The organism is Streptomyces sp. NPDC043853, assembly GCF_056436025.1.
Genome location: NZ_JBWKDJ010000002.1, coordinates 660922 through 718185 on the forward strand (window position 1 = coordinate 660922; position 57264 = coordinate 718185).

Below are 57264 nucleotides of genomic sequence, written 5' to 3' on the forward strand. Positions count from 1 at the left end.
ACGGGGGCCTCGACCACGGCCGGAGCCTCGGCGGCGGGCGCGGCCGGCGCGGCAGCGGCACGCGTCGCACGACGACGGGTACGCGCCGGAGCGGCAGCCGGAGCCTCCTCGGCGGCCGGGGCCGGAGCCTCGGCGGCCGCAGTGGCCTCGGGCAGCGCCGCGGTCTCGGCGGCGGTGGCTCCCGGCGGGCCGGCCGGGCGCGAGGCAGCACGGCGGCGCCGACGCGGCGGCAGGTTGTCGCTGGGGCTGTCGCCACCGACGGCGGGGTTCTCGATTTCGTTGTTGAGCATGCGGGCGGTTCTCCCGTCACGCCCCCTGGGCACCGCGGCTGACATCCGGTCCGGCACGGCTCCGCACGAAGGGTGCGGAGCCTGCCTCCGGGGCGCGTTCGCCTCACGGGAGCTGTAGGTCCATGGCCGCCGGTTCCGTACGCGATGTGCGTACGGCCTGGCGGAAGTCTTCAGGTCAGTGCGCGGCCCGACCCAGGTGGCTCCCGAGTACGAGGACTGCGCTTCGTGACGTCCTTACGCGGCGGGACCTTCCGGCGCCTTCGCGGCGGCGGTCGCGGCGGCCGTGGGTGGGGCGGCCGTGACTGCCTCGCGGTCGGGCGCGAGCGGGTCGGTCACCGTGCCGGACTCCTCGTCGAAGAGCCCCTGCGCCAGCCTGGTCACCGCTGCGGGGACCGGCGGCGCCAGGTCGGCCACAGCTCGGAGACCGGACAGGACGTCGTCGGGTCGCACGGCAGGTGTCACGTGCCGAACAACCAGCCGCAGTATCGCACAGGCATTGTCCGGCGTCCTATCACCCGGAGCGGCAGCCGCTGCCAGGCTGACCACGGCCCCCCGGGTGTCGAAGGTCCGCACGCCGTTCTTGGTCCGGCGCTGGACCTCTACGGTCCCGGCGGCGAGGAACACGGACGCGGCCCGCTCGGCCTCGGCGACCTCCACGCCCTCCAGGCGCAGCTCCCAGATGGAGGCGGTCAGCCGGTCGGCGAGGCCCGAGGTGCGGGCCTCCACGGCGTCGGTGATGTCCAGGCCCGCCGGCAGCGACTCGTCGAGCAGCTCGCGCAGCTTTTCGGGGTCGCGGTGCGCGGTGAGGGCGATCTCCAGGTACTCGGCCTCGCTGCCGGTGCCGGTCGGGGCGGCGTTGGCGTAGCTGACCTTCGGGTGCGGGGTGAAGCCCGCCGAGTACGCCATGGGCACCTCGGCGCGGCGCAGGGCCCGCTCGAAGGCGCGCTGGAAGTCGCGGTGGCTGGTGAACCGGAGGCGGCCGCGCTTGGTGTAGCGCAGTCGGATGCGCTGCACCGCCGGAGCGGGTGGCGGGCCTTCGGGCTGTCGCTTGCCCAGTGGTTCTTCTCCTTGTGCGGGGCGCGAGCGCTCAGGCTCCGCCTTGTGACGTCTTTCGCAGCTGGGGCGGCTCCGGGGCCGCGCCTACGGCTGTCGTACTACCCAGAGTACGCGCCCGTGACCTCGCCGGTTCCCGGGGAGGAGTACCCCACAGGGCCCGGCGCACCTGGGCGCGGGCCTCGCGCACGGCGGTCCGCACGGTGCGCCAGGCATCGCGCACGGCGTGCCCGACCGGCGTGAGCACGTACCGGTACACCCGGGTCGCGGGCCACCCGACGGTCACCCATCCGGCCCACTTCACCGCACGCCACAGGGCCCGCAGGATCCGCCCGGCGACGTGCCAGGCCCAGACCAGCACCTGCCACAGGGGCCGCAGCAGGTACGTCAACACCCGCGCGGCCAGCCACCCGAGGGCGATCCCGACCGGCCTCAGCAGGTACGTCCAGAGCTGTACCCCGAGCCACCCGAGGGCGACCCCGACGGGCCGGACCAGATACCGCCACACCTGGACCGCGACCCATGCCACGGCGAGCCCGAGCGGCCGGACCACGTACCGCCACAGGCCGACCCACGGCCAGACGAACACCGTCATGGCCAGCACCCACCCCAGCCAGGCCAGCGCCTTCCAGGCCGGCCACAGCAGGTACCTCCACAGCACCTGCCCGACCCGTCCGGCGGCCACGCCCAGCGGGTGGAGCACCCACGTGTAGAGGAACACCCCGACGGGTTCGAGGAGGTACGCGTACACCCACGAGGCGAGCCACCCCACGCCGGTCCCGAGCGGCCGCAGCAGGTACCGCCACAACCCGACCCAGGGCCAGACGAAAAGGAGCTTCAGCAGAACGACGCACACCCACCCCAGCGCCCGCCCACAGGGCAGGAGCACGTACGTGTACACCGGGTAGAGCAGGTACTCCCACAACTGCCGCAGCAGATACCGCTGCGCGCCCCGCGCCGCGACGACGACCAGATCCCAGACCAGCCGCACGGGCAGCACCACGGCCACGGCCACCGCCTTGGCCACGGCCCCCAGACACCCCCCGGCCGCCGGCGGATCCTTTTTCGTCATCACCGTGTTCATGTGTGTCAGGACACTCAGTCGATGCTTCCAGGTTCCGCCAGCCAGCGGGTGCGGAGATCCGTGTGCTTCGCGATCGTCTCGAAATCCCGGTCGTAGTGCAGGACGACGAGCCGGTGGTGCTGTGCTGTGAGCGCCACGAGGAGGTCGACGACGCCGGCGGATCGCAGGGCACCCGCGGCGGCCAGGGTTGCCTGGAGCGTCGTGACCTTCGTCCAGATCCCGTCCGGGATCCCGTACCAGCCGTAGAGGTCACCGTGCGTGTCGCGCATCTCGGCGTACTGGGCGGGTGATCGCGCCGAGTACAGCACCTCCGCCTCCGTCGCCGCGCACATCCCGATCCGTCCGCCCTCCAGGGCAGTACGCCAGGTTGCGAACGGGCCCGGCAGAGTGATGCGGTGTGCCGCCGAGGTATCGATCAGGAACCGCTCCCCGTGCTCCCCCACGATCCGCGCACCTCCTCCTTGAATCCCGGCTCCCGCCCCTTGTCGAAAGCGCCGTCCTCATCCAGCGCGAGGAGTCTGGCGACGGCCCTCTCCCGCCGGACCCGCGCTCCTATTTCGGCAAGGGCTGCGTTGACGGTGTCCTTCTTCGTCTTGGTCCCGAGCGCCTCCGCGGCCAGCGCGAGCGCCTCCTCGTCGATATCGATCACAGTCTTCGCCATGGATACCCACCTCCAAGAGTTGAGGATATCCACCGAAGGAGACTTCGGATACACGTAGGCCCCCCTCGAAAGGGGGCCTTCGCGATGGCTCGCTCCGGCCCATGAACTGGGCGAGTGGCTCAACAACCGAGCCCCGGAGTTCGATGTCCTTCTCTTCTGGAAACTCGACCGGTTCATCCGCCGCATGTCGGATCTCTCGACCATGATCGAGTGGTGCGAGGGGTGGGGGAAGAACCTCGTGTCGAAGAACGACAGCATCGACCTCGAATTGACCGTCGGCCGCCGCCCTGACGGGGTCTGAAACCGTGGCAGGATTTGAGCCGCCAAGACATGGCGGTCTGCAAGGTAGGGCTAAGGGGTCACCCCGCACCCAACGACAGGCGGTCAGGCAGAGGCGCAGCAGCGCCCCACCGGATGGCGTCCGGCTGAGTGGTGTGGCCGCTCGTCGGGTCCGGGAACGCGCGGGTGACGGTGACCTCTGTCGCCCCGGTGATCCGCTACTGGATGACCTCGTAGATCTCCTTGTAGCCGGATACCGCGTTGCTGTTGAGCGTATCGATCAGTGACTGGGCGTTTGGATCCGCGAAGGACCCTCGCTCCATGGTGAAGTACTGGTCGAGGCTGTCGAACTCCCATTGACAGACGACCGTATCCATGGGACCGGCGTAATCGACGTAGATTCGCCGGTTCGCGTACCCGGCCTCTTCGAACATCTTGGTGAGGGTCTTGAACGCCGCGACGATCTCCGGTGCCTTCCCGCGTTCAGCTTGATATACCTCGCGCATCATGTACATGACGTTCCCCTGCTTTCGCGCACGAACAGTAATCGACTGGTCACTCCATGCTAAATCACCAAAAAGCCGCCCGCATGCCCACTGTCCAGGGTGTTCTCGGAGAAGATCAGCACCCGCGTGAAGGAGCGGCCGGAGCTGGGGAAGGCGCTCACTCTGGCACGGGAGTTCAAGGCAGCCTGCCCGGTGTGCGTCACTACGGGCCGGACGCTGCTCCATGCGGACTCGGGAACTCCGAGCGCGGCGAGTGCCGCGCGTATGGACTCCGTCGCGTCCGTCGCCTGAGCCCTGGCGTCCCTCCACGTCCGCATGTCCATCAGTGGCCGGTCCCGTGCATCCGAAGCAGGATGTTGCAGCTCTGTCGGAACCTGAGGGTCAAGAGGGCGTGTTCACCCCGATCCGACCTGATGCTGTTCATCGGCGCCACGCAGAAGGCGCCCGGACCCTTAGGGCCCGGACGCCTCTGTTCAGCTACACCCACTCGACCGCCGAGACGATGCCCGCATCTTGCCGAGGAGCAGGAAGCGGCGTGCGCCGCACAGGGCGGGGAGCCTGCTCGCGCTCCTTCGTCCCGAGCCCTCTCAGGATCTCGGAACGCTCCGCCTCCTCATGCCAGCGAGCTTCTCAGCCATCCTCAGGACGGCATCGCCGCTGGTCACGGCTACTTCTTGACCTCAAGCGGCAGGAGCTTCTTGCCGGTGGGGCCGATCTGAATGTCGAGTCCGAGCTGAGGACACACGCCGCAGTCGAAGCACGGGGTCCAGCGGCAGTCCTCGACCTCGGTCTCGTCGAGGGCGTCCTGCCAGTCCTCCCAGAGCCAGTCCTTGTCGAGGCCGGAGTCCAGGTGGTCCCAGGGGAGGACTTCCTCGTAGGTGCGCTCGCGGGTGGTGTACCAGGCGACGTCCACGCCGTACTCGGGCAGGGTCTTCTCGGCCGCCTGCATCCAGCGGTCGTACGAGAAGTGCTCGCGCCAGCCGTCGAAGCGGCCACCGCCCTCGTAGACGGCGCGGATGACGTCGCCGATGCGGCGGTCGCCGCGGGAGAGGAGCCCCTCGACGATGCCCGGCTTGCCGTCGTGGTAGCGGAAGCCGATGGAGCGGCCGTACTTCTTGTCGCCGCGGATCTTGTCCCGGAGCTTCTCCAGGCGGGCGTCCGTCTCCTCGGCGGAGAGCTGGGGGGCCCACTGGAACGGGGTGTGCGGCTTGGGCACGAAACCGCCGATGGAAACCGTGCAGCGGATGTCGTTCTGGCCGGAGACCTCGCGGCCCTTGGCGATCACGTTGACGGCCATGTCGCCGATCTGGAGGACGTCCTCGTCGGTCTCCGTGGGCAGGCCGCACATGAAGTACAGCTTCACCTGGCGCCAGCCGTTGCCGTACGCCGTGGCGACCGTACGGATCAGGTCCTCCTCCGAGACCATCTTGTTGATGACCTTGCGCATGCGCTCGGAGCCGCCCTCGGGGGCGAAGGTGAGGCCCGACCGGCGGCCGTTGCGGGTCAGCTCGTTGGCCAGGTCGACGTTGAAGGCGTCCACCCGGGTGGAGGGCAGGGAGAGGCCGATCTTGTCTTCCTCGTAGCGGTCCGCGAGGCCCTTGGCGATGTCGGCGATCTCCGTGTGGTCCGCGGAGGACAGGGAGAGGAGGCCGACCTCCTCAAAGCCGGTGGCCTTCAGACCGCGGTCCACCATCTCGCCGATGCCGGTGATGCTTCGCTCCCGCACGGGGCGCGTGATCATGCCGGCCTGGCAGAAACGGCAACCGCGGGTACAGCCGCGGAAGATCTCGACGGACATCCGCTCGTGGACCGTCTCGGCGAGGGGGACGAGGGGCTGCTTGGGGTACGGCCACTCGTCGAGGTCCATGACGGTGTGCTTGGACACGCGCCACGGCACGCCGGAGCGGTTGGGCACCACGCGGGCGATACGGCCGTCCGGCAGGTACTCGACGTCGTAGAAGCGCGGGATGTAGACCGCACCGGTCTTGGCCAGGCGGAGCAGGACCTCGTCGCGGCCGCCGGGGCGGCCCTCCGCCTTCCAGGCGCGGATGATCTCGGTCATGTCGAGCACGGCCTGCTCGCCGTCGCCGATGATCGCCGCGTCGATGAAGTCCGCGATCGGCTCCGGGTTGAAGGCGGCGTGGCCGCCCGCCAGGACGATCGGGTGGTCGACGGTGCGGTCCTTGGACTCCAGCGGGATGCCCGCCAGGTCCAGGGCGGTGAGCATGTTCGTGTAGCCCAGCTCCGTGGAGAAGGACAGGCCGAACACGTCGAAGGCCGACACCGGGCGGTGGGAGTCCACGGTGAACTGGGGGACCCGGTGCTCGCGCATCAGGGCCTCCAGGTCGGGCCACACGCTGTAGGTGCGCTCGGCCAGGACGCCCTCGCGCTCGTTGAGCACCTCGTAGAGGATCATGACGCCCTGGTTGGGCAGCCCGACCTCGTACGCGTCCGGGTACATGAGCGCCCAGCGGACGTCACAGCTCTCCCAGGGCTTGACGGTGGAGTTGAGTTCACCGCCGACGTACTGGATGGGCTTCTGCACATGCGGGAGCAGCGCTTCGAGCTGGGGGAAGACCGACTCGGACATCACGCGACTTTCGTGAAGCGGGCAGGGGGAGACATTCCAGGGTACCCGAGCCCCGGACGGCCCCTGTCGGCGTTGATCAACGGCCGCCGCGCCCGCCCCCTGCCCGCCGCGGTCAGCCCAGGGCGCTCCGCAGGGCGGGGTCCGAGGCCTCGGCCCAGACTTCCGGGAGCCGGTTCTCGCTGCGCTCCGCCCGGGCTTCCTCGCGGCCGTGCAGGAGGCCCCAGGTGAAGGAGGGCTCGCCGGCACCGTTGGCCTGGTGGGCCAGGTCGAGCAGGGAGGCCCGGGCGACCACGCTGTCCTGGTGTTCGCCGAGCAGGCTCTGGACGGACTTCATGGCCTTGGCGAGCTTCTTGGCGGGTTTGCCGAGCGCGGGTTCGGCGGCCTCGGCGGCGTAGCGGGCGCGTTTGGCGGCCTTCCGGGCGTCGTGCAGGGCGTGGTCGCGCTGCTCCCCCGGTTCCAGGGACAGGGCGTGGTCGACGCGGGCGGCGAGGCGGCCGTAGTCGCGCAGGACGGCCTTGGGGAGGGCCTTCGCGGCCGGCTTCCCGGCGCCGGACCGCAGGGGCGGGTCGGCGAGCAGGCCCTCCAGGGTGTCGAGGAGGGCGAGGTGGCGGTCGCTGTCGAGGACGGCGAGGGCCTGGCGGCGGGAGTCGGAGCGGCGGGTCTTGTTCCAGGTGCGCAGGCGGCGGCGGACGGGGCCGGAGACGAGGGTGCGGGGGAGTTCGGCGAACACGGCCTGGAAGTGCTCGTGGAGGACCTCCTGGTCGCGGTCGACGCCGAGTTCCTGGCCGAGCCACCGCAGCTCCTCGCCGACGGGGTCGGTGACCTCGCGGTCGAGGACCTTGCGGTAGGTCTTGAAGGCGCTGCGCATGCGGCGGGCGGCGACCCGCATCTGGTGCACCGAGTCGGGCTGGTCGCGGCGTACGGCCGGGTCGTAGGCGATCAGGGCGTCGAGCTGCTCGCGGAGGTACGCCAGCACGTACGCGCCGGCCGTCCCGTCGCCCGGGTCGGGGCGGGGGCGCGAGGGGGGTTCGGCTCCGGTCTCGGCGAGGGCGCGGGCGAGTTTGGAGGGGGCGTCGGAGACCTTGAGCCCGGCCTTCCTGAACCTCTCCTCGACGGCGTCGAGCAGGGCGGGGTCGGTGTCGTCGGCGAGTTCCACCTCGACCTCGGTCCAGGCGGCGGTGGTGTCCTCGCGTTCGGCGGTGACGGTGTCGGTGCTGAGTTCGGCGAGGAGGGTTCCGTCGGCGTCGAGGAGGTGGCTGATCCGGCGCGAGGAGAGCAGCCGGACCTGGGGTTCCAGCCGGCCGTCGCGGACGCGGGAGCGGACCAGGGCGGCGAGGGGGCCGGGCAGGGTGTCGCTGAGCTCGGCCCGGACCTCGTCGCGGACTCCGGGGGCGACGGGGAGTTTGAGGTGCCAGCCGGCGTCCTCGCCGCCGGTGCGGCGGCGCAGGGTCAGGCCGTCGGCGGCGAGCCGACGGTCGGGGGTGTCGTAGTAGACGGCGTCGAGGTCGGCGGTGCCCTGGTCGTGTACGGCCGCGATGCCGGCCGTGCCCGTCAGGTCCGGTACCCCGCGCCGTTCCGCCTTGGGCTTCGTGAACTCGAATTTCCGCTCGATCTCGCGCTTCGTGTCCGCCATGCATCGAACGTAGTCCTGAACGGGGCGGAACGCGGTGGTGAACGGGAGATTCGGCGGAGATCCGTCGGAAGCGGGTCCGGTCCGGCCGGGCCCGGCCGTGCTGCCCGGGCCCCGGCGGAGCGGGTCCGAGCAGCACACCGGCGGTGTCCCGGTGTGCTTACGGCGGGCGGGTACGCCGCTACGCCGACAGCGGCCGCTGCACGCGGATCGACTGGAGCAGGCCGATCGCCACCCAGACGGCGAACATCGAGGAGCCGCCGTAGGAGACGAACGGGAGCGGCAGGCCGGCCACCGGCATGATGCCGAGGTTCATGCCGATGTTCTCGAAGGCCTGGAAGGAGAACCAGGCGATGATCCCGGCCGCCACGATCGTCCCGTACAGCTCGGTGGTCTCCCGGGCGATCACGCAGGCCCGCCACAGCACCACGGCGAGCAGCCCGAGGATGGCCAGGCCGCCGACGAAGCCCAGCTCCTCCCCCGCCACCGTGAACACGAAGTCGGTCTGCTGCTCGGGCACGAACTGTCCGACGGTCTGCGGGCCCTTGAACAGGCCCGAGCCCAGCAGTCCGCCGCCGCCGATCGCGATCCGCGCCTGGTTGGTGTTGTAGCCGGCGCCCGAGGGGTCGAGCTCGGGGTTGGCGAAGGCGGCGAAGCGGTTGATCTGGTACTCGTCGAGCACGCCCAGCTGCCAGACCAGCACCGCGCCGGCGATGCCGGAGCCCACCAGGCCCAGCACCCAGCGGTTGGAGGCGCCGGAGGCCAGCAGCACTCCGAGCACGATCACCACCATGACCATGACCGAGCCGAGGTCGGGCATCAGCATGACGATGCCCATGGGGGCGGCGGCCAGGCACAGCGCCTTGACCACGGTCCGGTGCTCGGGATGGTCCAGGTCGCCGGCGTCCACGCGGGAGGCCAGCAGCATCGCCATCACCAGGATGATCGTGACCTTGACGAACTCGGAGGGCTGGAGGGAGAAGCCGCCGCCGATCACGATCCAGGCGTGGGCGCCGTTGATGGTGGCGCCGAGCGGGGTGAGCACGGCCGACACCAGGAGCAGCGAGAGCCCGTAGAGGACCGGCACCGCGCCGCGCAGGGTGCGGTGGCCGAGCCAGACCGTGCCGATCATCAGCACCAGGCCGATGCCGGTGTTGAGCAGGTGGCGCCAGAGGAAGTACTGCGGGTCGCCCTGGTTGAGGGTGTCCCGGTTGCGGGTGGCGGACCACACCAGCAGGGCGCCGATCAGCGACAGCGCGAGGGCCGAGAGCAGTATCGGCCAGTCGAGCCGGCGCAGGACCGAGTCGCGGGCCGTCAGGCGGGCCATCGGCCCTTTGCGCGGCGCGTACCGGGATACGGAGAACTTGTTGGCGGTCGGCATCTTCGGCTCAGTCCTGCAGATGTCGGGGCGGGGCGGGGGGACCGGCGAGTCCGGGCGTCAGATCCTCCGGGGTCGGCGGCACGTAGGGCTTGACCTCCGGGGCCTGGATGGTGCCGTCGGGCTGGACCGTGGGCAGCTTCGCCTCCGGCTTCGGCAGCAGGGGCTTGCCGTTCGGCTTGCCCTCCATGGTGAGGCCGTACATGGCGTTGTAGATGTTGCGGACGGCGGGACCCGAGGCGCCGGAGCCGGTACCGGCCTGGGAGATCGTCATCACGATGGTGAAGTCCTGGGTGTAGGTCGCCAGCCAGGAGGTGGTCTGCTTGCCGTAGACCTGGGCGGTGCCGGTCTTGGCGTGCATCGGGATCTTGTCCTGCGGCCAGCCGCCGAACCGCCATGCGGCGGTGCCGCCGGGCTCGACGACGGACTTCAGGCCCTTGTCGAGGTCGGAGATGGTCTTGGCGTCGACCGGCAGCTTCGCGTGGAACCTGGGCTTGACCTCCTCCACCGTGCCGTCGGGGCCGATCACGGCCTTGCCGACGATGGGGTGGTAGAGGGTGCCGCCGTTGCTGATGGCGCCGTAGATGGAGGCCATCTGGATGGGGGTGACCAGGACGTCACCCTGGCCGATGGCGAAGTTGATGCTGTCGAAGGCCTTCAGTTGGTTGCCTTCGAGGCAGTTCTCGTACGCGATCTGCTCGACGTAGGTGCCGCCCTTCTTGCCCTCACGGCACCAGGCGTCCTTGTTGGCCTCCCAGAAGCTCTTCTTCCAGTGGCGGTCGGGGATCCGGCCGGTGACCTCGTTCGGCAGGTCGATGCCGGTCTCGGAGCCGAGTCCGAATTCACGGGCCGTCCGGTAGAACCAGTCGTGGGCGTCCTTCTTGGGGCTCAGGCCGCCGTCGCGCTGCCACTCCTTGTGCCCGAGGGCGTAGAAGACGGTGTTGCAGGAGAACTTGAGGGCTTCGCCGAGGCTGATGGGGCCGTGGCCCTTGGACTCGAAGTTCGCGAAGCTGCGGCCGCCCATGTTGTAGGAAGCGCTGCAGTTGTACTTGTCGTCGAAGGCGTAGCCGGCGCGCACGGCGGCGCTCGCGGACACCACCTTGAAGATGGAGCCTGCGGGGGCCTGGCCCTGGATGGCCCGGTTGAGCAGCGGGTAGTTGGAGTTCTTGCTGGTCAGCCGGGCGTAGTCCTGGGCGGAGATGCCGCCGACCCAGGCGTTGGGGTCGTAGTCGGGCTGGGAGGCCATGGCGACCACGCGGCCGGTCTTGGTCTCCATGACGACGACGGCGCCCGAGTCGGCCTCGTACTTGCGGCCGGTGATCTTGTCCGTCTCGTTGCGGACGACCTTCATGGCCTGGGCGAGCTCGTACTCGGCGACGGCCTGGACCCGGGCGTCGATGCTGGTGACCAGGGTGGAGCCGGCCACGCCCGGGTCGGACTGGGTCTGGCCCATGACGCGGCCGAGGTTGTCGACCTCGTAGGAGGTGACCTGTGCCTTGCCGCGCAGCTGCTTGTCGTAGGTGCGTTCGATGCCGGAGCGGCCCACCTGGTCCGAGCGCAGGTGCGGCGAGTCGGTGTCCTTGGCCTTCTGGATCTCGTCGTCGGTGACCGGGGAGAGGTAGCCGAGCACCTGTGCGGTGCGGGCCCCGCCGGGCGCGGGATAGCGGCGCACCGCGGTGGGCTCGGCGGTGATGCCGGGGAAGTCCTCGGGGCGTTCGCGGATCGTGAGGGCCTGCTGGGTGGTGGCTTCCAGGGTGACCGGGATCGGCTGGTACGGGGAGCCGTTCCAGCAGGGCTTGGGGGTCTTGGAGTCGCAGAGCCGGATCTTGTCCATGACGTCCTGCGGCTTCATGCCCAGGACCCCGGCGAGGCGGGTCAGGACCGCCTTCCCCCTGTCCTTTATCTTCATCAGCTCGGTGCGGGAGGCCGAGACGACCAGGCGGGTCTCGTTGTCGGCGATGGGTACGCCGCGGGCGTCGAGGATGGTGCCGCGCACGGCGGGCTGCACCACCCGCTGGACGTGGTTGCTGCGGGCCGCGTGGGCGTACTCGTGGCCCTGGCGGATCTGCAGGTACCAGAGCCGTCCGCCGAGCGTGAGCAGCAGGGAGAACACGAGCACCTGGATGATGACGAGACGGATCTGCACCCGGGGGGTGCGGCCGGTCTCCGGGATGTTGGTCATGCGTCGTGTTCCCCCGTCACAGCTTCTTGACGCTCTTCACGCCTTTGACGCCCTTTATCCGCCCGGCCCGGTTGGCGCGGCCGCGGGCCGTCCGCAGGCGGAGGCCGCCGCGCGGGCTGCCGATGCGCAGGCCGGTGCCGCCGGCCAGCCAGCCGGAGGAGACGTCGGTGCCCTGCGGTGCACCGGCGTTGGCTTCCACGGCCATCGGGTCGCTCTCGGCGCGCCGGGCCAGCGCCATGATGAACGGCACGGTGAACGGGGCGAGCAGCAGGTCGTAGAGGACGGCGCTGAACAGCAGCCCGCCGAGGCCGACGTGGCGTTCGGCGGTGTCGCCGACCAGGACGCCCACGCCGACGTAGAGCAGGACGGAGCCGAGGGCCGCGGCGAGCACCGTGAGCATGGGGCCCCAGGCGGACCGGAAGCGGCCCTTGTCGGGGCGGGCGAGGCCGGCGGCGTAGCCGACGACGCACAGGACGAGGGCGTAGCGGCCGACGGCGTGGTCGGCGGGCGGGGCGAGGTCGGCGAGGAGTCCGGCGCCGAAGCCGAGCAGGGCGCCGGAGGTCGGCCCGTACACCAGGGACAGGGAGACCACGGTGAGCAGCATCAGGTCGGGCACGGCGCCGGGCAGTTGGAGCCGTCCGAGGACGGTGACCTGGATGACCAGGGCGACCACGACGAGGGTGCCGGAGAGCAGGATCCGGTTGAAGCGCATGGCTCAGCTCTCCTCTTCGTCCGCCGGGCGGCCGGAGACGCTCGCGGAGGGCGTCACCGTGACGGTGACCGTCGGGGTGGGCTTGGGGGGTTCCGGCTTGGGCGGCAGGACGGCGTCGCGCGGGTCCTGGCGGGGCGGTACGACGACCACGCCGACGATGTCGAGCCGGGAGAAGCCGACGAAGGGGCGGACGTGGACGGTCCGGGTGAGTCCGCCGCCGGAGGGGTCGACGCGGACGACCTCGCCGAGCGGGACGCCGGGCACGAAGGGCTTGTTGGCGCTGGAGCCGAAGGTGACCAGGCGGTCGCCGGGGCTGACCTTGGCGCGGCCGTTGAGCATCTGGACGGACAGGGGGCGGTCGCCCTGTCCGGTGGCGAAGCCGAGTTCGCCGGTCTTCTCCAGGCGGGTGCCGACGGTGAAGTCGGGGTCGCTGGCGAGCAGCACGGTGGCGGTGTCGGGGCCGACGGTGGTGACCCGGCCGACCAGTCCGTCGCCGTTGAGGACGGTCATGTCGCGCTGGATGCCGTCCTTGGTGCCGGCGTCGATGGTGACCGTCCAGGAGAAGCCCTGGGCCGCCCCTATGGCGATGACCTCGGCGCCCTTGATGCCGTACTGGCCGGCTCCGGCCCGCTTGAGCATGCCGTCGAGTTCGCCGATGCGGCTGCGGTTGCGGTCGTCACTGCCGAGCTTGGCTTTGAGGGCCGCGTTCTCGCGCTCCAGCACGCTGATGCGGTTGTGCCGTTCGCCGGAGTCCCGTACTGCCCCTATGGCGTTGGCGACCGGGTCGACGGCGGTCGCGACGCCCTTCTCGACCGGGCCGAAGACCGCGGCGGCGGCCTGCCGGGCACCGTCGACCGGTGACTCCTCACCCGCCCGGATGTCCACCGTGATCAGTGCGAACGCGATGGCGACCAGCAGTACCAGGAGCAGCCGGCTCTCTCGTGTGTCCCTCACGTGCGGCGGCCGTGCCTTCCGTTGTGATCCGTGCCGGCTTGGCGACCGGCTCTGGTGGAGCCGGTGGTTCCACCGGTTTCCCTGCCTGTATATCAACGATCCGCCGTACGGGAGCGGCAGCACCCGTACGGCGGATCCTGGTGTTCCGCGGGTCCCCTGGATGTGGGGGTCCGTTCACCGCCGGGGCTGGGCGTCCAGTACCTGCTGGAGGGCCTCGAACTCCTCCACGCACTTGCCGGAGCCGAGCGCGACGGAGTCGAGGGGGTCCTCGGCGATGTGGATGGGCATGCCGGTCTCCCGGCGGAGCCGCTCGTCGAGGCCCCGCAGGAGCGCGCCGCCGCCGGTGAGCACGATGCCGCGGTCCATGATGTCGCCGGAGAGCTCCGGCGGGCACTTGTCGAGGGTGGTCTTGACGGCGTCGACGATGGCGTTGACCGGCTCCTCGATGGCCTTGCGGACCTCGGCGGCCGAGATGACGACCGTCTTGGGGAGGCCGGAGACCAGGTCGCGGCCGCGGATTTCGGTGTGCTCGTCCTTGTCGAGGTCGTAGGCCGAACCGATGGTGATCTTGATCTGCTCGGCGGTCCGCTCACCGAGGAGGAGGCTGTACTCCTTCTTGATGTGCTGGATGATCGCGTTGTCGAGCTCGTCGCCGGCCACCCGGATGGACTGTGCCGTGACGATTCCGCCGAGTGAGATGACGGCGACCTCGGTGGTGCCGCCGCCGATGTCCACGACCATGTTGCCGGTCGCCTCGTGGACGGGGAGGCCGGAGCCGATGGCGGCGGCCATGGGCTCCTCGATGATGTGCACCTGACGGGCGCCGGCCTGGGTGGACGCCTCGATGACGGCGCGGCGCTCGACCCCGGTGATGCCGGAGGGGACGCAGACCACGACGCGCGGGCGGGCCAGGTAACGGCGCTTGTGGATCTTGAGGATGAAGTAGCGCAGCATGCGCTCGGTGATCTCGAAGTCGGCGATCACGCCGTCCTTGAGGGGGCGTACGGCGACGATGTTGCCGGGCGTCCGGCCGATCATCTTCTTCGCCTCGGATCCGACCGCCAGGATGCCGCCGGTGTTCGTGTTGATGGCGACGACGGAAGGCTCGTTCAGGACGATCCCCCGGCCCCTCACGTACACCAGCGTGTTGGCGGTCCCGAGGTCGACAGCCATGTCACGGCCGATGAACGACATTGAGTTCCCCTTGTTCCCCATGAGGAGCGTCTGGCCTTCCAGTTGATAGCGGCTGCTGTCAGGTCGGCGAGGTGGGTGTGGGTGGAGGCCCCATCGTAGTGCCGGACCTGAGCACTTGCGCGACGGGACTCCGCTTCGGGTGACGCGGGGCCGCCGGAACGGCTTCCGCCCCCATCTGTGCTGACGTCGTGGTCTGCCCATGCGTTCCCGCCAGGGCCCGGGAATACCGAAGGGCGACCGAAATTACTTCGGTCGCCCCAGGTCATGAGCGCTATTCGGCTGATGTTCAGTCAGAGAGGAGTGCTCTCCGGGGTGCTCCGACCGTTATACCGGTCCGATCGTTACGCCGGTCCGGCCGCCGCACCGCTCCCCCGTTACAGCGAGGGGAAGAACAGCTTCAGCTCGCGCTCCGCGGACTCCTCGCCGTCGGAGGCGTGGATGAGGTTCTCACGGACGATCGTGCCGAAGTCACCCCGGATGGAGCCGGGAGCTGCGGCGATCGGGTCGGTGGGACCGGCGAGCGTGCGCAGGCCCTCGATCGCGCGCTCCCCTTCCACCACGAGGACGACGACCGGGCCGCTCGCCATGAAGCCCATCAGGGGCTCGTAGAAGGGCTTGCCCTTGTGCTCCCCGTAGTGGGCCTCGAGGGTCTCCTCGTCCAGGGTGCGCAGCTCCATCGCCGGGATGGTCCAGCCGGCCTTGCGCTCGATGCGGCCGATGATCTCGCCGATCAGACCCCGCCGGACGGCGTCGGGCTTGAGGATGACGAGAGTGCGCTGGGTCATGGGTACGGCTCCTTGCGGCATACGGGTGCGGTCGTACGAGGCTACAGGGGGCGGGGCCGGGGGTGTCCCCCGGACGCCCCCTACGCCCCGGCCGGGGCCTCGCCCTGGTCCTGCTGCTGCGCGGCCCAGCGGGCCTTGGCCGCGTCCACCTTGCGGCCGTAGTGCACCGAGCACCACCACAGGGCCGCGAAGACCGCGCCCAGGAAGAACATCGTCGGCACGACGAAGCCGCTCAGGACCAGCCCGATCTGCAGCGCCCAGCCGATCTGCACGGCACCGGGCCGCGACAGCATCCCGCACAGCAGAAGCGACAGCAGCATGCCGGCCCCGCACACGGCCCAGACGGTGGCCTGCGACAGATCGCCCTTCATGGCGACCAGCCCGGCGAAGCCGATCACGAAGAACTCGCCGATCAGCGTGGAGGCGCACAGGGTACGCACGGTTGGCTCAGCCCCTCTTCAGCAGCAGGCGGGCTTCGCCCACCGTCATCACGGAACCGGTCACCAGGACACCGGCCCCTCCGTATTCCGCTTCTTCCTCGGCCAGGGTGATCGCCGCCTCCAGGGCGTCGTCCAGACGCGGCTCCACCTGCACCCGGTCGGCGCCGAAGACCTCGACCGCGATGGCCGCGAGCTCGTCGGCGTCCAGCGCCCGGTGGGTGGCGTTCGCCGTGATGACCACCTCCGCGAAGATCGGCTCGAAGGCCTCCAGGACGCCCCGGACGTCCTTGCCCTCGCTGGTGCCGACCACGCCGATCAGCCGGCTGAACCCGAAGGACTCGGTGACGGCCTCCGCAGTGGCGAGCGCGCCCGCCGGGTTGTGCGCCGCGTCCAGGATCACCGTGGGGCTGCGCCGGACGACCTCCATCCGGCCGGGGGAGGTCACCGATGCGAAGGCCTTGCGGACCGTGTCGATGTCCAGCGGCCGCGCGTGCTCCGCGCCGATGCCGAAGAACGCCTCCACGGCCGCCAGCGCCACCGCCGCGTTGGCCGCCATGTGCGCGCCGTACAGCGGGAGGAAGACGTCCTCGTACTCGCCGCCCAGGCCGCGCAGCGTGAGCTGCTGCCCGCCGACCGCGACCTCCCGGGCGACCACGCCGAACTCCATGCCCTCGCGGGCCACGGTGGCGTCCACCTCGACGGCCTTCTTCAGCAGCACCTGAGCCGCGTCCACCGGCTGCTGGGCCAGGATCACGGTGGCGCCCTGCTTGATGACGCCGCCCTTCTCCTCCGCGATCTCGCCGGGAGTGCCGCCGAGCCGGTCGGTGTGGTCCAGGCTGATCGGGGTGACCACGGCGACCGAGGCGTCGATGACGTTGGTGGCGTCCCAGGTGCCGCCCATGCCGACCTCGATCACGGCCGCGTCCACCGGGGCGTCGGCGAAGGCGGCGTAGGCCATGCCGGTGAGCACCTCGAAGAAGGACAGCCGGTAGTCCTGCGAGGCGTCGACCATCTCCACGTACGGCTTGATGTCCCGGTACGTCTCGACGAAGCGCTCGACGCTGATCGGGCCGCCGTCCAGGCTGATCCGCTCGGTGACCAGCTGCACGTGCGGGCTGGTGTAGCGGCCGGTGCGCAGCTCGAAGGCGTTCAGCAGGGCCTCGATCATGCGGGAGGTGCTGGTCTTGCCGTTGGTGCCGGTGACGTGGATGGTCGGGTACGAGCGCTGCGGCTCGCCGAGGACGTCCATCAGTGCGGCGATGCGCCGGACGGAGGGCTCCAGCTTGGTCTCGCCCCAGCGGGTGGACAGCTCCTGCTCCACCTCGCGCAGCGCCTTGACCAGCTCGGGGTCGGTGGGCAGGGCGGGCACGGGGTCGCCCTGCGGGGCGCCGGCCTGGGCGCGCAGGGTGCGGCTGCCCGCTTCGATCACCGCCAGGTCCGGGTCGCGGTCGGTTTCTTCGGCCACGATCTCGTCGAACTCGTCGAAGCGATCGTCACTGGGCTCGGGCTGCTGCTCACTCACGGGTCCAGTCTACGGACGGGCGGCGCGCCGCTGCCGGGGCGGGCGGGCGGAGGGGGCCGCGGCCGGGCCGGGCCCGGGGCGTGGGTCCGCACGGATTCAGGAGCAGGGCAGGATGGCGACCACCTCGTACCGGTGGGCCGTGCGGGTGGCGGTCAGGGTGCCGCCCAGGCTGCGGACGCGTTCGGCCATGCTGGCCGTGCCGGATCCGGCCGAGACCGGGGCGCGGCCCGGTGTGCGCGCGGGGAGGCCGTTGCCGACGGCGATCCGCAGCTGCGGGCCGTCGGCGGAGATGCGTACGTCGACGGTCTCGCCGCGGGCGTGCTTGGCCGCGTTGGTCAGGCATTCCTGGACCACCCGGTAGACGGCGGCCTGACGCAGCGGGGAGAGGGCGTGCACGCCGGGGTCGAGGTGCAGACGGACCGGGGAGCCCGCCCGGCCGCTCTGCTCGGCCAGCGCGGACAGCCCGTTCACACCGGGGGTGGCGGCCGGGTCGCCGCGCTGCACGATGATCTCGTTGAGGACGAGGTGGGCCCGGCGGGCCGTGTCGGCGAGCTCGTCGAAGTCCTTCGCGTACGCCGTCTCGCGCGCCCGCAGGGAGAGCACCTCCGAGCGGACGGTGAGCAGGGTCAGCTCACGGCCGACGAAGTCGTGGACGTCGCGCGCGACGGAGGTCCGCTCCTGCTGCACGGCCTGGAGCACGGCGGACTCGGCCCGCCGGGCGTCGAGCTCCCGGACCAGGTCCTGCCGGTACGCGGCGATGCCGACGGCCGAGGCGAGGACGCCGATGGGCACCACCAGGCCGAGGAAGGCACTGAGGGTCCTCGCGTGGTCCAGGGGCCAGCCCGGCAGGTTGAACAGGGCCAGGCAGAAGACGATGTACCCGGCGGTGGCGAGGACGCCGGCCCGGCGGCCCCGGTAGCGGCCCACGGAGTACAGGGCGAACTGGATCAGCGTGAGCTCGTGCAGCCAGCCGATGAACAGCAGGGCGACGGCGAGCGACAGCCAGGGCAGGCTGCGCCGGACCAGCAGGGTGGCGGCGCCGGCGGCGAGGACGAGCGCGGCGGTCGGGCCGTTCAGCGAGTTGTCGGCGGCGGCCAGGCCCGGCAGGTCCAGGGCCATCAGGGCGAGGCAGCCGATCGCGGTGAGGGCGTCGAGCACGCGGGGCGACCCGGCCCGGCTCGCGGCGATCCGGCGGCCCGCGGCGGTGACCGTCTGGAGCGCCGGGGCGAGGGGCTTGGGGTGCATGCCATCCATCATCCGTGGTCGGGACTGCGGATGAGCTGCGCACGGCGGGCGAAAACCGTGATATGCGGCACTTCCGGACAGGTGGGGGCGGGCCGGACGAGGTGTCGCGGGGGGCGAGGGGCGGGAGCGGGGGGGCGAGAGCGGGGGGGCGAGAGCGGGGGGGCGAGAGCGGGGGGGGGCGGGGAGCTGGGAGCTGTCACGTTCGGCTTTACCGTCCACCCGGTCGATCGAGCGGCCGGACGGCCGGGAGGTCGGGCAACCAGACGGGCGGGCGGTGCGCCCGCGCCCTCCCTGCGCCCGCACCCTCGACGCCTCGCGCCGGCCGCGCTCCGCGACACCGTGATCATGGCCGCATTGCCGTCGTCCGGTAACCGGATTTTTCAGCGGAATACATAAGATGCCGCTAGCCGACGGCCTTTGAGCCGGCCGGGGGGAACCGACGCAAAGGCTGAAGGACACAACTTCATGATCACCGCTGCGATAACGCCTGCCGCAAAACTCCGTGCGGCCGGGCGTCTCCTGGGGCCTGCCGGTCCCGCGACAGCCGACGGCCGGGCACGCGCCCGCCGCGAAGCACTGGCCGCACTCACGGCCGCCTTCCTTTCCATGGCGGCGTACTGCGCGGGTCTCGCGGCCCATGGCACCTACCCGTTCGGGCCCGCCCCGCGCGCCGTCAACGACCTGCGGCACCAGTACGTGCCCTTCCACACGTATCTGTGGGACCTTCAGCACGGCACCGCACAGGGCGACCTGTTCTTCACCTGGCAGAGCGGATACGGCGTCGGCTTCCTCGGCGACTTCCTCACCTATCTGACGAATCCTTTCTCCTGGCTCGCCGGGCTGTTCGGCCGCAACCAGGGCGAACTCGTCGTCTACGTCGTCAGCCTGTGCAGCATGGGCCTGGCGGCCGCCCTGATGACCGTCTTCCTCGGCCGGCTGCGGCCCGGATCGCCCTGGCTGCGCGCCCTGCTCGCCACCGGCTACGCGGTCTGCGGCTGGGGCGTGGTCGAAGGCACCGTCGTCCCCATGTGGACCTGGGGCCTGGTCTCCCTGCCGCTGCTGGGGCTGGCGGCGGACTGGGCACTGACCGGCCGCCGCCCGGTGCTCGGCAGCCTCGCCGTCGCCGTCTGCTGGGTCGGCAACTTCTACACCGCGGCCATGGCCACCATGGCCGCCGCGCTGGTGCTCGGACTCCGGCTGGCCCTGGCCGACACCGACGGGCGGACCCGTGGCCGGGTACTCCTCCGGGCCGCCCTGACGACCGGCACCGGGCTGCTGCTGGCCGCGCCCGCCGTCCTGGTGTGCGGGCTGGCCAACGCACAGTCGCAGCCCACCGACCGCTTCGTGGTCAGCGTGGACACCGAGCCGCTCACCTACCTGGCCATGCTCATACCGGGCACCCTGCCCAAGTACCCCGCCCCGAACGTGTTCGCGGGCATCCTCACCCTGCTGCTGGTGCTGGCGCTGCCCTTCCAGTCGAAGGTGCGCCCCCGGGAACGGGCCGGCTGGCTGGCCCTGCTGCTGCTCACCGCCGTCTCCTTCGTCATCACCCCGACGGCGAAGCTCTGGCAGGGTCTGACCCTCCCGCACGGCGCACCCTTCCGCGAGTCCTTCGTCCTCAGCGGCCTGATGGCGATGGCCGCGTGGATCTGCCTCGCCCACATGCCTCGGGTCCGCGCGCTGGCCGGCGGCGCCGGACTCCTCGCCGCACTGGTGCTGCTGACGCACGACCAGCAGCCCGTCAACGACTACGCCCTGACGGTGGCGCTGCTCGGCGGGACGGCCGTCACCGCCCTGCTGACGGTGTACGCGCGCGGCCTGCGGCGGCCCGGCCGGATCGCGGTCGTCGGACTGCTCGCCGGGACGGTGTTCGCGAGCACGGCGTACGCGGTGTACGGCATCGCGGTACTGCACGACCCCCGGGACCGCGGCCCCGCCCGCGCCACCACCATGACCGAGCTCGGCGAGAACGCCCGCCGGGCGCTGGCCGGACGGACCGACTGGGCACGGACGGGACGCGCCGACCACGGTCCCGGAGTGTTCGTCACCAACAACGACGCCATGCTGCTCGGCGGGCAGGGCGGCTCGTACTACAGCAGCTACGTGACCGTGGAGACGGCGACCGCCCTGCGCGACCTCGGCCTCGGCTACCGGATGGGCGGCCGGCACCTGCAGTCCGCCCAGAACCCGGTCCTCCAGGCCCTGCTCGGCATCGGAACGGTGCTGGAGCCGGTGGGCCGGGACGGCATCAGGGCCACGGTGCGTCCGGCGCCGCCGCTGGTCACCGTGCGGGCACCGGGCAGCGACCAGGCGTACGGGGCGCCGGCCGGATCGGTGTGGGCCCGGCAGCAGGCCGCGCTCGGGGCCCGCGTCTACACCGTCCCGGAGCCGGCCCACACCGGTGGCCCGGCCGACGGGCGCACCGCCGACGGCTCCGGCTTCCGGCTGCGGAAGGCACAGGGCGAGGGCGCCGACCAGTGGACCTCCTTCACCGCGCAGTGCCCGCCGGGGACGCGTGCCCTCCTCCACGCGCCCTCCCTGTACGGCGTCGCGCGCTCGGAGACGGGCCCGAAGCAGGGTTTCCTCGGTGACCCGCCGGTGGTCAGCGCCGCCATGAAGGAGCTCGGGCCGGTGCCGGCGGACGGGCGGTTCTCGTTCTCGGTGCGGGCGGCGAAGGACGGGCAGGTGCTGCCTGCGGCGGCACTGGGCTGCCTGGACGGGGCCGCGCTGGAGGCCCGGATCGCCGAGCTGAAGTCCACGGCGGGCGCGGTGTCCGTCCGGACCGGCGGTCACTCGGTCACGGCGGAGTTGCCGGCCGGCGCGACCGGCACGGCCGTGGTCGGCACCACGGCGGTGCCCGGCTGGTCCTGCTCGGCCGATGGCGGCCCGTCCCGCGCGCCGGTCTCGTACCAGGGCCTGCTGGGGGTTCCGCTGGGCGAATCCGGCGCGAGCCGCATCTCCTGTACGTACACCCCGCCGGGTCTGAAGGCGGGCCTGGCCGGCACGGCACTGGGCTCCGCCCTCCTGTGCGGCGTGCTCCTCTGGCCCCGGGCCCGCCGCCACCTGGCTTCGCGGCGCGCGACCTGACCCCTGCGGGGCGTCCGTCACCGCGGCCCCGCCGGGGGCGGCCCGCCCCTGGTGCGGGGTCCGAACCGCAGCCGGACCCGGGGCGGGGGCGGCTGCGCGAGCCCTCGCGGGACCGGGGTGCCGTGTGCCCACCTCCCCCAGACTCCGTCCGGGGGGACCCCCACCCCCAAGCTCTCGGCTTCGCTCGAGCAGGTGGGACCCCCATCGCCCCGGCGGCACGACTGCCCACACGGCCGCCGGCCGTTCCCCGGCGCACGGCCCCCGCCCGGGAACGGCGAAGGGGCCCGGCACCGTGTTGGTGCCGGGCCCCTGCCTCGTACTGCGGGCGGCTACGCCGCCGGGAGGGCGGCGAGCTGGGCCTGGATGCGGGCGATGTCCGCCTCCGCCTTGGCCAGCCGGCCCTTGATCTTGTCGACCACGTTGTCCGGCGCCTTCGCCAGGAACGCCTCGTTGCCGAGCTTGGCCTCCGCCTGCTGCTTCTCCTTCTCGGCGGCGCCGAGGTCCTTCGTCAGCCGCTTGCGCTCGGCCTCGACGTCGATCGTGCCGGACAGGTCCAGCGCGACCGTGGCCCCGGCGACCGGCAGGGTGGCGGTGGCGCTGAAGCCCTCGCCCTCCGGCTGGAGGCGCAGCAGCTGGCGGATGGCCGCCTCGTGCGCGGCCAGCTGCGTACCGGCCAGGTCGAGGCGGGCCGGGACCTTCTGGCCCGGCTGCAGGCCCTGGTCGGCGCGGAAGCGTCGGACCTCGGTGACGACGGCCTGCAGGTTCTCGATCTCGGCCTCGGCGGCCTCGTCGCGGAAGCCACTGTCGGTGGGCCACTCGGCGACCACGAGGGACTCGCGGCCGGTGAGCGTGGTCCACAGGGTCTCGGTGACGAACGGGACGACCGGGTGCAGCAGGCGCATCAGGACGTCCAGGACCTCGCCGAGGACGCGGCCGGAGACCTCGGCGCCCTCGCCGCCCGCGAAGAACGTGGTCTTCGACAGCTCGACGTACCAGTCGAAGACCTCGTCCCACGCGAAGTGGTACAGCGCCTCGCTGAGCTTGGCGAACTGGAAGTCCTCGTAGTACGCGTCGACCTGCGCGACCGTCTTGTTCAGGCGGGACAGGATCCACCGGTCGGTGGCGGACAGCTTCTCGGCCGGCGGCAGCTCGCCCTCGACCGTCGCACCGTTCATCAGCGCGAAGCGGGTCGCGTTCCAGATCTTGTTGGCGAAGTTCCGGGACGCCTGGACCCAGTCCTCGCCGATCGGCACGTCGGTGCCCGGGTTGGCGCCCTTGGCCAGGGTGAAGCGGACGGCGTCGGAGCCGTACTTGTCCATCCAGTCCAGCGGGTCGACGACGTTGCCGAAGGACTTCGACATCTTCTTGCCGCGCTCGTCGCGGACCAGGCCGGTCAGGGCGATGGTCTTGAACGGGGCCTCGCCGTCCATGGCGTAGAGGCCGAACATCATCATCCGGGCGACCCAGAAGAAGATGATGTCGTGGCCGGTGAGCAGGACGTCGGTGGAGTAGAACTTCGCCAGGTCCGGGGTCTTCTCCGGCCAGCCGAGCGTGGAGAACGGCCACAGGCCGGAGGAGAACCAGGTGTCCAGGACGTCGGTGTCCTGGTGCCAGCCCTCGCCCGTCGGCGGCTGCTCGTCGGGGCCGACGCAGAGGACTTCACCGTCCGGGCCGTACCAGACCGGGATGCGGTGGCCCCACCACAGCTGGCGGGAGATGCACCAGTCGTTGAGGTTGTCGACCCAGTCGAAGTAGCGCCGCTCCATCTCCTTCGGGTGGATCTTGACCCGGCCGTCGCGGACCGCGTCACCGGCGTCCTTGGCGAGGGTCTCGACCTTGACCCACCACTGGAGGGACAGGCGGGGCTCGATGGTCGTGCTGCAGCGCGAGCAGTGCCCGACGGAGTGGACGTACGGACGCTTCTCGGCGACGATCCGGCCCTGCTGGCGCAGGGCGCCGACGACGGCACTGCGCGCTTCGAAACGGTCCAGGCCCAGGAACGGGCCGTGGACGGTGATGACACCGCGCTCGTCCATGATCGTCATGTTGGGAAGGCCGTGGCGCTGCCCGATGGCGAAGTCGTTCGGGTCGTGGGCGGGCGTCACCTTGACGCAGCCGGTGCCGAACTCGGGGTCGACGTGCGTGTCCGCGACGACCGGGATGGAGCGGTCGGTGAGCGGCAGCTTGATGAGCTTGCCGACCAGGTGCTTGTAGCGCTCGTCGTCCGGGTGGACGGCGATGGCCGTGTCACCGAGCATCGTCTCGGCGCGGGTGGTGGCGACGACGAGGGTGTCCTCGCCCTCGCCGTACTTGATGGAGACGAGCTCGCCGGCGTCCTCCTGGTACTCCACCTCGATGTCGGAGATGGCGGTCAGGCAGCGCGGGCACCAGTTGATGATGCGCTCGGCACGGTAGATCAGCTCGTCGTCGTAGAGCTTCTTGAAGATCGTCTGGACGGCGCGGGACAGGCCCTCGTCCATGGTGAAGCGCTCACGGGACCAGTCGACGCCGTCGCCGAGGCGGCGCATCTGGCCGAGGATCTTGCCGCCGTACTCTTCCTTCCACTGCCAGACCCGGTCGACGAACTCCTCGCGGCCCAGGTCGTGGCGGGACTTGCCCTCCTCGGCGAGCTGCTGCTCGACCTTGTTCTGGGTGGCGATGCCGGCGTGGTCCATGCCGGGCAGCCACAGGGACTCGAAGCCCTGCATGCGCTTGCGGCGGGTCAGGGCGTCCATCAGCGTGTGCTGGAAGGCGTGGCCCAGGTGGAGGGAGCCGGTGACGTTCGGCGGCGGGATGACGATGGTGTACGCGGGCTTCTCGCTCTTGGCGTCGGCCGTGAAGTAACCCCGCTCCACCCAGCGCTCGTAGAGCTTCCCCTCTACCTCGGCCGGCGCGTACTGGGTCGGCAGTTCGGAGTGGGGGCTGCTGGGTGTCTGCGTGTTCTCGGTCACGGGGCACAGGATACGGGCGGGCCCGCCCCCGTTACGAATCGATACCGCGCAGTGGCCACCCGTTGACCTTGGTCCTGCCCGGGCCGTCTGATGCGGGCATGAACGAGATCTCCCCGCAGCCCGTCCCGACGTCCCAGCCCACGGCCGATCCGATGGTCCACCCCGGCTACACCGTGGCTCCCGCCCCCTCGAAGAAGAAGCGCGCCCTGCGGACCACGATCCTGGTGCTCGCGGGCGTGGCCGCCCTGGTCGGCGGCCGGATGGCGATGAGCGCGCTGCTCGGCTCCGACGCGCCCGAGGACGCCGGCCGCTACAAGCTGGTGCCGCCCGCCTCCTTCCAGGGGCTGACGCTGCAGGAGTCCGGGCCGCGCGTGGACGCGATCAAGCAGGGACAGGGTGCCGCGCAGCCGGGCGTCGAGCGGGTGGCCGTGGTCTACGCCGACCAGGGCGGCACCGCGCAACTGGTGGTCAGCGGCGCGTACGGCTCCTTCGCCGACAAGGACCCGGGCGAGGCCCTGACCTCCGCCCTCCGCGACATGGGGATGCCGGAGGGGCAGATCACCGAGCACGACGCGGGTGAGCCGGAGGGCGGCGCGCTGCGCTGCGGACCGCTCGCCGTCGGCGGCGCCACGCTGTCCATGTGCATGTGGGCCGACCACAGTTCGCTGGTCTCGGTGACCGTCCCGATCGAGAACAAGGCGCCGGCGACCGCCGAACTGGCCGAGCGGGCCCGGGCGCTGCGGACCGCGATGGAGGTGATCTCGTAGTGGTTCGGTAACGCCTGGGACCCCGGCGCCCTGGATGTCACCTGCTTCCGCCAGGATGTGTGGAGCAGATAAGAATCCTCTAGGGGGACGTCGACATGAGCTACAACCAGCCCGGCCCGTACGGCCAGCCGAATCCTTACGGCGGCCAGCCGCAGCAGCCGAACCCGTACGGCCAGCCGGCCCCGCCGCCTCCGCCGGGCCAGCCCGCGCCGGGCTACGGCTACCCGCAGCAGCCGGGCGTCCCCCCGCAGGGCCAGCCCCCGGCCTACGGCTACCCGCAGCAGCCGGGCGTGCCCCCGCAGGGCGGCGCCCCGTACGGCGGCGCCCCGGTGGGCGGTTACCAGCAGCCGCCGAAGAAGTCGAAGACGGGCATCATCGTGCTCGCGGCGGTCGTCGCGGTCGCGGCGATCGGCGGCGGCGCGTACCTGCTGCTGGGCGGCGACGGCGCGAGCAACAGCGACGTGTCCGCCGACACCAAGGGCTACAAGCTGGTCGCGCCGGAGTCGGTGGACGAGTTCAAGAAGAACGACAAGGACAAGGGCGAGACCTTCAGCTCGAAGGACAAGCAGGAGGCCGAGGCCGCCGGCATCAAGGACCCCCAGGGCGTCTCGCAGTCCTACCAGATCGGCGACAAGAGCAACCCGCTCGCGGCGAAGCTCCTCACGTTCGAAGGCGTGTACGGCGACATCGCTGACCCGGAGAAGGTGATCGACGGGTCTTTCGCCAAGGCCAAGCAGGAAATGACCAAGGACGGCGACAAGGACGCTTCGGGCGAACTGATCGGCAGCCCGAAGGTGATGAACCCGTCCGGCTTCTCGGGCGCCATCATGAAGTGCCAGGAAATCAAGGTGACGCCCAAGAAGTCCTCTGAGAGCCCGCTCACGAAGCCGTTCACGGTCGCTGTGTGCATCTGGGCCGACTACAGCACCAGCGGTACGGTCCTCGCGATGGACTTCGCCGCGATGGTCGGGGGCGGCAACGGCTACACAATGGACCAGACGGCGGGGTACGCCGCGAAGCTCTACAGCACTGCGCGCGTCAAGAAGTAATCGCCCGGCGGCCAGCCGACACGCCTGCCGTGCAGGCTGGCCACAGCCGGATCAGGCAGCTTCCTGGCACGCCACGACGGCGTGCTCACGCTTGACCCCGATGTTGATCAGACCCATGAGGCACTGAGCAAATGCCTGCGGCCTCGTCCATTCACGGACACCTGCCTTGCAGGCAGCCTCCACCTTCGGGCCGATCCGGTATCCCCGGTCGAACAGGTAGAGCTGGCAGTCACCCTGATCGGCAGCCGCCGGTGAAGCCGCCAGGACCGGCAGCGCTGCCGCCATCACCGTCGCCGCCACCACGCCGATGACGCGCTTGTACTCGGGCATCCCGCCCCTTCCCTCAAAGTTACCTACCGGTAAATGATCAAGGATGGGACGGGTGAGATCAAATCAAATGGTCACATCCAGCCACTTGTGGCCACAGTTGACGCAGAAGCTTCATAGACAACAGGAAGGGGCGCCCCGGATGATCCGGGGCGCCCCTTCGTGGTGTTCAGCTGCGGCTACGCCGACTTCTCGTGCGGCCCCTGGTCCTTCGGGACGATCCGCGGGACCAGCGTCGGGTTGACGTTGGAGCGGACCACGTCGGCGGTGATGACCACGCGGGCCACGTCCTTGCGGGACGGGACCTCGTACATCACCGACATCAGGACCTCCTCCATGATGGCGCGCAGGCCGCGCGCGCCGGTCTGGCGGAGGATGGCCTGGTCCGCGATCGCTTCGAGTGCCTCGCGCTCGAAGTCCAGCTCCACGCCGTCGAGTTCGAACAGGCGCTGGTACTGCTTCACCAGCGCGTTGCGCGGCTCGACGAGGATCTGGAGCAGGGCCTCGCGGTCCAGGTTGTGCACCGAGGTGATGACGGGCAGACGGCCGATGAACTCGGGGATCATCCCGAACTTCACCAGGTCCTCCGGCATGACCTCCTGGAACTGGTCGCTCGCCTCGATCTCCCGCTTGGAGCGGATCGTCGCGCCGAAGCCGATGCCCTTGGCACCCGCCCGGGCCTCGATGATCTTCTCCAGGCCCGCGAATGCACCGCCCACGATGAACAGCACGTTCGTCGTGTCGATCTGGATGAACTCCTGGTGCGGGTGCTTGCGGCCGCCCTGCGGCGGGACCGAGGCCGTCGTGCCCTCCAGGATCTTCAGCAGGGCCTGCTGGACGCCTTCACCCGACACGTCGCGCGTGATCGACGGGTTTTCGCTCTTCCGGGCGACCTTGTCGATCTCGTCGATGTAGATGATCCCGGTCTCGGCCTTCTTGACGTCGTAGTCCGCCGCCTGGATCAGCTTGAGCAGGATGTTCTCGACGTCCTCGCCGACATAGCCGGCCTCCGTCAGCGCGGTCGCGTCGGCGATCGCGAACGGGACGTTGAGCATGCGGGCCAGCGTCTGGGCGAGCAGCGTCTTGCCGGAGCCGGTCGGGCCCAGCAGCAGGATGTTGGACTTCGCCAGCTCGATGGCGTCGTCACGGCCCTGCGCGCCGCCGTTCTCGCCCGCCTGGACCCGCTTGTAGTGGTTGTACACCGCGACGGAGAGCGCCTTCTTGGCCGGCTCCTGGCCGACGACGTAGCTCTCCAGGAACTCGTAGATCTCGCGAGGCTTGGGGAGTTCCTCCCAGCGGACCTCGCTCGTCTCGGCGAGCTCCTCCTCGATGATCTCGTTGCAGAGGTCGATGCACTCGTCGCAGATGTACACACCGGGTCCTGCGATGAGCTTCTTCACCTGCTTCTGGCTCTTTCCGCAGAACGAGCACTTGAGCAGGTCGCCGCCGTCACCGATGCGTGCCACGAGGTGCTTCCCCTTCGCCTGGGAGACGCTTGGTTCAGCGCTCCTGGTGCCTCATATCCGACGGTACCTTGCCGGGGCCCCGCTTCGGGGCCCCGTGCAAGTATCAGGCCGCGTTCATCTTCCGGGTGGAGATGATCTGGTCGATCAGGCCGTAGGCCAGAGCGTCCTCAGCGGTGAGGATCTTGTCGCGCTCGATGTCCTCGCGGATCTTCTCGATCGGGGTCGAGGAGTGCTTGGCCAGCATGGTCTCCAGCTGGTCGCGCATGCGCAGGATCTCGTTGGCCGCGATCTCCAGGTCGGAGAGCTGCTCGCGGCCGGTGCCGCCGGACGGCTGGTGGATCAGCACGCGGGCGTTCGGCAGGGCCATCCGCTTGCCGGGGGTGCCGGCCGCCAGCAGGACGGCGGCGGCGGAGGCCGCCTGGCCCATGCAGACCGTCTGGATGTCCGGCTTCACGAACTGCATCGTGTCGTAGATGGCCGTCAGCGCGGTGAAGGAGCCACCGGGGCTGTTGATGTAGATGGAGATGTCGCGGTCCGGGTCCATCGACTCCAGGCACAGCAGCTGGGCCATGACGTCGTTGGCGGAGGCGTCGTCGATCTGCACGCCGAGGAAGATCACGCGCTCCTCGAAGAGCTTCGCGTACGGGTCGTACTCGCGCACGCCCTGCGAGGTGCGCTCGACGAAGCGGGGGACGACGTAGCGGTTGTCCACCTGGGCCCCGGTGTAGAGGCCGCTCGCGGAGAAATTGTTCTGCATCTGGGGGTTCACCATCCTGGTGCGTTCTGCGGGCTGGGGCGGGCTGCTGTCCGGGTACCGGGCGGCCGTCAGGCCCCGGTGCCGCCGCCGCCCGGGACGAGGGACGCGGCCGAGATGATCTCGTCGATGAGGCCGTACTCCTTGGCCTCCTCCGCCGTGAACCAGCGGTCGCGGTCGCCGTCGCGGATGATCGCCTCCACGGTCTGACCGGAGTGGTGCGCCGTGATCTCGGCCATCCGCTGCTTCGTACGGAGCAGGTACTGCGCCTGGATCTTGATGTCCGAGGCGGTGCCGCCGATGCCGGCGGAGCCCTGGTGCATCAGGATGTCGGTGTTCGGGAGCGCGAAGCGCTTGCCCGCCGTACCGCCCGTGAGCAGGAACTGGCCCATCGAGGCCGCCATGCCCATGCCGATGGTGACGACGTCGTTCGGGATGTACTGCATGGTGTCGTAGATCGCCATGCCGGCGGTCACGGAGCCGCCGGGGCTGTTGATGTAGAGGTAGACGTCCTTCTCCGGGTCGGCTGCCAGGAGGAGGAGCTGCGCCGTGATCTTGTTGGCGATCTCGTCGTCGACCTGCTGGCCGAGGAAGATGATCCGCTCGCCGAGCAGCCGGTTGTAGACATGGTCGCCGAGGCCGCCACCGATCGACGGCTCGCCCGCAACGTAAGGCATCAGATTCGTCACGTATCCACCTGCTCGTCTCCGACGGCTTCACGTGCCGTCTCAGCGTCTCGTTCCGAGGGCAGTGCCCTCATAGTCATGGACCCTAACGCGCAGGTCGGACAACACCATCCCGCTTCCCGAACTGTTCGCTCGGAGCGCAAGGTCCGCGCACCCCGCCGCGGGGGCGCGGAAGGGCCCGGACGCGTGCGCGTCCGGGCCCTTCCGGTACAGCTCAGAGCAGCGCCCGGAGGCGGCCCTCAGAGGCGATCACTCGCTCTCGTCGGCCTTGGCCTCGGTGTCGCCCTCGACGGCCGCCTCGACCGTCTCGACGACCTGCTCCTCGTCCTCGTCGGACAGGTCGACGACCTCACCGTTGGTGTCGACGACCTTGGAGCCCTCGACGACCAGCGCGAGCGCCTTGCCGCGGGCGACCTCGCCGACCAGCATCGGGACCTGGCCACCCTCGACGACCGCCTGGGCGAACTGGTCGGGGGACATGCCGGAGGAGGCCGCACGGCGGACCAGGTGCTCGGTGAGCTCGTCCTGGTTGACGTTCAGCTTCTCCTTGTTGACCAGGGCGTCCAGCAGGAACTGGGTCTTGATGCCCTTGATCGCGGCTTCCTTGGTCTCGGCCTCGAACTCCTCGACCGTCTTGCCCTGGAACTCCAGGTACTTCTCGAGGGTCAGGCCCATCTGGCCGAGCTGGTGGTGCTCCAGGTTGTGCTTGCGGGTGTTGACCTCGTCCTCGAGCAGCTTCTCGGGGACCGGGATCTCCGCGAGCTCGATGAACTTCTCCAGCACGCGCTCCTGGGCCTGGGTGGCCTGGTCGTACTGCTTCATGTTCTCGAGGCGCTTGCGGCTGTCCGCCTTCAGCTCCTCCAGGGTGTCGAACTCGCTCGCCAGCTGCGCGAACTCGTCGTCCAGGGCCGGGAGCTCCTTGGCGGCGACCTTGGTGACCTTGACGGTGACCTCGGCGTCCTTGCCCTCGGCGGAGCCGCCCTTCAGCTGCGAGGTGAAGGTGGCCTCGCCGCCGGCCTCGAGGCCCTTGACGGCCTCGTCGATGCCGTCGAGCAGCTCGCCCGAGCCGATGGTGTAGGAGACGTCGCTGGCGACGCCGTCCTCGAGGACCTCGCCGTCGACCTTGGCCTCGAGGTCGATGGTGACGACGTCACCCTCCTCGGCGGCGCGCTCGACGGTGTTGGTGGAGGCGAAGCGGTTGCGCAGCTGCTCCACCGACTTCTCGACGTCCTCGTCGGTGACCTCGACGGCGTCGACCTCGACCTCGATGCCGGAGAAGTCCGGGATCTCGATCTCGGGGCGGACGTCGACCTCGGCCGTGAACGCGAGGACCTCGCCGTCCTTCAGCTCGGTGATGTCGACATCGGGCTGACCCAGCGGGTTCAGGTCGGCCTCGTTGACGGCCTCGGTGTAGAACTTCGGGAGGGCGTCGTTGACGGCCTCCTCCAGCACCGCACCGCGGCCGAAGCGCTGGTCGATGACCCGGGCCGGGATCTTGCCCTTGCGGAAGCCCTTGACCGTGACCTGCTGGTTGATCTTCTTGTACGCCGCGTCGAGGCTGTCCTTGAGCTCCTCGAAGGGCACCTCGACAGTGAGCCGAACCCGAGTCGGGTTCAGGGTCTCCACGGCGCTCTTCACGGTTAGGTCTCCTTGTGGCTGACTTCTGGGGTTCTGCCGACGCTGCGTATTCAGCGGTCCGGCGGATCGGGCCCGGCACATCAGACACACGGGCACGCAGCTTGCATAGTAACCGCAGCCGGGAAGCAGCCCACAACGCGATCATCGACGCGATCTTCGCGGATGGTGGTGCAGGTGGTGGTCGGGGTGGCCGGATTCGAACCGACGACCTTCCGCTCCCAAAGCGGACGCGCTACCAAGCTGCGCCACACCCCGTCGGTGCGAACGTAGGGTACATGCCCGTGGACGGTCCCATGCGCAGGGTTTTCCGGCGCGGAACGGACGTATGAGTCAACGGAGAAGCCATCGGGCGGACCACCGGCGGGAAAGTGATGTGCGATCCGCCGACCGGACCCGCTAGGATGCTGTCCGTGCCGGGGTCACCGACCATGGCGCACCTTACGCGGGCGTAGCTCAATGGTAGAGCCCTAGTCTTCCAAACTAGCTACGCGGGTTCGATTCCCGTCGCCCGCTCTGAAGCACTAAGGGCCAGGTCAGAGGACATTTCCTCCGCCTGGCCCTCAGTCGTTCCCCGGGGCCGCCGAGGGCGTCGGCGGCCCGCCGCGCGAGCGGTGCCGCGGCCCGCGGTCGTCAACTCCCTTGTACCGGCCCCGGCTGACGGGGCGGGGGCCGCCGGCGGAGCGGGGCGGATCCCCCGGCCCGGACGCGGTGCGCCCGGACGCGATGCACCCGGCCGCATACGGGCCCCACCAAGCATCACCATGCAATTCATTCCCCTCACTCCCTCTTACCGGATCCGGACGCACGCCCGTCCCGCGAGACCCGCCGGCCCCATCGAGAATTAATTGTCCATTCAATCAACTTGCCAAATCCCTCCCCAAAGAACATGATCTTCTTCTGGCCACCACGGGGGCGGCCAGACAAGGGGGATTTTCCATGAAGAAGTTCGGCAGGACGGCGATTTTCGCTGTTTCGACCGCAGCCCTGATTTCCGGCGCCTTGACCACGCCGGCCACCGCCGCCGAAGCCACCATTGGCCCGGCGAAGAGCAGCACCTTCTCCGTGCACAAGCGCGGAGACGGCACCAAGGCACCCGCGCAGCTGGGCGACCCCAAGGAATGGGGGATGGTGAAGCTCGCGCTGCCCGACTCGCCGAAGAACGGCATCAGCATGAGCCCGGCGACCATCACCCAGGTCGGCGGCGGAACGTGGAGCTATGGCTGGCAGGCCCGGGGCGCTCACAAGTACTGCTACTCGAACTACTACCACCCCAGCGTGAAGCACGGTTCCACCGTGAACATCGCCGGTTACATCATCAAGGACGTCGTGGAAGCCGGGCAGACGTCCAACGCCAACCACACGGCGGGCCACGCCTACGCCTGCTACACCTACTACGCCAAGTACTAAATCCCCGTTGCCCTGCACTCGGCGCCCCGGGTTCCTGCGCGATCATCAGCACGGGAACCCGGGGCGCTCGCCACATCCCCTTCAGCTGCTTTCCGCAGGATGAGGAAACGTAAAATGATTCTCCCGCGTACCCGCATCGCGCCCGTGCTGGTCATCCTCGGGGCAGGTGCGGCGATTGGCGTGCTCGGCGCACTCGCAGGCAAATACGACGGCCCGATTTTCCACGCAGTGAGTCTCGTGTTCTCCGCGGGATGGTCGTGGGCGTGTTTCGGCTTTCTGGTCGGCTACCTCCGCCAGTCGAAAGCGGAGGCGGCTTTGCTCGCCTCTTCGGCATTGGCGATCGGTGTGGTCGTGTACTACCTGCTCAAGGCCTTGAGTCCGGTTGCACCGATCGGAATGGACGTCGCCGTCGGGCCGAGCGGCGGCGAATGGTCGAAGATCGCGGTCTGGGGAACGCTCGCCTTCCTCTTCGGCGCCCCGCTGGGGCTCCTCGGAAACCTGGCACGAATCCCCGGCATCGCCGGCCTTCCGTTCCGTTTGCTCGTTCCGCTGATCGCTTTTTTCGAGACCTCTTCGCGTCTGGGCGTGGAAGCGGCCACTGCGGGGCCGGCCGCCGAATCCACCTGGAGCACGATTCGCGTGCTCGCCGTCCTCGCCGCCGTGGCGCTCCTGGGACACGTGGTGTGGGGGTGGCGCACTCGGCGCGACAGCCCGGAGGTCAGGGAAGGTTCGCGCTGAGCCTGTTGAGCCTGTTCGCCAGCTGCGACAGGCAGTCCGCGGACACCCTTTAGATCTTGATGCCGGCGATGGTGTCCGCGAGCGAGGTCAGGAAGCGGTTCACGTCCGGGGCGATGGAGCTGGAGGCGAGGAAGAAGCCGAAGAGGACCGCGACGATGGCGGGGCCCGGCTTGAGGTTGTTGCCGCGGATCAGCACCACCATGATGACCGCCAACAGCACCACTACTGACAGCGAAATGGCCACTACTGATCACACCTTCGGTCGTCCCCTGGTCTGCCAGGGGCACGGCCGCGCTGCGCGCACCCCCACATGGTCCATCGTGCCACCAACAGGCCCTGGATATCCCCCTCCTGGGGGGTCGTTTCTGCCAACTGTGGTGGTTTCAGAGGGAAAGCAGCGCGCGCATGTGCGCGTACTTGGCGGTGAGCCGCTCACGGGTCGGCTCGTCCAGGGCCGCCAGGCGGGCCGGGTCGGCGTTGTGCGCCAGGTCGGCCTCCTTGACCAGCAGCGCTCCGGGGGTCCGCAGGATGCGTGCGGCGTAGTCCCCCGACGGCTCGCCGGGGCGCTTGGTGACCGCCAGGACCATTGCCTTCACGGAGGGCGGCAGGGCGGCGGAATCCAGCCAGGTGAGGGACAGGGCCTCGTCCTCGATGGAGTCGTGCAGCCAGGCGGCGGCCTGCTGTTCGGCGCTGCCGCCGCGTGCGCGGACGCCCTCGGCGACGGCCGCGAGGTGTTCGGCGTACGGTCGGCCCGCCTTGTCGGTCTGCCCTTCGTGCGCCGTGCGGGCCAGGGCCTCCACCTCCGCGAGCGTGAGCATGCCGTCCGTGGTCATCCGATTCCCTTCGCCGCCGTACGGAGGGCCAGCGCGGCCCGGCGCACATCCGATTGCGTCGTACGCCAGTTGGAGAACGCGGCGCGCAGTGCGGCGGTTCCCTCGAACACGGTGGGCGTGACGAACACCTCGCCGTTCGCGGCCTCCCGGAGCGCCCTGAGGCGCTCCGGGCTGGGGGTGTCGGCGAGGGTGAAGCAGACGACGTTCAGCCGGACGGGCGCGAGCAGCCGGAACGCGGGGTCCGCCGCGAGTTCGGCCCCCAGTGCCCGGGCGGAGGCGACGTCCCGCTCGACGATCTCCCGGTGGCCCCGGCGCCCGTACGCCCGGAGGGTGAACCAGGCGGCGAGGGCGCGCAGCCGGCGGGAGTTCTCCGGGGTGAGGTGCACCAGGTCCGGGTCGGGCCCGAGCGGCCCCAGGTAGGCGGCGGAGTTGGCGAACACCCTGGCCTGGAGGTCCTGCCGGCGGGTGAACTGCACGGCGCTGTCGTAGGGCACGTTGAGCCATTTGTGGAGGTCCACGCACAGGCTGTCGGCAAGCCCGAGCCCCTCGACGAGGTGGGCGTGCTCCGGGGAGAGCCCGGCGAACGCCCCGAACGCGGCATCGGTGTGCAGCCAGAAGTCGTGGTCGCGCTTGAGGGCGGCGACGGCGGTGAGGTCGTCGAAGTCCACGGTGTTGACGGTTCCGGCGTTGGCGACGACCACGGCCGGCCCGGGCGTGTCGGCCAGGGCCCGGGCCAGCGCCACCGGGTCGACGGCTTCCCGCCCCGGCAGGGTGGGCACCTTCACCAGCGAGTTCCGCCCGAGCCCGAGCACGGACAAGGCCTTGGCGATGGAGGAGTGCGGGGCCCCGGAGAGGACCCGTACGGGCCCCAGGGCCGCTGCGCCGTCCTCGGCCGGGGAGACTCCGAGCCGCTCGCCGAGCCATTCCCGGGCGATGGCCAGCCCGGTGGTGTTGGACATGGTGGCGCCACTGACGAAGGTCCCGCTGTGCTCCGGCCCGAGCCCGAACAGATCACGGAGCAGGCCGACCGTCTCGCGTTCGAGTTCCTGCCCGGCTCCGTCCAGGGCCGAGTTGGAGTTCTGGTCGTGGACCCCGGTCAGCCAGTCGCCGGCCAGCGCCGCGGGGGTGGCCCCGCCGGTGACGAACCCGAGGTAGCGGGGTCCCGCGGAGGCCGACAGCCGGGGCGCCCACCGCTCGCCGAACTCGGCGAGGGCCTGCTCCAGGCCGCCGCCCTCCTCCCCCAGCGGGCCGCCGGGGGTGACCCCGTCCACAGCGGCCGGTGGCACGACGGGCCGGGCGTCGAGGCCGTCGAGCGTGTCGGTGGCGTACCGAAGGGTCAGCCCGAGCAGTTCGGGCAACCGGCGGAGATCTGCGGCGAGGCGGTGGTCCATACGCCCACGCTAGACGCGCCCCCCGACCCCGGCCCCGGGCCAATGCGCCACAAGTGGCCCGCCCGGCGCATGGGCCCGGGTCTGCCTGCGGGAGCACGACTCCGCCTAGGGTCGGGGGATGAACGTACAGGGGCGGATGCGGGGTATACGAAGGAGCACGAGCGGCGGCCTGGCCGGATGCGCGCTCGTGTTGGCGGCAGCCACCGGCTGCGAAACGGCGCCCCCACCGGACCGGGCCGCCGGCCCGACGGCGGGGGTTCCGGCGCCGGGCGCGTCCGTACCCATGGACCTGGGCCCGCCGGCGCCGACGGGCGCACCGGGCGGGCAGGGGCCGGCGGCCCCCGGCCCCTGCCCGCCGGACGGCGTCCTGCTCCGCGAGGGCACCGGCAATGCCGCGATGGGCCTCCGGGTGGAGGACATCGAACTGTTCAACTGCGGGACCGTCCCCTACGAACTGAACGGCTACCCGGACATCCGCCTGCTCGACGCACAGAAGACCCCGGTGGAAGTACAGGCAGGACACGGCTCGAACGGAATCTCCACGGGCACCGGCCTGGACGACCCCCCGCGCGAGGTGGTCCTCCAGCCCGGCCAGTCGGCCTCGTTCGGCCTCCTGTGGCGGAACCTGGTCACCGAATCGACCGTCCCGGCCACGGAGGCCCGGCACCTCGACGTACAGCCACGCCCCGGCGCACCGCGCCAGACCCTGACCCTCACCCGTCCGGTCGACCTCGGCAACACCGGGAAGCTGGGTCTGGGTCCCTGGAAGGAGCAGGCCCGTTGATCCTCCGGCGGAACGCCCCGGCCCCCGTGGGCCGACCGGGGATGTCAGCCCTCCCCTTCATGCCCTCCCCAGCACCCGCCTGGCCGGTACGGCCGTCGCCGCGAAGCCCAGGGCCAGGACTGCCGCCGCCAACGAGGCGTACAGGGCGGGCGGGACGTACGGGCCGCTGCCGGTGACGGCGCGGGTCAGCGGGTGCAGTGTCGCCAGGGCGATGGCCGTACCGAGGGTGATGCCGGCGGCGGTGACCAGGAGTGCCTCCCACCGGATCATCCGGAGGACTTGACGACGGGTGGAACCCACCAGGCGGAGCACCGCGAGTTCGCGGCGCCGGTCGAGGATGGTCATCACCAGTGTGTTCGCGGCGGCGATCGCGGCGAAGCCGCCGAGGACGGCCGCCATGGTGGTGTTGGCCCAGGCGTTCAGCTCCCGCTCCGTACTCTGCGCCGTGGCCCAGCCGGTCCGGTCCGTGACCCGCCCCGAGGACGGGTCCGGAGCGGGACCGCCCTTGACCAGCAGTTCGGTCGGGAACAGCGAGGTGGCGTGGCCACGGAGGTCGTCGACGGGCAGGGTGATCCGGCCGAAGCCGAGACCCCGGGAGTAGACCGCGGCGACGGTCGGCGTGGCCGCGGTGCCGTCCGGCAGGCGGATCGGCAGTCGGTCGCCCGGCCCCACCCCGGCTGCGTCGGCGAGGGTGCGGTCGACGGCGACCGTGCCCGGCCGGACCGCTTCCAGGGAGCCCTGTCGTACGTCGAGGTCCTGAACGCGTGCGAGGGCGGACGGCGGGCCGGCGAACGCCTGGGCGGGGACGGGGTCGTGCCGGCGTTCGAGCCCGGAGCCGACCTGGACCAGCAGTCCGGTACGGGTGACCGGGACGACCGCCTCGGCACCCCCCGGCCCCGGCCCCGGCGCCGCACCGTACGGGCCGGCAGGACCGGTGAGACCGGTGACCACATGGTCGGCGAGCAGCCCGGCCCGCTGCTGGTCCCGGGTCGCCCGGTCCTCGCTCGTGTGCAGGAAGACCAGCGTGGACGAGAAGGCCATGGCCAGCACGATGGGCGTGATGGCGGAGGCCAGCCGGCGGGCGTTGGCGCGGGAATTGGCGGCGGCCAGCTCCCCGGCCGGTCCGGCCGCGCGCAGCGGGAGCCCGAACAGCGCCGCGAACAGCCGCGCGATCAGCGGCCCGAGCAGGGCCACGGAGAGCATGAACAGCATGACCACGCCGAGGGCGGCGTTCGCCGAGTCCTCGCCGGTCGTGGAGGCCGCCAGCCCGGAGCAGGCCATGCCGCCCGCGAGCGCGGCGAGTCCGAGCGGCGTACGGATCCACCCGGGCCGGAGACGTTCCACGGCTGCCGCGGCGAGCGCCTCGCCGGGACGGATACGGGCGGGCCGACGTGCGGCGGCACGGCCGGCCACCAGGGCGGTCAGCAGCCCCACACCGACGGCGACGGTCAGCGGGATCCAGCCGACGGCGAGCTCCACCTCCCGGGGCACGGCCCCCTTCTCCTGCAACCGGCCGAACCACCAGTGGGCAAGGGCGACACCGGGCAGGCAGCCGAGCAGCCCCGCCGCGGGCGCGACCAGCAGCGCCTCGGTGGCGACCGTACGGCGGATCTGGCGCGGGGTGGCCCCGACCGCGCGCAGCAGCGCGAACTCCCGGGAGCGCTGGCCGACGCCGAGCGCGACGGTGCCGGCGGCGGTGAACACGGCCACCATGGCGGCAACCCCGCCGAACGAGCCGCCGATGCCCATGAGGACCTCCTCGGCCGCTGCCAGACGCCCGTCGAGGACCCGGTCGCCACCGGTGAGGACACGGGCGCCGGTACCGGCGAGCGCGTCACGGGCCCCGTCGGCAAGACCCTCGGAACCCGCTCCGGGGCGCGGGAGAAGGACGATGGCGTCGAGGGCCTTCGGGTGCCCGGATAGATCGGCGGCCTCGGCGTCGGCGAACCAGACTCCGGCCCGGTCGGCCTGCCCGACCACCCGGAACTCGCGCCGCCCTGCCGGGGTGTCGAAGGTGACGGCACCCGCGGCAGGGCTCACACCCACGGCGGAGCCCGCGCCCGTCCCCAGGACCACCTCCCCCCGCCCCGGCGCCCGCCCCGTCCTCAGGGCGGCTCCGGTGAACTCGGCGGACCCCCACCCCGCCGCCTGCTGCTCCCCGGCCGCACCGCGTACGGGGAAGACGACGTCCGGCACGGCCCGGCCGACGGCGGAGAGCCGGCCGAGCAGGGCGGTGTCCACCCTGGCCCGGTCCGGGACCGCCTGGGAGCTGGTGTCGGTGTCCTCACCGCTGCCCACCTCGAGGTGGATCTGCTGATCGGCGGCGACGACCACGGGCGCACCGGCGTACCGGGTGGGCGGGAGGCTCGCTCGGGCGCCGGTCTCCAGGAGGATGCCGCAGGCGGAGACGATGGCGACGGCCATCAGCAGGGCCACGAAGGTGCCGACGAAGGCAGCGGGCCGGAACCGTACGGCGGCCCGGGCCAACCCGTTCGCTCGGCACGGCCGGAGGGTCACGCCGTCGCCCCCGCGTGTTCGGTGCGCACGGCACGGGCGGAGCCAGCCGGACCGGCGGTGCGGCCGGTCCGCGAGGCCGGCGACGTCAGACCCGACATCCGGTCGGCCACCGCCGCCGCCGGGCTGCGCGGCATCCGGTCCGCGATGAGGCCGTCGGCCAGGAACAGGACCTGGTCGGCGTGGGCGGCGGCGGCCGGGTCGTGGGTGACCATGACCACCGTGGCGCCGAGCGCGTCCACCGCGCCGCGCAGCAGGGCGAGCACCTCCGACGCGGTGGTGGTGTCCAGGGCACCCGTGGGCTCGTCGGCGAAGACCACGTCCGGCTCGGTGACCAGGGCCCGGGCGATGGCCACCCGCTGCTGCTGGCCGCCGGAGAGTTCGGCGGGCCTGCGGCGGCCCTTGCCGCCCAGGCCGACCTGTTCGAGCAGGGCCGCTGCCCGGCCGTGGTCCTGGCGGCCGCCGGCCAGCCGCATCGGCAGCAGCACGTTCTGCTCGACGGTGAGCGAGGGCAGCAGGTTGAACGCCTGGAAGACGAAGCCGAGGCGGGACCGGCGGAGTTCGGTGAGCTGGTTCTCGTTCATGCCGGTGATCTCGGTGCCGCCGAGGCGGACCGAGCCCGCCGTCGGGCGGTCCAGCCCGGCGGCGCACTGCAGGAAGGTGGACTTGCCGGAGCCCGAAGGCCCCATCACGGCGGTGAAGGTCCCGCGCGGCAGGGTCAGGTCGATCCCCCGGAGGGCGTGCACGGTGGCCTGGCCCCGGCCGTACTCCCGCCGGACGCCCCGCAGCTCGACCGCCGCCGTGGTGTCGTACGCCGGCGCCGCGGCCCGTGCCTCCGGCTGGTCCACGCCGCGCCGTCGTGCGTTCCTCCGCAGCCCCATGGCTTCCCCGCTCTCCGTGTCCGTCTGCTCCCCGACCGCTGCCGGTCCGGCAGTACGACGAACGTACGGATGCCGGAGGGGGCGGAACCATGACGGAACCCGGTGGATCAAGGGTGGGGGAATCCCCACCCCCAGGGTGGTGATGGGGAATCCCGGGGAATCCCGGGGAATCCCCGGGCCGGTGCGGCCCGCACGCAGCCGCGCGGACGGACGGCCCTACGCCGAGCGCCGGATCAGCAGCAGCGCACGGTCGTCGTTGACGTCCTTGGCGACCTGCTCGATCAGGTGCCAGGCGGCGCCCTCCCAGCCGGCCGCGACATAGCGGTCGGCCTCGCCGGTGAGGCGGTCGATGCCCTCGCTGATCTCCCGGTCGGCGGTCTCGACCAGGCCGTCGGTGAACAGCATCAGCACGTCGCCGGGGCGCACGTTGCCCCGGACGGGCTCGAACTCGGCGCCGTCGTAGACGCCCAGCAGTGGGCCGGAGCCGGACTTCTCCTGCCAGCGGCCGGTGCCCGCGGACAGCTGGAGGGCGGGCAGATGGCCGGCGGAGAGGAGTTCGTAGTCCCCGGTGTGCAGGTCCAGGACCAGGTGGACGGAGGTGGCGAAGCCCTCGTCCCAGTCCTGTCGCAGCAGGTAGCCGTTGGCGGCGGGCAGGAAGTCCTGCGGGGGCAGGGAGCCGAGCAGGCCGCCGAAGGCGCCGGAGAGCAGCAGGGCGCGGGATCCGGCGTCCATGCCCTTCCCGGAGACGTCGGTGAGGACGACCTCCAGGGTGCGCCCGCCGGGACCGGTCCGGGCGGCGACCACGAAGTCGCCGGAGAAGGACTGTCCGCCTGCCGGGCGGAGGGCCATCTCGCGGTGCCAGCCGGGTGGCAGGGCCGGGAGCTTGCTCTGTACCCGGATGCGTTCGCGCAGGTCGAACAGCATGGTGCCGCCGCGCCGCCAGGGCACTCCGACGCGGCTGCGGAACTGGGCGATGACCAGACCGAAGAGTCCGCAGGCGGCCACCACCAGCACCGTGCCGGGGGTGACCCGGGCGGGCCCCTGGGTGTAGGGGCCGAGAACGAGCGCCTCGACGATCAGGGCGGCGGCGGAGGCGGCGTACAGGGCGAGCAGGCTGGCGGGGCGCAGCAGCAGGCCGCCCGCGACGATCGGCAGGACGAGCGCGGAGGGCGAGAACCAGACGGGCAGCATCAGGGTGCCGAAGGTGATGGCGGGCACGGTGAGCAGCAGGCCGGCGAAGGCGAGCCAGTCCGACGCGTCGCCGCGGAAGTAGTCGACGGCGGATTTGCGCAGGGCGGTGCGGGCCCGGTGGGAGGTTTTCCGCATCCGGGCCGTCGCGGTCTCTCCACGTGCTCGGGCCATTGCTTCGGGACCCTATCCATCGTGACCGTCTGCGCGCAGCAGTACCCCCGCAGCGGCAGGGCGGGCCGTCCGAAATCCTGTGGCCTCAGGCGGAACGTCCTGATAGGCATTGCTTTATGGGGTATGAGACGCGGGTCCTGCGGCCCGAGGAGTGGGACACCTGGTACGACCTGCTGGAACTGGCCTTCGGCGGGGTGCCGGAATCTCCGGAGGAGCGGTCGTTCTACAAGTCCCTGACGGAGACGGAGCGTTCGCTCGGCGTGTGGGACGGCGCGGACTGTGTGGGCACGGCCTCGGCGTTCTCCTTCCGGGTGTCCGTGCCGGGTGGCGGGCTGGTGCCGGCGGCCGGGGTGACGATGGTGGGGGTGGCGCCCACGCACCGCCGCCGGGGTGTGCTGACGTCCATGATGCGGCGGCAGTTGGACGATGTCCGTGCGGGTGGTGAGCCGCTCGCCGTGCTGACGGCTTCGGACCCGGCGATCTACGGCCGGTTCGGCTACGGGGTGGCGACCTGGGGGATCTCCCTGGACATCGACACCAGCCGGGTGCGGCTGACGGTGCCGCCGGGCACGGAGGGGATCCGGCTGCGGCTGGCCGATCCGGAGCGGTCGCTGGCCGCCTGCGAGAAGGTGTACGCCGAGACGGTGCCGCGGCGTCCGGGGATGCCGGCCCGGCAGCCGGGCTGGGAGCGGCTGGGCCTGCTCGACCCGGAGTCGGGCCGGGACGGGGCCTCGCCGCTGAAGTGCGTGCTGGCGGAGCGGGCCTCGGACGGCGCGGTGGTGGGGTACGCCCGCTACCGGGTGAAGCCGGAGTGGGACCACACAGGTTCGGACGGGGTGGTGCTGGTCTCGGAGCTGGAGGGGCTGGATCCGCAGGCGTACGCGGCGCTGTGGCGGTACCTGTTCGAGATCGACCTGACCTGGCGGGTGAGCGCGGGCCGGCGGCCGGTGGACGATCCGCTGCTGCACCTGGTGACGGACGTACGGCGCTCGCAGCCGCGGACGCGGGACCAGATGTACGTGCGGCTGGTGGACCTGCCGCGGGCACTGGAGTCGCGGACGTACGGGTCAGCGGTGGACGTGGTGTTCGAGGTGGAGGACGCGTTCTGCCCGTGGAACGCGGGGCGCTGGCGGCTGGTGGGTGACGCGAGGGGGGCGAGCTGTGTGCGTACGCAGGACGCGGCCGGGGTCGCGCTGTCGGTCCGCGAGCTGGGGGCGGCCTATCTGGGCGGGGTCGCGCTGACGGCGCTCGCGGGTGCGGGCCGGGTCACCGAGCTGCGGCCGGGCGCGCTGGCGGAGGCGTCCCGGGCCTTCGCCGGCGAGGTGGCCCCGTGGCTGCCGCACATGTTCTAGGAGGGGGAGGCTCCCCCGGCCCGCCGGCCGAGGCTCTCCCGGCCCGCCGGCCCCCTACCGGGTCTGGCACCCCGGGCACCAGAAGAGGTTGCGGGCGGCGAGGTCCGCGGTGCGGATCTCGCCGCCGCAGATGTGGCAGGGCATCGCGGCCCGGCGGTAGACGTAGACCTCGCCGCCGTGGTCGTCCACGCGGGGCGGCCGGCCCATGGCCTCGGGGGTGTGCTCGGGCCGGACGGTGTCGATGCGGTTGTTGCGGACGCCCTCGCGCATCAGGTCCACCAGATCGAGCCACATCGCGTCCCACTCGGTGCGGCCGATGTCCTTGCCGAGCCGGTACGGGTCGATGCCGTGCCGGAAGAGGACCTCGGCGCGGTAGACGTTGCCGACGCCCGCGACGATCTTCTGGTCCATGAGGAGGGCGGCGATGGTGGTGCGGGAGCGGGAGATCCGCTTCCAGGCGCGGTCGGGGTCGTCTTCGGCCCGTAGCGGGTCGGGGCCGAGCCGGTCGTGTATCGCCTTCTTCTCGCCGTCCGTGATCAGCTCGCAGGCGGTGGGCCCGCGCAGGTCGGCGTAGTGCTCCTCGTTCGCCAGCCGCAGCCGGACGGTGGCGGTGGCGGGCGGGGCGGGGACGGCCCCGAAGGCGTACTTGCCGAACAGCCCGAGGTGGATGTGGATCCAGTCCTCGTCCAGCTGGAGGAAGAGGTGCTTGCCGTGGGCCTCGGCCGAGGCCAGCTCACGGCCGTCGAGGAGTGCCGCGCTCTCGGCGAACCGGCCCTGGGGGCTGCTCACCCGGACGGTCCGGTCGGCGAACCGTTCGGTGTGGTCCTGGGCGAGTCGGTGGATCGTATGCCCCTCGGGCACGGCACTGCTCCTGTACGTGCTGCGGGCCCCGTACGCGGCGCACGCGTACGGGGCCCGGGGTGCGGTCAGTCCTGCTGCGGGTGGTGGGCCGGGATCGGGGGCAGCTCGCCGGTGGTCTCGTACGCGGAGAGCATGTCGATGCGGCGGGTGTGCCGCTCCTCACCGGAGTACGGGGTGGCGAGGAAGGCCTCGATGAAGGAGGTGGCCTCCTCCTCGGTGTGCATCCGGCCGCCGACGGAGATCACGTTGGCGTTGTTGTGCTCACGGCCGAGCTTGGCGGTCTCCACGCTCCAGGCGAGGATGGCGCGGACGCCCTTGACCTTGTTCGCGGCGATCTGCTCGCCGTTGCCGGAGCCGCCGATCACGATGCCGAGGCTCTCCGCGTCGGCCGCGGTCTTCTCCGCGGCGCGCAGGCAGAACGGCGGGTAGTCGTCGACGGCGTCGTAGATGTGCGGCCCGCAGTCGACGGGCTCGTGGCCGTTGTTCTTGAGCCAGTCCACGAGGTGGTTCTTGAGCTCAAAGCCGGCGTGGTCGGATCCGAGGTAGACGCGCATGGCCACGAGTGTGTCACGGGAGGGCTGCCGGAAGGGCGGCCGGGGTGCCCGCGTCGAGCGCGGTTCGAGTGCCGGCCGGTACCCGAGTCGAAGATCACGAGGGGCGTTTCGCGATGATCACGCAGGTTGTGGCGCGAGTGTGGCGTAGGACACTCCGGAAGCTCAAGTAATACCAAAGTGCCCAGTTCAGACACGGATGCCGGTTCCGGGACCAAGGTCTGGGACGTTCGTCCTACGGCAACGATCCGGATTCGGGTCTTCCGTCTTTTGTTCATTCCGGGTTTGAATGCCGGGGCTCGCAACCCGAGAACCAAAGGATTCGTCCATGAGCTCCACGACGACCCTTCAGAAGGCAGGCGGCGCGTCCGGTGACCCCGGCGCCCCGCAGTCTTCCGAAGGTCTGAAGGCCGGTCTCAAGAACCGCCACCTGTCCATGATCGCCATCGGCGGCGTGATCGGTGCGGGCCTCTTCGTCGGCTCCGGTGGCGGCATCGCCAAGACCGGCCCCGCCATCCTGATCTCCTACGCGCTGGTCGGCGCGATGGTGGTCTTCGTCATGCGGATGCTGGGCGAGATGGCTGCCGCCAGCCCGAACTCCGGCTCCTTCTCGGCCTACGCCGACCGTGCCCTGGGCCGCTGGGCCGGCTTCTCCATCGGCTGGCTGTACTGGTTCTTCTGGGTCGTCGTCCTGGCCGTCGAGGCCACCGCCGGCGCCGTGATCCTCGAAGGCTGGGTCCCCGCCGTCCCGCAGTGGGCCTGGGCCCTGATCGTGATGGCCGTCCTGACCGTCACCAACCTCGGCTCGGTCGCCTCGTACGGCGAGTTCGAGTTCTGGTTCGCCGGCATCAAGGTCGTCGCCATCGCCGCCTTCGTCGGCATCGGCCTGCTGGCCGTGTTCGGCGTCCTGCCGGGCTCGGACAACCCGGGTGCGGGCTTCGCGCACCTCACCGACACCGGCGGCTTCATGCCGAACGGCTGGGGCTCCGTCCTCACCGGTGTGCTGATGGTCGTCTTCTCCTTCATGGGCAGCGAGATCGTCACCCTGGCCGCCGGCGAGTCCGAGGACCCGCGCCGCGCCGTCACCAAGGCCACCAACTCGGTCATCTGGCGCATCGGCGTCTTCTACCTGGGCTCGATCTTCGTCGTCCTGACCCTGCTGCCCTGGAACGACAAGTCGATCGTGGACAAGGGCTCGTACGTCGCCGCCCTCGACTCCATCGGCATCCCGGCCGCCGGCCAGATCATGAACGTGATCGTCCTGACCGCCGTGCTGTCCTGCCTGAACTCGGGCCTGTACACCGCCTCCCGCATGGCGTTCTCGCTGGGTGAGCGCGGTGACGCCCCCAAGGCGTTCGCCAAGGTCAACAAGCGGGGCGTGCCGACGGTGGCCATCCTGGGCTCCACGGTCTTCGGCTTCGTCGCCGTGATCTTCAACTACACCAACCCGGACACCGTCTTCAGCTTCCTGCTGAACTCCTCCGGTGCGATCGCGCTCTTCGTCTGGCTGGTCATCTGCCTGACCCAGCTGCGCATGCGCAAGATCCTCATGGCCGAGGCGCCGGAGAAGCTGACCGTGAAGATGTGGCTCTTCCCGTGGCTGACCTACGCGACCGCCGCGCTGATCCTGTTCGTCATCGGCTACATGTTCGTGGACGACGCCAACCGCGAGGTGGTCACCCTGTCCACCGTCGTCGCCGGTGCCGTCGTGGCCATCGGCGTGGTGCTGGACGCCCGCCGCAAGCGCGCCGCGCTGCAGGGCTGATCCCCTCCCGCAGCCGCACGTACGACAGACGCCGGAGCCCGGCCCGCCTCCTTCAGGCGGGCCGGGCTCCGGCGTTCACGGGACCCCGGCGTTCACGGGCCGGGCTCGGCGGTCAGCCGCGGCGGCCGGCCAGCTTCCACGCCGCCGGCAGGGCGCCCATGGCCAGGACGGCCTTGAGCGCGTCGCCGAGCAGGAACGGGGTCAGGCCGGCCGCGACGGCCGCGCCCGGGGACATCCCGGTGGCGGCCATCAGGTACGGGACGCCCACCGCGTAGATGACCGCCGAGCCCAGGACCATGGCGCCGGCGGTACGCGGCACCGAGCGGTCGGCGCCGCGCCGGGCGAGCGCGCCGACCAGGGTGGCGGCCAGCAGCATCCCGAGCACGTAGCCGAAGGAGGCGCCGAAGGCGCCCGAGGTGCCGCCGGCGAACCACGGCAGGCCGGCCGCGCCCGCGGCGGCGTACAGGGCCAGCGAGAGGAAGCCGAGGCGGGCGCCGAGGGCACTGCCCACCAGCAGGGCGGCGAAGGTCTGTCCGGTGACCGGGACCGGGGAGCCGGGCACGGGGACCGATATCTGCGCGGCGAGACCGGTCAGCGCGGCACCGCCGACGACCAGGGCGACGTCCCGGACGCGGCTCGCGGGCAGCAGGTCGGCCAGGACCAGGCCCGGGCGGGTGGCGACGGAAGCAGTGCTCATGAGGGGCTCCGCGGAAGGTGAGGGGCGGACGGACAGCCCGACGCTACGCGCGGCGGCGAGGCGGTCACAGCGCGTTCCGACACAAAGCCACAGGCATGCTCTTCGTGGGGAGTGCACAAAGCCTGGCCCCCGAAGGCCGGAGCGGAACGTCCGGAGTGATGCGAATCACGCAGGGCTTTGGTTGTGGCGAGTCCGTTTTGCGTCGCCGCCGAGCACTCGGGGACACTGTCGGGATGTCACAAGCATCCCTGCCGGAAGTCACCGAGGAACCCCTCGGCCACGGCCTCAAGCAGCGCCACCTGACCATGCTCGGTCTGGGCGGCGTCATCGGCGCCGGACTCTTCGTCGGGTCCGGCGCGGGCATCTCGCTCGCCGGTCCCGGCATCGTCCTCTCATATCTCTTCGCAGGTGCGCTCGCGATGCTGGTGATGCGGATGCTCGGGGAGATGTCCGCCGCGCTGCCCGCGTCGGGATCCTTCTCGGTGCACGCGGAACGGGCGCTGGGCCGCTGGGCCGGCTTCTCGGTGGGCTGGCTGTACTGGTTCCTGCTGGTCGTGGTCCTCGCCGTGGAGGCGACCGGCGCGGCGACCATCGCCCACGGCTGGGTGCCGGGGATCGCGCAGTGGGCCTGGGTGCTGATCTTCATGGTGGTGTTCACCCTCGCCAACCTCGCCGCCGTGCGGAACTTCGGCGAGTTCGAGTTCTGGTTCGCCGCCCTGAAGGTGGGCGCGATCGTCCTGTTCCTGATCCTCTCCACGCTGGCGATCTTCGGCCTGCTGCCCGACACCGAACCGGTGGGGCTGGCCAACCTGACCGGCCAGGGCGGGTTCCTCCCCAACGGCTGGTCCGGGGTGATCTCCGGGGTCCTGGCCGTGGTGTTCGCCTTCGGCGGCCTGGAGGTCGTCACCATCGCCGCCGCCGAGTCCGAGGACCCGGCGCGCTCGGTGTCGCGGGCGGTGCGCAGCGCGGTCTGGCGGATCCTGCTCTTCTACATCGGCTCGATGCTGGTGATCGTCACGCTGCTGCCGTGGGACGAGATGACGCCGGGCGAAAGCCCGTACGTGGCCGTGCTCGACGCGATCGGCATCCCGGCGGCCGGCCAGATCATGAACATCGTGGTGTTCGTGGCGCTGCTGTCGGCGCTCAACGCCAACCTGTACGGGTCCTCCCGGATGGTCTTCTCGCTGGCCGAGCGCGGCGAGGCGCCGAAGGCGCTGCTGGCCGTGTCGCCGGGCGGGGTGCCGCGGCGGGCCGTCTTCGCCTCGGTGGCGTTCGGCTTCGTGTCCGTGGTGCTGAACCTGCTGTGGCCGGACACGGTGTTCCTCTACATGCTCAACGCGGTCGGTGCGGTGCTGCTGTTCGTGTGGGCGCTGATCGCGGTCTCGCAGCTGCGGCTGCGGCGGCGGATCGAGCGGGACATGCCGGAGCGGCTGATCCTGCGGATGTGGGCGTTCCCGTACCTGACCTGGGCGGCGCTGGCGGCGATGGCGGCGGTGCTGGTGCTGATGCTGTTCGACGATGCGGCGCGGCCGCAGTTGCTGTGGTCGACCGGGGCGACGGTGGTCGTGCTGGCGGTGGCCTTCGTACGGGAGCGGCGCAGCCCGAAGTCCTGACCGGCCGCCGGTCGTGACCCCGGCCCCGCGGCCGGCGCAAGGCCCCCCGCCCTCGGCGGGGGGCTTCGTCGTCAGGTGCGCAGGTACGAGGCGCCGTTGACGTCGAGCACGGTGCCCGAGCTCCAGCGCGCGGCGGGCGAGGCCAGGTGCAGCACGGCGGCGGCGACCTCCTGCGGGGTGCCGACCCGGCCGAAGGGGCTCTGTGCCCGGATCCGCTCGCCCTCCTCCCCTTCGAGCCGCCCGGCGACCCGCTCGGTGGCCACGAAGCCGGGCGCCACGGAGGCCACCGCGATGCCGTGCGGGGCCAGCGAGACGGCGAGCGACTGGCCGAGTGCGTGCAGGGCGGCCTTGGTGGCGCCGTAGGCGGGGTGGTCGGGCTCGCCGCGGAACGCCCCGCGCGAGCCTATGTTGACCACGCGGCCCTCCCGCCGGCCGGCGATCATACGGCGGGCGACGCAGTGGGTGAGGTTGGCCGGGGCGAAGAGGTTCACGGCGGCCGTCTGCCGCCAGGCCTCCTGCCAGTCGGCGTACGAGGTCGTGGGCAGCGGGTGCGCGAACATCACGGCGGCGTTGTTCACGAGGACGTCGATGCCGCCGAGCGCCTCCTCGGCCTCGGCCGCGAGGGCTTCCACGCGGGCCGGGTCGCCGAGGTCTCCGCTGACGAGGACGTGCCCCTCACCCGGCAGGTCCGCGAGGGTCCGCTCGGCGTCCGCCCGGGGGACCGTGCAGTGAACCGCCACCCGGTCGCCCTGCTCGGCGAAGGCCGTGGCGATGGCACGCCCGATGCCCCGGGAGGCCCCGGTGACCAGTACCCCCCGGCCCGTGGCGGCCAGTTCCCGTATGCCGTGGTCGGTTCGTTCGTCCACCGGTCCCCCTGTCGTCGCGTCACCTCGCGTTCTGCGCCAGCGTACGGCGGTGATCACGGCCGGTCATCCGACCGTCCGAATATCGGACGCGAAGCATCCGAAGATCGGACGGGGGTGAGCCCAGGTGGCCCCGTGCGATCGCACGGGCCACCTGCGCGTTTCACGGAGGCAACCCTTACGTGTGAGATCCAATAGATACTGCTAGCGTGTAGTTGCGCATAGGTTGCAATAAGAGATCGGCACGCTGAGGGGACCGGATACACGCATGGCCATCTACACGCTTCCTGAGCTCCCGTACGACTACGCGGCGCTGGAGCCGGTGATCAACCCGCAGATCATCGAGCTGCACCACGACAAGCACCACGCGGCCTACGTCACGGGTGCCAACAACACGCTCGAGCAGCTGGCGGAGGCGCGCGACAAGGAGAACTGGGGCGCGCTGAACGGCCTGGAGAAGAACCTGGCCTTCCACCTCTCCGGCCACATCCTGCACAGCATCTACTGGCACAACATGGCCAGCCCGAAGACCGGCGAGGGCGGCGGCGAGCCGACCGGGGCCGACGGCGTGGGCGACCTCGCGGACGCGATCACCGAGTCCTTCGGCTCCTTCGCGAAGTTCAAGAAGCAGCTCACCTTCGCCTCCTCCGCCACCCAGGGCTCCGGCTGGGGCGTGCTCGCGTACGAGCCCGTCAGCGGCCGTCTGGTCGTCGAGCAGGTCTACGACCACCAGGGCAACGTGGGAGTGGCCAGCACCCCGATCCTGGTCTTCGACGCCTGGGAGCACGCCTTCTACCTGCAGTACAAGAACCAGAAGGTGGACTTCATCGAGGCCATGTGGAACGTGGTCAACTGGCAGGACGTCGCCAAGCGCTACGCCGACGCCAAGGCCAACACCCCGCTGCTGATCCCGGTCAAGGGCTGATCGGCACCCCCGTGCCGTCCGCCTCGTGATCGTCTTCTCAGCCTTCACCGGCGGACGTGTCCAGCAGGAAGCCCCCGCGATGACGTGAATCGCGGGGGCTTCCTGTCGTTCCGGTGTGTTCCCGGTACGGCTACTCGAACGAGGGACCCGCCGTACGGGTGCGCTTGATCTCGTAGAAGCCGGGGGTGGACGCCACCAGCAGGGTGCCGTCCCACAGGCGGGCGGCGGCCTCGCCGCGCGGGGCCGGGGTGACCACGGGTCCGAAGAAGGCCACTTCGCCGTCGGCGCCGGGTACCGAGATGACCGGGGTGCCGACGTCCTCGCCCACCCGGCGGATGCCGTCGTTGTGGGAGGCGCGCACGTCGTGGTCGAACTCGTCGGAGTCGGCGTAGTCGATCAGCTCGGCCGGCAGGCCGGCGTCGGCCAGGGCGCCGGCGATGGCCTCGCGGGTCGGGCCCTCGCCGTTGTTGTGGAAGCGGGTGCCGAGTGCGGTGTAGAGCGCGCCGACCGCCTCGTCACCGTGCTTGCGCCGGGCCGCCGCCACCACGCGGACCGGGGCCCAGCCCTTGGGGCCGACGATCTCCCGGTAGGTCTCGGGGAGCTCCTCCAGGCGGTTCTCGTTGAGCACGGCGAGGCTCATGACGTGCCAGCGGACCTCGACGTCGCGGACCTTCTCGACCTCCAGCATCCAGCGGGACGTCATCCAGGCCCAGGGGCAGAGCGGGTCGAACCAGAAGTCGACGGGGGTCTTCTCGCTCACCTGGGTGTCGGACATGTCACTCCTCTTGTTCCGGGGTTGCTCACGGGTTGGCTCACGGGTTGCTCACGGGGCCGGTGGTGCTCCACCGGTGGCCAACCGGCCGGGGACGTCCGGCATTCCCGTGGGAGGATGCGGATCTCAGAAGGTGTAGTAGGTGACATCGCACAAAGGAGTGCCCGTGCCCGGAGAGAACCTGTCCCGCGAGGAGGCCCGCGAGCGGGCCGAGTTGCTGTCCGTCGACGGGTACGAGGTGGTCCTCGACCTGAGGTCCGCCGTGGACGGGGCCGAGCCGGCCCGGGGCCCGCGCACCTTCCGCTCCGTGACCACGGTCCGCTTCCGGGCCGCCGCGCCCGGCACGGCCACCTTCGCCGACCTGGTCGCGCCCTCCGTGAACTCGGTCACCCTCAACGGGCGGGAGCTCGACCCGGCGGCCGTCTTCGACGGCGCCCGGATCGCCCTGGACGGCCTGGACTCCGAGAACGTCCTGGTCGTGGACGCGAACTGCGCCTACAGCCGGACCGGCGAGGGCATGCACCGGTTCGTCGACCCGGAGGACGGCGAGGTCTACCTCTACACCCAGTACGAGCCGGCCGACGCCCGGCGGGTGTACGCGAACTTCGAGCAGCCCGACCTGAAGGCCCCCTACCGGTTCACCGTGACCGCGCCCGAGGGCTGGCAGGTGTGGAGCAACGGCGCCGAGGAGTCCCGGGAGGGAGGCGTCTGGCGCTTCGCCGAGACCGCGCCGATCTCGACGTACATCACCTGCGTGGTGGCGGGCCCGTACCACTACGTGACGGACACCTACACCCGCGGGGACCTGACGATCCCGCTGGGCGCCATGTGCCGGAAGGGGCTGGCCCGGCACTTCGACGCGGAAGACGTCTTCCTCGTCACCAAGCAGGGCTTCGACTTCTTCCACGAGCACTTCGACTACCCGTACCCGTTCGGGAAGTACGACCAGGCCTTCGTCCCCGAGTACAACCTCGGCGCGATGGAGAACCCGGGCATGGTCACCTTCCGCGAGGAGTACATCTTCCGCGGGAAGGTGACGCGGGCGTCCTACGAGCGCCGCTGCAACACGATCCTGCACGAGATGGCGCACATGTGGTTCGGCGACCTGGTCACCATGAAGTGGTGGGACGACCTGTGGCTGAAGGAGTCCTTCGCGGACTTCATGGGCACCTTCTCGCAGGTCGAGGCGACCCGTTTCGACCAGGCGTGGGTGACCTTCGCCAACAACCGCAAGGCGTGGGCCTACCGGGCCGACCAGCTGCCGTCCACCCACCCGATCACGGCCGACATCCGTGACCTGGAGGACGCCAAGCTGAACTTCGACGGCATCACCTACGCCAAGGGCGCGGCGGTGCTGAAGCAGCTGGTCGCGTACGTGGGGCGGGAGGCGTTCCTGGAGGGCGCGCGGCGCTACTTCAAGGCGAACGCCTACGGGAACACCACGCTGGACGACCTGCTGACGGTGCTCGGCGAGGTGTCCGGGCGGGATATGGCGCAGTGGTCGCGGGCCTGGCTGCAGACGGCCGGCGTGAACGTGCTGACCCCGGCGGTGACGTACGACGCGGCCGGCCGGATCACCGAGCTGGCGGTGCTCCAGGAGGGCGAGCGGCTGCGGCCGCACCGGGCCGGGATCGGCCTGTACCGGCTGGAGGCGGACGGCTCCCTGGTCCGGTACGCGCGGGCGGAGGCCGACGTCGCGGGCGCGTCGACGGTCGTCGGGGAGCTGGCCGGGCTGGAGCGCCCGGACCTGGTCCTGGTCAACGACGAGGACCTGACGTACTGCAAGATCCGCTTCGACGAGGGCTCGCTTGCCACCCTGCGCAAGCACCTGGGCTCGGTGTCCGACCCGCTGGCGCGGGCACTGTGCTGGTCGGCACTGTGGAACCTGACCCGGGACGGGCTGATGCCGGCCCGTGACTTCCTTGCGCTGGTGCTGGCCTTCGCCGGGCGGGAGTCGGACGTCGGCGTGCTGCAGATGCTGCACGCGCAGGCACTGGGGGCCATCACCCACTACGCGGCTCCACAGTGGCGGGAGCAGGGCGGGCAGGAGCTGGCCACCGGCGCGCTGCGCGAGCTGCGGCTGGCGGAGCCGGGCTCGGAGCACCAGCTGACCTGGGCGCGGTTCTTCGCGGCGAGCGCGTCGGGCGAGAGCGATTTCCGGCTGCTGCTGGGGCTGCTGGACGGCTCGGCGCGGATCGACGGGCTGGACGTGGACCAGGAGCTGCGCTGGGACTTCCTGCTGCCGCTGGCCGCGCACGGCGCGGTGGGCGAGGCGGAGCTGGCGGCGGAACTGGCCCGGGACGACACGGCCTCGGGGAAGCGGCACCAGGTGCGCTGCCTGGCGGCGCGGCCCTCGGCGGCGGTCAAGGACCAGGCGTGGGCGGCGGTCGTCGAATCGGACGCGCTGTCGAACGCGCTGGTGGAGGCGACGATCGCGGGCATGCAGCAGCCTTCGCAGCGGGGGCTGCTGGCACCGTTCGCGGAGCCGTACTTCGCCTCGCTGGAGCGGGTGTGGGCAGAGCGCTCGATCCAGATCGGCATGGACGTGGTGCGGGGGCTGTTCCCGTCGCTGCAGGACAACGCGGAGACGCTGGCGGCGGCCGATGCGTGGCTGGCGGAGCACGAAGCCGCGGCTCCGGCCCTGCGGCGACTCGTCCTGGAGGCCCGCGACGACCTGGCCCGGGCGCTGCGCGCCCAGGCCTGTGACGCCGCCTCGGTCTGATCCGGCCCTTCCCGCCCGGCCCCGCGCGCCGTTCCCGGCCGCGGGGCCGCGGCATGCCGGGCCGGGCCCCGCCGGAGGGGCTTTTCGGCAGTCGAACGCCCGTACTTTAGCCCCGGCTTGTCCCGTTTTGGCGACGGGCGTGTAACAGGGGTTAGCGGGGGCACCGCGGCCGGGAATCCCAGCGGCATGAACCACAACACCCCGCTTCCCCTCCGCCACCTCGCCGGCGAAGGCGGCCGCCCCCGCGTCCTGACCCTCCCCCAGCTCCGCGAGCACGGGGTGACCGCCGCCGAGGCGGCGGAGCGGCCCTGGCAGCAGATCCTGCCGGGCGTGTTCCTGCTCCACGCGGGCACCGCGACCAGCGAGGAGCGGCTGCACGCGGTGCTCCTCTACGCCGGCCGGCGCGGCGGGGAGGCCATGATCACCGGACTGGCGGCGCTGGCGCTGTACCGGTTCGCGTCCGTTCCCCCGCTGCTCGCGCTCCAGCACCTCGACGTGCTGGTGCCCGGCACCCGGCGGATCCGCTCGACCGGCTGCGCCCGGCTGGTGCGGGCCCAGCACCTGCCCCGCCCCAACGAGGTGACCGGGCTGCCGGTCGCCCCGGTGGCCCGGGCCGTCGCCGACGCCGTCGCCCAGCTGACCGACGACGCGGGGACGGTGCGCCGGCTGCTGAGCGAGGCCGTGCGCGGCGGGCACTGCGAACCGGCCGCTCTGGTACGCGAACTGACCGTGGCCCGGCTGCTGAACCGGGCGCACGTGGTGGACGCCGTCGAATCGCTGCTCGCCGAGGGCCGGGCCATCGCCGAGGACCGGCTGTACGACATGGTCCGCCGGTACCAGCTGCCCGAGCCGTGCTGGAACGTGGACCTGCGCATCCCCGGCGGCCCGCACCTGGGCGGGGTGGACGCGTACTGGCCCGACCACGCGGTCGCGGTCGAGCTGGACACCCGGGCCCCGCGCCAGGGCGAGGACGAGGAGTGGACGGAGTACGCCCGCAAGCGGGACGCGCTGGAACGGCTGGGGGTGACGGTCGTCCACATCACCCCGCGCAAGCTGCGCGACCACGCCGAGCAGCAGGCCGCGGTCGTCCGGACCGCCCTGACGGCGTCCGCCGACCGCGACCCCGCCGCCTACCTCGTCGTACTGCCGCGGTGAGCGGCCACCGGCGGGTTCGCCGGGGAGTACTCCGGCGCGCTCCAGCGGAGCCGGCCCGGCCGGCGGCTTTCGGCCACTGCGTCCACCCGGAACCGGACCGTGCGTTCCGCTCCCGGGCCGAATTCGGTCCGGGCCCGGCCGGTCAGCTGGAGCACCGCTCCGGTCTCCCAGTCGGGGAACAGCAGGCCCGCCCGTCCGTCCGCGGCGAGGTTGCCCAGGGTCAGGAACATCGCGTTGCCGGCGTAGTCGGGCCAGGCCAGTTCGTTCGGGGAGAGCACCTCGACGAAGCCCGGGTTGCCGCCCCGGTGGCTCGCGTCGGCCCCGTCCTCGGCGACGGTGGCGACGAAGAAGGTGTCGGCGGCCCGGACGGTCCGCACCTGGTCGGGGTCGAGCGCACCCCCGTACCGCACGACACCTCCCTCTCCTTGCCCCCCTTCCTCCTGCACCACATCGAGCGGATGCCGTTTCTGCAGGTACTTCGGGCAGTTGGCGAATACCTGCTCTGCGCGGACGGCGAAACCGCCGGGAGCAGGCGCCGCAAGCGTGCCGTTGAGCCGCATCCGGCGGCGGGTGCGCGGGTCGAGGGCGATGGTGCCCACGGGCAGCCCGTCCGCGTGAAGCGCTCCGGCCAGCGGGTCGCCGCCGGGGAGCCGGGCGTCGACCTGGATCCGGCGGGGGCCGGCGGCCCGGACGAATCCGGGCTCGCCGTCCAGCACTGAAGCCCAGACGCGGCCGTCCCCCGCCTCCGCACCGATCACCAGGAACGGCTGCTGCGCCAGGAAGGCCGCGGCGACGTCCTTGATGCCGGCGCCGATGGAGCGGCCGACGTGGTCGGCGAGCTCCCGTACCCCGAGCCGGTCCTGCACGGCCCGGCTGCCCCCGTGGTAGGCGCCGGGCGTGAGCGCGGTCCCGTTCATGATCTGGAGCCTCCTCCGCTTGTTAGAAGAACCCGCAGGTGGGAACCCCCTCGACGGGCGCGGGAGCACCCTCGGCGCCGGTCGGCACGGAGATCTCCAGCCGGATGCCGTCGGGGTCGTGGAAGAAGATGCCGCCGGATCCGGCGCCCTCGCCGTGGGCGACGACCCCGTCGTAGGCGAAGTCCACCCCCTGCGCGCGGAGCCGGGTCTCGTACGCCCGGACCTCCTCGATGTCCCCGGCCTCGAACGCCAGGTGGTGCAGTCCGGCCGTGGCGGGCACGAAGCCGCCCTCCGCCTGCTCCCAGAGGGTGACGACGAGAGCGCCGTCGTGGCCGAGGAGCGCGAACCGGCGCCCGTCCTCCTTGCCCTCGGCGACCAGGCCGAAGTCCAGGACGTCCCGGTAGAACGCGAGCGAGCGGGCGAGGTCGGTGACGTTCAGCCCGATGTGGGCGGTGCGCAGCTTGCTGATGGCAGCCGTCATGGCGGTCCCCCTTGTGTACCTGTTGCCGTTCATCTCTAACCTTCTAAAACAAAATTAAGGGTTAGGGAATCCGGTGTCAACCGGTCACGTACTCTTGAGGGGTTAGCTCGACCACTGGAGGCGTCACGATGACGGCGACCGACCCCCGCCCGCTGACCGGGGAGCCGGTGGCGGTGGACCTGGTGAACACGCGGTGGATGCTGGACGGCGAGCCCGCCGACCTGTTCGCCGGCGCCGCCGGGCTGAGCCGCCTGGAGGGGCTGGCGCTGTGGCTGGAGGCCAACGGGCTGACCGCCGAGCGGGGGTTCCGGGCTGACAAGGCGACCCTCGTGCACCTGATGACCGCGCGCGAGGCGCTGGCCCGCGCCTTCCGGGACCCGGCCGACCCCGACGCCCTGTCGCTGATCGACGCGGTGCTGGAGCACGGCCGGATCCGGGCCACCCTGGGCCCCGAGGGGGCGGGCGAGCGGGCCGAGTTCGCCGATCCGGCCTGGGGGCCGGCCTGGACGGCCGCCCGGGACTACCTCGACCTGCTGGCCGCGGGGCCGGACCGGATCCGCAAGTGCGCGTCCGACACCTGCCTGCTGCACTTCTTCGACACCTCGCGCAACGGCACCCGCCGCTGGTGCTCGATGGCGATCTGCGGCAACCGGGCCAAGGCCTCCCGGCACTACGCGCGCACGCGCGAGCGGTGATCAAGGAATAGTTGTCACACCCCGGGCGGGCGACGACCCGCCCCGGGGCTCGCTGAATCGACAAGTCGACTCACCAGCACCCTCGGCTCGCCCCGGTATGCCCGGGTAAGGCCGCGGTGGCGGTTGCTCCGCACTGGCGAGAGTCCGCCAGTCACGGTCTCGTTTCGAGGCATCACTCCCCAAAGACCGGTCAGTTGCGCCAGGCTGACCGGTCATCCGGCACCGAAATCCGGACCGTTTCTTTCACTTACAGGGATGCTGATGACCCTCGAATCCCCCGGCTCCATACCCGGGGCCAGACGCGCTGCCCGCGTCGCGGCCGCGGCAGGACTGGTGGCCGCACTGGCGGCCACCGGCGCCGTGCCCGCGTTCGCGGCGGGCAGCGCCGACGCCCCCGGCACTGTTGCACCTCCCGTCAAGTCGGCCGACCAGAAAATCGGTTCGGCGGACGTGGAACTCCTCCAGGAGGCCCAGGCCAAGGGCGACAAGACCGTCACCGTGATGGTCGCCACCGCCCCCGGGCAGACCTCGCAGGTCGCCCAGCAGCTGGACGCCGTCCAGGGCGCCTCCGTCGGCCAGACGTACGACAAGCTCGGCTACGTCCGCGCCACCCTGCCCACCGACAAGGCGGAGGCCGCCCTCAAGGCGGCCGCGAAGCTGTCCTCCGTGCACGGCATCGACCTGCGGCACGAGATCCAGCTCCCGGAGCCCCGCCCCGAGGCCGGTTCCAAGGGCGGCGCCGGCAAGCGCACCGC

The 57264-nt window shown here is 71.3% G+C and carries 50 protein-coding genes, 2 tRNA genes and 1 pseudogene (1 of these 53 only partly in view); 16 read left to right on the plus strand and 37 right to left on the minus strand.

What is annotated here, in order from left to right; genetic code table 11:
• From AC067U_RS08245 to AC067U_RS08265, 5 genes are all read right to left on the minus strand, one after another.
• Positions 1–290, minus strand: a 290-nt coding sequence (locus AC067U_RS08245) for a hypothetical protein (protein WP_478828816.1), incomplete at its 3' end; no start/stop codon positions are given.
• Between the two features lie 234 nt (positions 291–524).
• Entirely contained in the window at positions 525–1304 is a 780-nt protein-coding gene (locus AC067U_RS08250) for a TIGR03936 family radical SAM-associated protein (RefSeq protein ID WP_478828817.1), read from the minus strand.
• A gap of 73 nt (positions 1305–1377) precedes the next feature.
• A complete protein-coding gene (locus tag AC067U_RS08255; RefSeq protein ID WP_478828818.1) occupies positions 1378–2415 on the minus strand; it encodes a hypothetical protein in 1038 nt (345 codons plus the stop codon).
• A gap of 26 nt (positions 2416–2441) precedes the next feature.
• Entirely contained in the window at positions 2442–2870 is a 429-nt protein-coding gene (locus AC067U_RS08260; protein ID WP_478828819.1) for a PIN domain-containing protein, read from the minus strand.
• Positions 2843–3088, minus strand: coding sequence for a type II toxin-antitoxin system VapB family antitoxin (locus AC067U_RS08265; protein ID WP_478828820.1), 246 nt, complete (start codon positions 3086–3088; stop codon positions 2843–2845). Before AC067U_RS08265 ends, AC067U_RS08260 begins: the two co-directional genes overlap by 28 nt.
• 106 nt (positions 3089–3194) lie before the next feature.
• Between AC067U_RS08265 and AC067U_RS08270 the strand changes: the two are divergent.
• A pseudogene (locus tag AC067U_RS08270) lies at positions 3195–3371 on the plus strand (recombinase family protein); the annotation flags it as partial.
• 214 nt (positions 3372–3585) lie between these two features.
• Here AC067U_RS08270 and AC067U_RS08275 read toward each other — a convergent pair.
• The 12 genes from AC067U_RS08275 to AC067U_RS08330 all read right to left on the minus strand — a co-directional run bounded on the left by AC067U_RS08275 (position 3586) and on the right by AC067U_RS08330 (position 18505).
• A complete protein-coding gene (locus tag AC067U_RS08275; RefSeq protein ID WP_478828821.1) occupies positions 3586–3882 on the minus strand; it encodes a hypothetical protein in 297 nt (98 codons plus the stop codon).
• A 658-nt stretch (positions 3883–4540) separates the two neighbouring features.
• Entirely contained in the window at positions 4541–6466 is a 1926-nt protein-coding gene (locus AC067U_RS08280) for a TIGR03960 family B12-binding radical SAM protein (protein ID WP_478828822.1), read from the minus strand.
• Positions 6467–6575: 109 nt separating this feature from the next.
• Entirely contained in the window at positions 6576–8096 is a 1521-nt protein-coding gene (locus tag AC067U_RS08285) for a CYTH and CHAD domain-containing protein (protein WP_478828823.1), read from the minus strand.
• Positions 8097–8274: 178 nt separating this feature from the next.
• Positions 8275–9474, minus strand: coding sequence for a rod shape-determining protein RodA (rodA, locus tag AC067U_RS08290; protein ID WP_478828824.1), 1200 nt, complete (start codon positions 9472–9474; stop codon positions 8275–8277).
• A 7-nt stretch (positions 9475–9481) separates the two neighbouring features.
• The gene (mrdA, locus tag AC067U_RS08295; RefSeq protein WP_478828825.1) at positions 9482–11653 is read right to left on the minus strand and encodes a penicillin-binding protein 2; all 2172 of its coding nucleotides are present in this window, start codon (positions 11651–11653) and stop codon (positions 9482–9484) included.
• 16 nt (positions 11654–11669) lie between these two features.
• Entirely contained in the window at positions 11670–12365 is a 696-nt protein-coding gene (gene mreD, locus AC067U_RS08300; protein ID WP_478828826.1) for a rod shape-determining protein MreD, read from the minus strand.
• A gap of 3 nt (positions 12366–12368) precedes the next feature.
• Positions 12369–13319, minus strand: a complete 951-nt coding sequence (gene mreC / locus AC067U_RS08305; protein ID WP_478828827.1) for a rod shape-determining protein MreC — start codon at positions 13317–13319, stop codon at positions 12369–12371.
• A gap of 174 nt (positions 13320–13493) precedes the next feature.
• Entirely contained in the window at positions 13494–14513 is a 1020-nt protein-coding gene (locus AC067U_RS08310; RefSeq protein WP_125647420.1) for a rod shape-determining protein, read from the minus strand.
• Between the two features lie 374 nt (positions 14514–14887).
• Positions 14888–15298 carry a nucleoside-diphosphate kinase gene (gene ndk / locus AC067U_RS08315; RefSeq protein ID WP_478828828.1) on the minus strand — a complete coding sequence of 137 codons (411 nt, stop codon included), beginning with the start codon at positions 15296–15298 and terminating at the stop codon, positions 14888–14890.
• A gap of 80 nt (positions 15299–15378) precedes the next feature.
• Positions 15379–15738, minus strand: a complete 360-nt coding sequence (locus tag AC067U_RS08320; protein ID WP_478828829.1) for a DUF4233 domain-containing protein — start codon at positions 15736–15738, stop codon at positions 15379–15381.
• Positions 15739–15745: 7 nt separating this feature from the next.
• Positions 15746–17260, minus strand: coding sequence for a bifunctional tetrahydrofolate synthase/dihydrofolate synthase (gene folC, locus AC067U_RS08325; protein WP_478828830.1), 1515 nt, complete (start codon positions 17258–17260; stop codon positions 15746–15748).
• A 96-nt stretch (positions 17261–17356) separates the two neighbouring features.
• Positions 17357–18505 carry a sensor histidine kinase gene (locus tag AC067U_RS08330; RefSeq protein ID WP_478828831.1) on the minus strand — a complete coding sequence of 383 codons (1149 nt, stop codon included), beginning with the start codon at positions 18503–18505 and terminating at the stop codon, positions 17357–17359.
• Positions 18506–18970: 465 nt separating this feature from the next.
• Here AC067U_RS08330 and AC067U_RS08335 point away from each other — a divergent pair, with 465 nt between their 5' ends.
• Positions 18971–21592 carry a YfhO family protein gene (locus tag AC067U_RS08335; protein ID WP_478828832.1) on the plus strand — a complete coding sequence of 874 codons (2622 nt, stop codon included), beginning with the start codon at positions 18971–18973 and terminating at the stop codon, positions 21590–21592.
• Positions 21593–21921: 329 nt separating this feature from the next.
• Here the strand turns inward: AC067U_RS08335 and AC067U_RS08340 are convergent, their stop codons facing one another.
• Positions 21922–24543, minus strand: coding sequence for a valine--tRNA ligase (locus AC067U_RS08340; protein ID WP_478828833.1), 2622 nt, complete (start codon positions 24541–24543; stop codon positions 21922–21924).
• A gap of 98 nt (positions 24544–24641) precedes the next feature.
• Between AC067U_RS08340 and AC067U_RS08345 the strand changes: the two genes are divergently transcribed.
• Both AC067U_RS08345 and AC067U_RS08350 read left to right on the plus strand, forming a co-directional pair.
• A complete protein-coding gene (locus AC067U_RS08345) occupies positions 24642–25310 on the plus strand; it encodes a hypothetical protein (RefSeq protein WP_478828834.1) in 669 nt (222 codons plus the stop codon).
• 95 nt (positions 25311–25405) lie between these two features.
• A complete protein-coding gene (locus tag AC067U_RS08350) occupies positions 25406–26359 on the plus strand; it encodes a hypothetical protein (RefSeq protein ID WP_478828835.1) in 954 nt (317 codons plus the stop codon).
• A 51-nt stretch (positions 26360–26410) separates the two neighbouring features.
• Here AC067U_RS08350 and AC067U_RS08355 read toward each other — a convergent pair whose 3' ends face one another.
• From AC067U_RS08355 to AC067U_RS08380, 6 genes are all read right to left on the minus strand, one after another.
• The gene (locus AC067U_RS08355; RefSeq protein WP_478828836.1) at positions 26411–26689 is read right to left on the minus strand and encodes a hypothetical protein; all 279 of its coding nucleotides are present in this window, start codon (positions 26687–26689) and stop codon (positions 26411–26413) included.
• A 176-nt stretch (positions 26690–26865) separates the two neighbouring features.
• Entirely contained in the window at positions 26866–28152 is a 1287-nt protein-coding gene (gene clpX / locus AC067U_RS08360) for an ATP-dependent Clp protease ATP-binding subunit ClpX (protein ID WP_030201461.1), read from the minus strand.
• 103 nt (positions 28153–28255) lie between these two features.
• Positions 28256–28924, minus strand: coding sequence for an ATP-dependent Clp protease proteolytic subunit (locus AC067U_RS08365; protein WP_478828837.1), 669 nt, complete (start codon positions 28922–28924; stop codon positions 28256–28258).
• A gap of 53 nt (positions 28925–28977) precedes the next feature.
• Positions 28978–29595: an ATP-dependent Clp protease proteolytic subunit gene (locus AC067U_RS08370; protein ID WP_478828838.1), complete on the minus strand. Its 618-nt coding sequence runs from the start codon at positions 29593–29595 to the stop codon at positions 28978–28980.
• A gap of 246 nt (positions 29596–29841) precedes the next feature.
• Entirely contained in the window at positions 29842–31230 is a 1389-nt protein-coding gene (gene tig / locus AC067U_RS08375; RefSeq protein ID WP_478828839.1) for a trigger factor, read from the minus strand.
• Positions 31231–31408: 178 nt separating this feature from the next.
• Positions 31409–31485, minus strand: a tRNA-Pro gene (locus tag AC067U_RS08380).
• A 187-nt stretch (positions 31486–31672) separates the two neighbouring features.
• Between AC067U_RS08380 and AC067U_RS08385 the strand changes: the two genes are divergently transcribed.
• From AC067U_RS08385 to AC067U_RS08395, 3 genes are all read left to right on the plus strand, one after another.
• Positions 31673–31743: transfer RNA gene (locus AC067U_RS08385), tRNA-Gly, on the plus strand.
• A 423-nt stretch (positions 31744–32166) separates the two neighbouring features.
• Positions 32167–32637: a lactococcin 972 family bacteriocin gene (locus tag AC067U_RS08390; protein WP_478828840.1), complete on the plus strand. Its 471-nt coding sequence runs from the start codon at positions 32167–32169 to the stop codon at positions 32635–32637.
• 114 nt (positions 32638–32751) lie between these two features.
• Entirely contained in the window at positions 32752–33375 is a 624-nt protein-coding gene (locus AC067U_RS08395) for a hypothetical protein (RefSeq protein WP_478828841.1), read from the plus strand.
• A gap of 49 nt (positions 33376–33424) precedes the next feature.
• Here the strand turns inward: AC067U_RS08395 and AC067U_RS08400 are convergent, their stop codons facing one another.
• From AC067U_RS08400 to AC067U_RS08410, 3 genes are all read right to left on the minus strand, one after another.
• Entirely contained in the window at positions 33425–33619 is a 195-nt protein-coding gene (locus tag AC067U_RS08400) for a hypothetical protein (protein WP_478828842.1), read from the minus strand.
• Between the two features lie 139 nt (positions 33620–33758).
• A complete protein-coding gene (locus AC067U_RS08405; RefSeq protein ID WP_478828843.1) occupies positions 33759–34208 on the minus strand; it encodes an HD domain-containing protein in 450 nt (149 codons plus the stop codon).
• Positions 34205–35599, minus strand: a complete 1395-nt coding sequence (locus AC067U_RS08410; protein ID WP_478828844.1) for a pyridoxal phosphate-dependent decarboxylase family protein — start codon at positions 35597–35599, stop codon at positions 34205–34207. The genes AC067U_RS08405 and AC067U_RS08410 overlap by 4 nt, the downstream gene beginning before the upstream one ends.
• Before the next feature lie 283 nt (positions 35600–35882).
• Here AC067U_RS08410 and AC067U_RS08415 point away from each other — a divergent pair, with 283 nt between their 5' ends.
• Positions 35883–36383: a DUF4232 domain-containing protein gene (locus AC067U_RS08415; protein WP_478828845.1), complete on the plus strand. Its 501-nt coding sequence runs from the start codon at positions 35883–35885 to the stop codon at positions 36381–36383.
• 57 nt (positions 36384–36440) lie between these two features.
• Here AC067U_RS08415 and AC067U_RS08420 read toward each other — a convergent pair whose 3' ends face one another.
• The 3 genes from AC067U_RS08420 to AC067U_RS08430 all read right to left on the minus strand — a co-directional run bounded on the left by AC067U_RS08420 (position 36441) and on the right by AC067U_RS08430 (position 41140).
• Positions 36441–38900: an ABC transporter permease gene (locus AC067U_RS08420; protein ID WP_478828846.1), complete on the minus strand. Its 2460-nt coding sequence runs from the start codon at positions 38898–38900 to the stop codon at positions 36441–36443.
• On the minus strand, positions 38897–39778 hold the full coding sequence (locus AC067U_RS08425; protein ID WP_478828847.1) for an ABC transporter ATP-binding protein: 882 nt from the start codon (positions 39776–39778) through the stop codon (positions 38897–38899). The genes AC067U_RS08420 and AC067U_RS08425 overlap by 4 nt, the downstream gene beginning before the upstream one ends.
• 216 nt (positions 39779–39994) lie before the next feature.
• Positions 39995–41140 (minus strand): SpoIIE family protein phosphatase, encoded by a 1146-nt coding sequence (locus AC067U_RS08430; RefSeq protein ID WP_478828848.1) that lies wholly within the window; start codon positions 41138–41140, stop codon positions 39995–39997.
• A 116-nt stretch (positions 41141–41256) separates the two neighbouring features.
• Here AC067U_RS08430 and AC067U_RS08435 point away from each other — a divergent pair, with 116 nt between their 5' ends.
• Positions 41257–42492 (plus strand): GNAT family N-acetyltransferase, encoded by a 1236-nt coding sequence (locus AC067U_RS08435; protein ID WP_478828849.1) that lies wholly within the window; start codon positions 41257–41259, stop codon positions 42490–42492.
• A gap of 54 nt (positions 42493–42546) precedes the next feature.
• Here AC067U_RS08435 and AC067U_RS08440 read toward each other — a convergent pair whose 3' ends face one another.
• Positions 42547–43353, minus strand: a complete 807-nt coding sequence (locus AC067U_RS08440; protein ID WP_478828850.1) for an Fpg/Nei family DNA glycosylase — start codon at positions 43351–43353, stop codon at positions 42547–42549.
• 65 nt (positions 43354–43418) lie between these two features.
• Positions 43419–43907 (minus strand): ribose-5-phosphate isomerase, encoded by a 489-nt coding sequence (locus AC067U_RS08445; RefSeq protein ID WP_478828851.1) that lies wholly within the window; start codon positions 43905–43907, stop codon positions 43419–43421.
• A gap of 325 nt (positions 43908–44232) precedes the next feature.
• Here AC067U_RS08445 and AC067U_RS08450 point away from each other — a divergent pair, with 325 nt between their 5' ends.
• A complete protein-coding gene (locus AC067U_RS08450; protein WP_478828852.1) occupies positions 44233–45669 on the plus strand; it encodes an amino acid permease in 1437 nt (478 codons plus the stop codon).
• A 112-nt stretch (positions 45670–45781) separates the two neighbouring features.
• On the opposite strand, the gene AC067U_RS08455 is transcribed toward AC067U_RS08450, so the two are convergent.
• A complete protein-coding gene (locus AC067U_RS08455; RefSeq protein ID WP_478828853.1) occupies positions 45782–46366 on the minus strand; it encodes a biotin transporter BioY in 585 nt (194 codons plus the stop codon).
• Positions 46367–46599: 233 nt separating this feature from the next.
• Here AC067U_RS08455 and AC067U_RS08460 point away from each other — a divergent pair, with 233 nt between their 5' ends.
• Positions 46600–47979 carry an amino acid permease gene (locus AC067U_RS08460; protein ID WP_478828854.1) on the plus strand — a complete coding sequence of 460 codons (1380 nt, stop codon included), beginning with the start codon at positions 46600–46602 and terminating at the stop codon, positions 47977–47979.
• A gap of 71 nt (positions 47980–48050) precedes the next feature.
• On the opposite strand, the gene AC067U_RS08465 is transcribed toward AC067U_RS08460, so the two are convergent.
• Positions 48051–48845, minus strand: a complete 795-nt coding sequence (locus tag AC067U_RS08465; RefSeq protein ID WP_478828855.1) for an SDR family NAD(P)-dependent oxidoreductase — start codon at positions 48843–48845, stop codon at positions 48051–48053.
• A 265-nt stretch (positions 48846–49110) separates the two neighbouring features.
• Here AC067U_RS08465 and AC067U_RS08470 point away from each other — a divergent pair, with 265 nt between their 5' ends.
• On the plus strand, positions 49111–49767 hold the full coding sequence (locus tag AC067U_RS08470; protein ID WP_478828856.1) for a superoxide dismutase: 657 nt from the start codon (positions 49111–49113) through the stop codon (positions 49765–49767).
• 130 nt (positions 49768–49897) lie between these two features.
• Here the strand turns inward: AC067U_RS08470 and AC067U_RS08475 are convergent, their stop codons facing one another.
• The gene (locus AC067U_RS08475; protein WP_478828857.1) at positions 49898–50542 is read right to left on the minus strand and encodes a mycothiol-dependent nitroreductase Rv2466c family protein; all 645 of its coding nucleotides are present in this window, start codon (positions 50540–50542) and stop codon (positions 49898–49900) included.
• Between the two features lie 163 nt (positions 50543–50705).
• Between AC067U_RS08475 and pepN the strand changes: the two genes are divergently transcribed.
• Both pepN and AC067U_RS08485 read left to right on the plus strand, forming a co-directional pair.
• Positions 50706–53261, plus strand: coding sequence for an aminopeptidase N (gene pepN, locus AC067U_RS08480; RefSeq protein ID WP_478828858.1), 2556 nt, complete (start codon positions 50706–50708; stop codon positions 53259–53261).
• A 186-nt stretch (positions 53262–53447) separates the two neighbouring features.
• A complete protein-coding gene (locus AC067U_RS08485) occupies positions 53448–54416 on the plus strand; it encodes a hypothetical protein (RefSeq protein ID WP_478828859.1) in 969 nt (322 codons plus the stop codon).
• Here AC067U_RS08485 and AC067U_RS08490 read toward each other — a convergent pair.
• Both AC067U_RS08490 and AC067U_RS08495 read right to left on the minus strand, forming a co-directional pair.
• Positions 54392–55333 (minus strand): pyridoxamine 5'-phosphate oxidase family protein, encoded by a 942-nt coding sequence (locus tag AC067U_RS08490; protein ID WP_478828860.1) that lies wholly within the window; start codon positions 55331–55333, stop codon positions 54392–54394. The two genes, AC067U_RS08485 and AC067U_RS08490, sit on opposite strands and share 25 nt — an antisense overlap.
• Before the next feature lie 22 nt (positions 55334–55355).
• Positions 55356–55814, minus strand: coding sequence for a VOC family protein (locus tag AC067U_RS08495; RefSeq protein ID WP_478828861.1), 459 nt, complete (start codon positions 55812–55814; stop codon positions 55356–55358).
• A gap of 128 nt (positions 55815–55942) precedes the next feature.
• Here AC067U_RS08495 and AC067U_RS08500 point away from each other — a divergent pair, with 128 nt between their 5' ends.
• Positions 55943–56509, plus strand: coding sequence for a CGNR zinc finger domain-containing protein (locus AC067U_RS08500; protein ID WP_478828862.1), 567 nt, complete (start codon positions 55943–55945; stop codon positions 56507–56509).
• A gap of 261 nt (positions 56510–56770) precedes the next feature.
• Positions 56771–57264 carry the 5' portion of a S8 family serine peptidase gene (locus AC067U_RS08505; RefSeq protein WP_478828863.1) on the plus strand. Its footprint extends 2833 nt past the window's final position, so the window shows 494 of its 3327 coding nt (coding positions 1–494); its start codon is at positions 56771–56773; the stop codon falls past the right edge of the window.

Coding starts and splice junctions, on each gene's coding strand:
- mrdA (WP_478828825.1), bottom strand. CDS start 11,653: ATGACCAACATCCCGGAGACCGGCCGCACCCCCCGGGTGCAGATCCGT.
- AC067U_RS08455 (WP_478828853.1), bottom strand. CDS start 46,366: ATGAGCACTGCTTCCGTCGCCACCCGCCCGGGCCTGGTCCTGGCCGAC.
- AC067U_RS08460 (WP_478828854.1), top strand. CDS start 46,600: ATGTCACAAGCATCCCTGCCGGAAGTCACCGAGGAACCCCTCGGCCAC.
- AC067U_RS08265 (WP_478828820.1), bottom strand. CDS start 3,088: ATGGCGAAGACTGTGATCGATATCGACGAGGAGGCGCTCGCGCTGGCC.
- AC067U_RS08485 (WP_478828859.1), top strand. CDS start 53,448: ATGAACCACAACACCCCGCTTCCCCTCCGCCACCTCGCCGGCGAAGGC.
- mreD (WP_478828826.1), bottom strand. CDS start 12,365: ATGCGCTTCAACCGGATCCTGCTCTCCGGCACCCTCGTCGTGGTCGCC.
- AC067U_RS08395 (WP_478828841.1), top strand. CDS start 32,752: ATGATTCTCCCGCGTACCCGCATCGCGCCCGTGCTGGTCATCCTCGGG.
- AC067U_RS08275 (WP_478828821.1), bottom strand. CDS start 3,882: ATGTACATGATGCGCGAGGTATATCAAGCTGAACGCGGGAAGGCACCG.
- AC067U_RS08390 (WP_478828840.1), top strand. CDS start 32,167: ATGAAGAAGTTCGGCAGGACGGCGATTTTCGCTGTTTCGACCGCAGCC.
- AC067U_RS08495 (WP_478828861.1), bottom strand. CDS start 55,814: ATGACGGCTGCCATCAGCAAGCTGCGCACCGCCCACATCGGGCTGAAC.
- AC067U_RS08350 (WP_478828835.1), top strand. CDS start 25,406: ATGAGCTACAACCAGCCCGGCCCGTACGGCCAGCCGAATCCTTACGGC.
- AC067U_RS08345 (WP_478828834.1), top strand. CDS start 24,642: ATGAACGAGATCTCCCCGCAGCCCGTCCCGACGTCCCAGCCCACGGCC.
- AC067U_RS08470 (WP_478828856.1), top strand. CDS start 49,111: ATGGCCATCTACACGCTTCCTGAGCTCCCGTACGACTACGCGGCGCTG.
- AC067U_RS08430 (WP_478828848.1), bottom strand. CDS start 41,140: ATGGCCCGAGCACGTGGAGAGACCGCGACGGCCCGGATGCGGAAAACC.
- AC067U_RS08490 (WP_478828860.1), bottom strand. CDS start 55,333: ATGAACGGGACCGCGCTCACGCCCGGCGCCTACCACGGGGGCAGCCGG.
- AC067U_RS08425 (WP_478828847.1), bottom strand. CDS start 39,778: ATGGGGCTGCGGAGGAACGCACGACGGCGCGGCGTGGACCAGCCGGAG.
- AC067U_RS08285 (WP_478828823.1), bottom strand. CDS start 8,096: ATGGCGGACACGAAGCGCGAGATCGAGCGGAAATTCGAGTTCACGAAG.
- AC067U_RS08450 (WP_478828852.1), top strand. CDS start 44,233: ATGAGCTCCACGACGACCCTTCAGAAGGCAGGCGGCGCGTCCGGTGAC.
- AC067U_RS08445 (WP_478828851.1), bottom strand. CDS start 43,907: ATGCGCGTCTACCTCGGATCCGACCACGCCGGCTTTGAGCTCAAGAAC.
- ndk (WP_478828828.1), bottom strand. CDS start 15,298: ATGACCCAGCGCACTCTCGTCATCCTCAAGCCCGACGCCGTCCGGCGG.
- AC067U_RS08355 (WP_478828836.1), bottom strand. CDS start 26,689: ATGCCCGAGTACAAGCGCGTCATCGGCGTGGTGGCGGCGACGGTGATG.
- AC067U_RS08475 (WP_478828857.1), bottom strand. CDS start 50,542: ATGTCCGACACCCAGGTGAGCGAGAAGACCCCCGTCGACTTCTGGTTC.
- AC067U_RS08255 (WP_478828818.1), bottom strand. CDS start 2,415: ATGACGAAAAAGGATCCGCCGGCGGCCGGGGGGTGTCTGGGGGCCGTG.
- AC067U_RS08410 (WP_478828844.1), bottom strand. CDS start 35,599: ATGGACCACCGCCTCGCCGCAGATCTCCGCCGGTTGCCCGAACTGCTC.
- AC067U_RS08415 (WP_478828845.1), top strand. CDS start 35,883: ATGGACCTGGGCCCGCCGGCGCCGACGGGCGCACCGGGCGGGCAGGGG.
- AC067U_RS08435 (WP_478828849.1), top strand. CDS start 41,257: ATGGGGTATGAGACGCGGGTCCTGCGGCCCGAGGAGTGGGACACCTGG.
- AC067U_RS08500 (WP_478828862.1), top strand. CDS start 55,943: ATGACGGCGACCGACCCCCGCCCGCTGACCGGGGAGCCGGTGGCGGTG.
- AC067U_RS08310 (WP_125647420.1), bottom strand. CDS start 14,513: ATGTCGTTCATCGGCCGTGACATGGCTGTCGACCTCGGGACCGCCAAC.
- rodA (WP_478828824.1), bottom strand. CDS start 9,474: ATGCCGACCGCCAACAAGTTCTCCGTATCCCGGTACGCGCCGCGCAAA.
- AC067U_RS08335 (WP_478828832.1), top strand. CDS start 18,971: ATGATCACCGCTGCGATAACGCCTGCCGCAAAACTCCGTGCGGCCGGG.
- AC067U_RS08330 (WP_478828831.1), bottom strand. CDS start 18,505: ATGCACCCCAAGCCCCTCGCCCCGGCGCTCCAGACGGTCACCGCCGCG.
- AC067U_RS08365 (WP_478828837.1), bottom strand. CDS start 28,924: ATGGTGAACCCCCAGATGCAGAACAATTTCTCCGCGAGCGGCCTCTAC.
- AC067U_RS08405 (WP_478828843.1), bottom strand. CDS start 34,208: ATGACCACGGACGGCATGCTCACGCTCGCGGAGGTGGAGGCCCTGGCC.